This window comes from Pseudomonas sp. CCOS 191, from assembly GCF_001007005.1.
Classification (GTDB): domain Bacteria; phylum Pseudomonadota; class Gammaproteobacteria; order Pseudomonadales; family Pseudomonadaceae; genus Aquipseudomonas; species Aquipseudomonas soli.
Genome location: NZ_LN847264.1, coordinates 1803156 through 1859705 on the forward strand (window position 1 = coordinate 1803156; position 56550 = coordinate 1859705).

At 64.2% G+C, this 56550-nt stretch carries 51 protein-coding genes (2 of these 51 running past the window's edge); 37 read left to right on the forward strand and 14 right to left on the reverse strand.

Features of this window, described 5'->3' with window-relative positions; translation table 11 throughout:
- From CCOS191_RS08140 to CCOS191_RS08155, 4 genes are all read right to left on the reverse strand, one after another.
- Positions 1-960 carry the 5' portion of a bifunctional protein-serine/threonine kinase/phosphatase gene (locus CCOS191_RS08140; protein ID WP_046854752.1) on the reverse strand. It extends 711 nt beyond the left edge of the window, so 960 of the gene's 1671 nt are visible here — the first part of the coding sequence; its start codon is at positions 958-960; its stop codon lies off the left edge, out of view.
- Positions 961-969: 9 nt separating this feature from the next.
- Positions 970-2181, reverse strand: coding sequence for a nitrate/nitrite transporter (locus CCOS191_RS08145; protein WP_046854753.1), 1212 nt, complete (start codon positions 2179-2181; stop codon positions 970-972).
- Between the two features lie 161 nt (positions 2182-2342).
- Complete coding sequence (locus CCOS191_RS08150) at positions 2343-2918, reverse strand: ANTAR domain-containing response regulator (protein WP_046854754.1); 576 nt, start codon at positions 2916-2918, stop codon at positions 2343-2345.
- A gap of 10 nt (positions 2919-2928) precedes the next feature.
- Positions 2929-4176: a CmpA/NrtA family ABC transporter substrate-binding protein gene (locus CCOS191_RS08155; protein ID WP_156177515.1), complete on the reverse strand. Its 1248-nt coding sequence runs from the start codon at positions 4174-4176 to the stop codon at positions 2929-2931.
- Between the two features lie 94 nt (positions 4177-4270).
- Here CCOS191_RS08155 and CCOS191_RS08160 point away from each other — a divergent pair, with 94 nt between their 5' ends.
- Entirely contained in the window at positions 4271-5296 is a 1026-nt protein-coding gene (locus CCOS191_RS08160; RefSeq protein WP_046854756.1) for a quinone-dependent dihydroorotate dehydrogenase, read from the forward strand.
- Between the two features lie 135 nt (positions 5297-5431).
- Here CCOS191_RS08160 and rmf read toward each other — a convergent pair whose 3' ends face one another.
- On the reverse strand, positions 5432-5647 hold the full coding sequence (rmf, locus tag CCOS191_RS27095) for a ribosome modulation factor (RefSeq protein WP_003248687.1): 216 nt from the start codon (positions 5645-5647) through the stop codon (positions 5432-5434).
- A gap of 550 nt (positions 5648-6197) precedes the next feature.
- On the opposite strand from rmf, the gene rlmKL reads away from it, so the two are divergent.
- Both rlmKL and CCOS191_RS08170 read left to right on the forward strand, forming a co-directional pair.
- Positions 6198-8396, forward strand: a complete 2199-nt coding sequence (gene rlmKL / locus CCOS191_RS08165) for a bifunctional 23S rRNA (guanine(2069)-N(7))-methyltransferase RlmK/23S rRNA (guanine(2445)-N(2))-methyltransferase RlmL (RefSeq protein WP_046854757.1) — start codon at positions 6198-6200, stop codon at positions 8394-8396.
- Between the two features lie 95 nt (positions 8397-8491).
- A complete protein-coding gene (locus CCOS191_RS08170) occupies positions 8492-10891 on the forward strand; it encodes a sensor domain-containing diguanylate cyclase (RefSeq protein ID WP_046854758.1) in 2400 nt (799 codons plus the stop codon).
- A gap of 98 nt (positions 10892-10989) precedes the next feature.
- Here CCOS191_RS08170 and CCOS191_RS28520 read toward each other — a convergent pair whose 3' ends face one another.
- A complete protein-coding gene (locus CCOS191_RS28520) occupies positions 10990-11112 on the reverse strand; it encodes a hypothetical protein (protein ID WP_269451411.1) in 123 nt (40 codons plus the stop codon).
- 702 nt (positions 11113-11814) lie between these two features.
- Here CCOS191_RS28520 and CCOS191_RS28345 point away from each other — a divergent pair.
- The 5 genes from CCOS191_RS28345 (at position 11815) to CCOS191_RS08195 (ending at position 15063) form a co-directional block, all read left to right on the forward strand.
- A complete protein-coding gene (locus CCOS191_RS28345) occupies positions 11815-11976 on the forward strand; it encodes a hypothetical protein (protein WP_156177516.1) in 162 nt (53 codons plus the stop codon).
- 116 nt (positions 11977-12092) lie between these two features.
- The gene (locus CCOS191_RS08180) at positions 12093-13535 is read left to right on the forward strand and encodes an aminotransferase-like domain-containing protein (RefSeq protein ID WP_046854760.1); all 1443 of its coding nucleotides are present in this window, start codon (positions 12093-12095) and stop codon (positions 13533-13535) included.
- A 164-nt stretch (positions 13536-13699) separates the two neighbouring features.
- The gene (locus CCOS191_RS08185; protein WP_442963660.1) at positions 13700-14062 is read left to right on the forward strand and encodes a hypothetical protein; all 363 of its coding nucleotides are present in this window, start codon (positions 13700-13702) and stop codon (positions 14060-14062) included.
- Between the two features lie 107 nt (positions 14063-14169).
- The gene (locus tag CCOS191_RS08190) at positions 14170-14424 is read left to right on the forward strand and encodes a YkgJ family cysteine cluster protein (protein WP_046854762.1); all 255 of its coding nucleotides are present in this window, start codon (positions 14170-14172) and stop codon (positions 14422-14424) included.
- Between the two features lie 33 nt (positions 14425-14457).
- Positions 14458-15063 carry an START domain-containing protein gene (locus CCOS191_RS08195; protein ID WP_046854763.1) on the forward strand — a complete coding sequence of 202 codons (606 nt, stop codon included), beginning with the start codon at positions 14458-14460 and terminating at the stop codon, positions 15061-15063.
- Between the two features lie 69 nt (positions 15064-15132).
- On the opposite strand, the gene gltA is transcribed toward CCOS191_RS08195, so the two are convergent.
- On the reverse strand, positions 15133-16422 hold the full coding sequence (gene gltA, locus CCOS191_RS08200; protein ID WP_046854764.1) for a citrate synthase: 1290 nt from the start codon (positions 16420-16422) through the stop codon (positions 15133-15135).
- Positions 16423-16774: 352 nt separating this feature from the next.
- On the opposite strand from gltA, the gene sdhC reads away from it, so the two are divergent.
- The 11 genes from sdhC to CCOS191_RS08255 all read left to right on the forward strand — a co-directional run bounded on the left by sdhC (position 16775) and on the right by CCOS191_RS08255 (position 30950).
- Positions 16775-17161, forward strand: a complete 387-nt coding sequence (gene sdhC / locus CCOS191_RS08205) for a succinate dehydrogenase, cytochrome b556 subunit (RefSeq protein WP_023628897.1) — start codon at positions 16775-16777, stop codon at positions 17159-17161.
- Positions 17155-17523 carry a succinate dehydrogenase, hydrophobic membrane anchor protein gene (gene sdhD, locus CCOS191_RS08210; RefSeq protein WP_023628896.1) on the forward strand — a complete coding sequence of 123 codons (369 nt, stop codon included), beginning with the start codon at positions 17155-17157 and terminating at the stop codon, positions 17521-17523. The genes sdhC and sdhD overlap by 7 nt, the downstream gene beginning before the upstream one ends.
- A 3-nt stretch (positions 17524-17526) precedes the next feature.
- Complete coding sequence (gene sdhA / locus CCOS191_RS08215; protein ID WP_023628895.1) at positions 17527-19299, forward strand: succinate dehydrogenase flavoprotein subunit; 1773 nt, start codon at positions 17527-17529, stop codon at positions 19297-19299.
- 11 nt (positions 19300-19310) lie between these two features.
- Positions 19311-20015: a succinate dehydrogenase iron-sulfur subunit gene (locus CCOS191_RS08220; RefSeq protein ID WP_012315348.1), complete on the forward strand. Its 705-nt coding sequence runs from the start codon at positions 19311-19313 to the stop codon at positions 20013-20015.
- Between the two features lie 246 nt (positions 20016-20261).
- Positions 20262-23093 (forward strand): 2-oxoglutarate dehydrogenase E1 component, encoded by a 2832-nt coding sequence (locus CCOS191_RS08225; RefSeq protein WP_046854765.1) that lies wholly within the window; start codon positions 20262-20264, stop codon positions 23091-23093.
- A 42-nt stretch (positions 23094-23135) separates the two neighbouring features.
- On the forward strand, positions 23136-24362 hold the full coding sequence (gene odhB / locus CCOS191_RS08230) for a 2-oxoglutarate dehydrogenase complex dihydrolipoyllysine-residue succinyltransferase (RefSeq protein WP_046854766.1): 1227 nt from the start codon (positions 23136-23138) through the stop codon (positions 24360-24362).
- A 90-nt stretch (positions 24363-24452) separates the two neighbouring features.
- Positions 24453-25889 (forward strand): dihydrolipoyl dehydrogenase, encoded by a 1437-nt coding sequence (gene lpdA, locus CCOS191_RS08235; RefSeq protein WP_046854767.1) that lies wholly within the window; start codon positions 24453-24455, stop codon positions 25887-25889.
- Positions 25890-26061: 172 nt separating this feature from the next.
- Positions 26062-27228, forward strand: a complete 1167-nt coding sequence (gene sucC, locus CCOS191_RS08240) for an ADP-forming succinate--CoA ligase subunit beta (RefSeq protein WP_023629628.1) — start codon at positions 26062-26064, stop codon at positions 27226-27228.
- Positions 27228-28112 carry a succinate--CoA ligase subunit alpha gene (gene sucD / locus CCOS191_RS08245; RefSeq protein WP_004376004.1) on the forward strand — a complete coding sequence of 295 codons (885 nt, stop codon included), beginning with the start codon at positions 27228-27230 and terminating at the stop codon, positions 28110-28112. The genes sucC and sucD overlap by 1 nt, the downstream gene beginning before the upstream one ends.
- A 486-nt stretch (positions 28113-28598) precedes the next feature.
- Positions 28599-29912, forward strand: a complete 1314-nt coding sequence (brnQ, locus tag CCOS191_RS08250; protein WP_046854768.1) for a branched-chain amino acid transport system II carrier protein — start codon at positions 28599-28601, stop codon at positions 29910-29912.
- A gap of 288 nt (positions 29913-30200) precedes the next feature.
- On the forward strand, positions 30201-30950 hold the full coding sequence (locus CCOS191_RS08255; RefSeq protein WP_046854769.1) for a DUF599 domain-containing protein: 750 nt from the start codon (positions 30201-30203) through the stop codon (positions 30948-30950).
- 66 nt (positions 30951-31016) lie between these two features.
- Here CCOS191_RS08255 and CCOS191_RS08260 read toward each other — a convergent pair whose 3' ends face one another.
- Positions 31017-31292, reverse strand: a complete 276-nt coding sequence (locus CCOS191_RS08260; RefSeq protein ID WP_046854770.1) for a hypothetical protein — start codon at positions 31290-31292, stop codon at positions 31017-31019.
- A 136-nt stretch (positions 31293-31428) separates the two neighbouring features.
- On the opposite strand from CCOS191_RS08260, the gene CCOS191_RS08265 reads away from it, so the two are divergent.
- The 4 genes from CCOS191_RS08265 to CCOS191_RS08280 all read left to right on the forward strand — a co-directional run bounded on the left by CCOS191_RS08265 (position 31429) and on the right by CCOS191_RS08280 (position 35188).
- Positions 31429-31905 carry a PaaI family thioesterase gene (locus tag CCOS191_RS08265; protein ID WP_046854771.1) on the forward strand — a complete coding sequence of 159 codons (477 nt, stop codon included), beginning with the start codon at positions 31429-31431 and terminating at the stop codon, positions 31903-31905.
- Positions 31902-32360: a PaaI family thioesterase gene (locus CCOS191_RS08270; protein ID WP_023629623.1), complete on the forward strand. Its 459-nt coding sequence runs from the start codon at positions 31902-31904 to the stop codon at positions 32358-32360. The genes CCOS191_RS08265 and CCOS191_RS08270 overlap by 4 nt, the downstream gene beginning before the upstream one ends.
- Before the next feature lie 93 nt (positions 32361-32453).
- Positions 32454-34361, forward strand: a complete 1908-nt coding sequence (gene htpG, locus CCOS191_RS08275; RefSeq protein ID WP_046854772.1) for a molecular chaperone HtpG — start codon at positions 32454-32456, stop codon at positions 34359-34361.
- 101 nt (positions 34362-34462) lie between these two features.
- Positions 34463-35188 (forward strand): dienelactone hydrolase family protein, encoded by a 726-nt coding sequence (locus tag CCOS191_RS08280; protein WP_046854773.1) that lies wholly within the window; start codon positions 34463-34465, stop codon positions 35186-35188.
- A gap of 112 nt (positions 35189-35300) precedes the next feature.
- On the opposite strand, the gene CCOS191_RS08285 is transcribed toward CCOS191_RS08280, so the two are convergent.
- Positions 35301-36164, reverse strand: a complete 864-nt coding sequence (locus tag CCOS191_RS08285) for a pirin family protein (RefSeq protein ID WP_046854774.1) — start codon at positions 36162-36164, stop codon at positions 35301-35303.
- A 109-nt stretch (positions 36165-36273) separates the two neighbouring features.
- Here CCOS191_RS08285 and CCOS191_RS08290 point away from each other — a divergent pair, with 109 nt between their 5' ends.
- Positions 36274-37281 carry an amidohydrolase family protein gene (locus tag CCOS191_RS08290; RefSeq protein WP_046854775.1) on the forward strand — a complete coding sequence of 336 codons (1008 nt, stop codon included), beginning with the start codon at positions 36274-36276 and terminating at the stop codon, positions 37279-37281.
- A 114-nt stretch (positions 37282-37395) separates the two neighbouring features.
- On the forward strand, positions 37396-39021 hold the full coding sequence (locus tag CCOS191_RS08295; protein ID WP_046854776.1) for a methyl-accepting chemotaxis protein: 1626 nt from the start codon (positions 37396-37398) through the stop codon (positions 39019-39021).
- A 71-nt stretch (positions 39022-39092) separates the two neighbouring features.
- Here CCOS191_RS08295 and fabB read toward each other — a convergent pair whose 3' ends face one another.
- From fabB to CCOS191_RS08320, 5 genes are all read right to left on the reverse strand, one after another.
- Positions 39093-40310 (reverse strand): beta-ketoacyl-ACP synthase I, encoded by a 1218-nt coding sequence (gene fabB / locus CCOS191_RS08300; protein WP_046854777.1) that lies wholly within the window; start codon positions 40308-40310, stop codon positions 39093-39095.
- 11 nt (positions 40311-40321) lie between these two features.
- On the reverse strand, positions 40322-40837 hold the full coding sequence (gene fabA / locus CCOS191_RS08305; RefSeq protein WP_023631260.1) for a 3-hydroxyacyl-[acyl-carrier-protein] dehydratase FabA: 516 nt from the start codon (positions 40835-40837) through the stop codon (positions 40322-40324).
- A 206-nt stretch (positions 40838-41043) separates the two neighbouring features.
- Positions 41044-42972 (reverse strand): ATP-binding protein, encoded by a 1929-nt coding sequence (locus CCOS191_RS08310; RefSeq protein ID WP_046854778.1) that lies wholly within the window; start codon positions 42970-42972, stop codon positions 41044-41046.
- Entirely contained in the window at positions 42969-43859 is an 891-nt protein-coding gene (locus CCOS191_RS08315) for an ABC transporter substrate-binding protein (RefSeq protein ID WP_046854779.1), read from the reverse strand. The genes CCOS191_RS08310 and CCOS191_RS08315 overlap by 4 nt, the downstream gene beginning before the upstream one ends.
- Positions 43859-46006 (reverse strand): TonB-dependent receptor plug domain-containing protein, encoded by a 2148-nt coding sequence (locus tag CCOS191_RS08320; protein ID WP_172670880.1) that lies wholly within the window; start codon positions 46004-46006, stop codon positions 43859-43861. Before CCOS191_RS08320 ends, CCOS191_RS08315 begins: the two co-directional genes overlap by 1 nt.
- Before the next feature lie 146 nt (positions 46007-46152).
- Between CCOS191_RS08320 and CCOS191_RS08325 the strand changes: the two genes are divergently transcribed.
- From CCOS191_RS08325 to kdpC, 12 genes are all read left to right on the forward strand, one after another.
- Positions 46153-47178 carry an NAD(P)H-dependent glycerol-3-phosphate dehydrogenase gene (locus CCOS191_RS08325; protein ID WP_046854780.1) on the forward strand — a complete coding sequence of 342 codons (1026 nt, stop codon included), beginning with the start codon at positions 46153-46155 and terminating at the stop codon, positions 47176-47178.
- An 11-nt stretch (positions 47179-47189) separates the two neighbouring features.
- On the forward strand, positions 47190-47537 hold the full coding sequence (locus CCOS191_RS08330) for a DUF4389 domain-containing protein (RefSeq protein WP_046854781.1): 348 nt from the start codon (positions 47190-47192) through the stop codon (positions 47535-47537).
- Complete coding sequence (gene sixA / locus CCOS191_RS08335; RefSeq protein ID WP_046854782.1) at positions 47534-47992, forward strand: phosphohistidine phosphatase SixA; 459 nt, start codon at positions 47534-47536, stop codon at positions 47990-47992. The genes CCOS191_RS08330 and sixA overlap by 4 nt, the downstream gene beginning before the upstream one ends.
- Positions 47993-48088: 96 nt before the next feature.
- Positions 48089-48433, forward strand: a complete 345-nt coding sequence (locus tag CCOS191_RS08340) for a hypothetical protein (protein ID WP_046854783.1) — start codon at positions 48089-48091, stop codon at positions 48431-48433.
- Positions 48434-48530: 97 nt separating this feature from the next.
- A complete protein-coding gene (locus CCOS191_RS08345; protein ID WP_046854784.1) occupies positions 48531-49319 on the forward strand; it encodes an alpha/beta fold hydrolase in 789 nt (262 codons plus the stop codon).
- Positions 49316-50170, forward strand: a complete 855-nt coding sequence (locus tag CCOS191_RS08350) for an alpha/beta hydrolase (RefSeq protein ID WP_046854785.1) — start codon at positions 49316-49318, stop codon at positions 50168-50170. Before CCOS191_RS08345 ends, CCOS191_RS08350 begins: the two co-directional genes overlap by 4 nt.
- Before the next feature lie 102 nt (positions 50171-50272).
- Entirely contained in the window at positions 50273-51067 is a 795-nt protein-coding gene (locus tag CCOS191_RS08355; protein WP_046854786.1) for a DUF4892 domain-containing protein, read from the forward strand.
- A 12-nt stretch (positions 51068-51079) separates the two neighbouring features.
- The gene (locus tag CCOS191_RS08360) at positions 51080-52132 is read left to right on the forward strand and encodes an AI-2E family transporter (protein WP_046857716.1); all 1053 of its coding nucleotides are present in this window, start codon (positions 51080-51082) and stop codon (positions 52130-52132) included.
- Between the two features lie 148 nt (positions 52133-52280).
- A complete protein-coding gene (gene kdpF / locus CCOS191_RS08365) occupies positions 52281-52370 on the forward strand; it encodes a K(+)-transporting ATPase subunit F (RefSeq protein WP_011534724.1) in 90 nt (29 codons plus the stop codon).
- A gap of 9 nt (positions 52371-52379) precedes the next feature.
- Positions 52380-54074, forward strand: a complete 1695-nt coding sequence (gene kdpA / locus CCOS191_RS08370) for a potassium-transporting ATPase subunit KdpA (protein ID WP_046854787.1) — start codon at positions 52380-52382, stop codon at positions 54072-54074.
- A 10-nt stretch (positions 54075-54084) separates the two neighbouring features.
- Entirely contained in the window at positions 54085-56139 is a 2055-nt protein-coding gene (kdpB, locus tag CCOS191_RS08375) for a potassium-transporting ATPase subunit KdpB (protein WP_046854788.1), read from the forward strand.
- A 12-nt stretch (positions 56140-56151) separates the two neighbouring features.
- Positions 56152-56550: the 5' portion of a potassium-transporting ATPase subunit KdpC gene (kdpC, locus tag CCOS191_RS08380; RefSeq protein WP_046854789.1), read on the forward strand. The gene runs 159 nt beyond the window's last position; 399 of the gene's 558 nt are visible here — the first part of the coding sequence; its start codon is at positions 56152-56154; its stop codon lies off the right edge, out of view.

The following is a 56550-nucleotide window of genomic DNA, read 5'->3' on the forward strand; positions in this document are numbered from 1 at the left end:
GAAGTGGCGACCGGCGACCCGGCGCAGGAACCACTCTTCCATGAGCAAGGTCTGGGCGGCCCCGGGCTCGTTGTCGCGGGCCGGGGGCAGGGTCTTGAGCAACCAGGGCCGGCCTTGCGGATCACGGGTGCGGTAGAGCAGCGCTTGCCTGCTCTGGGCCAGCAAACCGTCGACCTGCCAGCCATCGATCATCTGGCCTGCACGCAAAGCGGCTGGCAGCGGCCACTGCTTGAGCTGCGCCAGGGTGTCGCCCAGGTTGCTCGCGCCCAGCTGGTCGACTCGTACCAGCAAGGCGCTGGCATTGTCCTGGCTGCCGCAATGGTGGGCGCTGGCCACTAGGGTATCGGCGGCTTCCTGCAGGTCGGGGTGTTCGCGCAGGATCGACTGGATATGCGCATCGCCCAGGCTGGCCCACACGCCGTCGCTGAGCAGCACGAAGCACTCGCCTTCGTGCAGATCGCCTTCCAGATAATCCACCAGCAACTGTTGGTCCAGCCCCAGCGCGCGCTTGAGCACGTGCTGCATGCCGGGCTGGTCCCACACATGGTCTTCACTCAGGCATTGCAGCTGGTCGTCCTGCCAGCGGTACACCCGGCAGTCGCCGACGTGGGCGAGGGTGAAGCGTCGCCCGCGCAGCACCAGGGCGCTGAGGGTGGTGAGCAGCGGCTGGCCATTGCCTTGGGCGCGCAGCCAGCGGTTTTGCGCCACCAGCAGACGGTCCAGGGCCTGGGCCACGCTCCAGGTGGCGGGCGTGGCGTAGTAGTCCAGGGCCAGGGCCTGCAAGCTGGCGCGCGCTGCCAGGCCGCCGTCAGCGCACTGGCTGACACCGTCGGCCAGCGCGCATAGATAGCCCTTGCTGGCCGCGAGTTCCGGTACCGGGGTGACCAGGCGCAGGGCGTCCTGGTTTTCCGTGCGCGGGCCTGTGGCGCTGGCCTGGGCGAAGCTCAGTAGCAGGCTCATGGCGGCGCCTCAGACCCGCGCCGCGGTGACTGCGGCCGAGCCCCAGGTGGTGCGCCAGCGCTGCTTGACGCCATGCAGGCCGAACCAGGCCAGCAGGCCGAGGCTGGCGAACAGCCACAGGCCGAGCTGGTAATCGCCAGTGTGCTGCTTGATGGTGCCAAGGCCCGCAGCGAGGAGGAAACCGCCGATGCCGCCAGCCATGCCGATCAGCCCGGTCATCACGCCGATCTCTTGGCGGAAGCGCTGCGGCACCAGCTGGAACACCGCGCCATTGCCCGCACCCAGCCCGAGCATGGCGCTGACGAACAACGCCAGGGCCGTCGCCGCGCTGGGTAGGTTGAAGCCCACCGCCGCGATGCACACGGCGGCCACGCTGTACATCGCCAGCAGGGTGCGGATGCCGCCGAAGCGGTCGGCCAGGGCGCCGCCGAGCGGGCGCATGAGACTGCCGGCGAACACACAGGCGGCGGTGTAGTAGCCGGCGGTCACCGGGCTCAGGCCGTACTGGTCGCTGAAATAGCCAGGCAGGGCGCTGGCCAGGCCGATGAAACCGCCGAAGGTGACACTGTAGAAGAACATGAACCACCAGCTGTCGCGGTCGCCGAGGGCCCTGAGGTAGTCGGCCATGGCCTTGGGCTTGGGCCGTTGCGGGGCATTGCGGGCCAGCCAGGCGAACAGCACCAGGGTCAGCAGCAGCGGCAGCAGGGCAAAGCCGAACACATTGTTCCAGCCAAAGGCGGCGGCCAGCGCTGGCGCCAGCAGCGCGGCGAACACCGTGCCGGAGTTGCCGGCACCGGCGATGCCCATGGCCTTGCCCTGGTGCTGCGGCGGGTACCACTGCGAGGCTAGCGGCAGAGACACGGCAAACGAGGCCCCGGCAAAACCAAGGAACACACCAAGCAGCAAGGCTTGTTCGTAGCTGCGCACGCCCAGCTGCCAGGCACAGGCCAGGGCGACGATCACCACCACCTGGCCGATCAGCCCGGCGGTCTTGGGCGACAGGCGATCGACCAGCACGCCCATGGCAAAGCGCAGTAGCGCGCCGGCCAGGATCGGCGTGGCCACCATCAGGCCGCGTTGCTGTGCGGTCAGTTGCAGGTCGGCGGCAATCTGCACCGCCATCGGGCCGAGCAGGTACCAGACCATGAAACTCAGGTCGAAATACAAGAAGGCGGCGAACAGGGTGGGCACATGCCCGGATTTCCAGAAGCTCGTATTCATCGGACACCTCGTGGGGCGCACAACACAGGGCGGAAACGAAAAGACGCCGCTGCCCGGTCCACGGATGAGTGGCGGGGAAGCGACGTCTTTGTCGGGGTCTGGGGGGCAACCGCCGTTGGCTACCCGGGGTTCCATGAGCAAGAGGCGGGCCAAGGTCTTGCCTAGCCCAGCATCTCCGACATGGCGATGATCTGTTCCGCTACCTGGATCAGCTTCTGCTGGCGGCTCATGGCCTGGCGGCGCATCAGGGTATAGGCCGCTTCCTCGTTGCAGTCCTTCATTTTCATCAGCAGGCCCTTGGCTTGTTCGATGCGCTTGCGCTCGGCCAGTTGCTGGTCGCGGGCCAGCAATTGCGCCTTCAGCGCCTGGTCGCTTTCGAAACGGGCCATGGCCACGTCGAGGATCGGCTGCAGGCGCGTGGCCTGGATACCCTCGACGATATAGGCGCTGACCCCAGCCTGGATTGCCTGGCGCATCACGTCGGGGTCGTGCTCGTCGGTGAACAGCACGATCGGGCGGGGGCGATCGCGGCTGACCAGCACCACTTGCTCCATCACATCGCGGCCAGGTGACTCGGTATCGATCAGCACCACGTCCGGGTGCACCGTTTCGACACAGGCGGGCAGGTCGATGCTCAGGTTGCCGGCCTCGATCACTTCGAAGCCGGCCTCGATCAGGGCCGCCTTGAGACGACCGACTTTCTTTTCGGTGTCGTCGATCAGCAGGATACGCAGCATGTCCGCCCCCTCAGTGACTGGCGCGGGCATCAGGCGCCGCGTCCAGGGCGTGCAGGGGGAAGCTGCGCGCATAGCCATGGGGGTCGCTGCCGTCCCAGCGGCGGCCGTCGAGCAGCAGGCTGCTGCGCATGGGTAGGTCGGCGCAGGGCACGCCCAGTGCCGAGGCGGCCTCGCGGTAAAGGGCCAGCTGTTGCACCTGGCGGGCGACCCCGAGGTAGTCCGGGTCGTCACGCAGCAGGCCCCAGCGGCGGAACTGGGTCATGAACCACATGCCGTCGGACAGGTAGGGCAGGTTGGCCCGGCCCTGGTCGAACACGCGCAGGGCATGGGGGTCGTGCCAGCGATGGCCGAGGCCATCCTGGTAGTCGCCGAGCAGGCGCGGCTCGATGCTGTCGACGGGGGTGTCAAGGTAGGCGCTGCCGCTGAGCAGTTGCGCGGTGCTGCGGCGGTTTTCCTGGCTCTGCTCGATGAAGCGCGCGGCGGTGAGTACCGACTGGATCAGTGCCCGGGCGCTGTTGGGGTACTGTTCGACGAAACCGCGGGCGCAGGCCAGGACCTTTTCCGGGTGATCGGGCCAGATCGACTGGCTGGTGGCCAGGGTGAAGCCCTGGCCCTTGGCGAGCGCGTCGGCCGACCAGGGTTCGCCAACGCAGAAGCCGTCGATGCGCCCGGCCTGCAGGTGGGCGGCCATCTGCGCCGGGGGCACCACCACGCTGCTGACGTCACGCAATGGGTGGATACCCTGGCTGGCCAGCCAGTAGTAAAGCCACAGGGCATGGGTGCCGGTGGGAAAGGTCTGGGCGAAGGTCAGTCGTGCGCCTTGCTGGTGCACCAGCCGCGCCAGTGCCTCGGGGTTGGTCACGCCCTTGCGCTGCAGTGCGGGAGAGAGGTTGATGGCCTGGGCGTTCTGGTTCAGGCCCATAAGCACGGTCAGGGGGCTGGCGGGCACGCCGCCGATACCCAGGTGCACCGCGTACACCAGGCCATACAGGCAGTGGGCGGCGTCGAGTTCGCCGCTGACCAGCTTGTCGCGCAGTCCGGCCCAGGAGGCCTGCCGGCGCAGGTTGAGGGTCAGGCCGAATGGCTGGGCGAAGCCCTGGGTGGCGGCGACCACCACCGAGGCGCAGTCGGTGAGGGCCATGAAACCGATGTCCAGGCTGGGTTTTTCCGGCGCGTCGCTGCCGTTGACCCAGGCCAGGGGCGTTGTCGGGAGGGCTGTGTTCACGGAGTTCCTCGAGCGTTCGCAATAGGGCTGCATGCAACAGACATAGCAACCCATGTGCCATGGCCCTGTCGCCCCGGCGGCGCGCTGGCTATAATCGCCCCCTCACACACCGCGAGTCCGCCCGCCCATGTATACCCTGGCCCGCCAGCTGCTGTTCAAGCTCTCCCCGGAAACCTCCCACGACCTCTCGCTGGACCTGATCGGCGCCGGTGGCCGCCTCGGGCTCAACGGTCTGCTGTGCAAGCAGCCGGCGGCGTTGCCGGTGACGGTGATGGGCTTGAACTTCGCCAACCCGGTCGGCCTGGCCGCAGGCCTGGACAAGAACGGCGCGGCCATCGACGGTTTCGCCCAGCTGGGTTTCGGTTTCGTCGAGATCGGCACCGTGACGCCACGCCCGCAGCCGGGCAACCCCAAGCCACGGCTGTTCCGCCTGCCTGAAGCCACGGCCATCATCAACCGCATGGGCTTCAACAATCTGGGTGTCGACCACTTGCTGGCACGTGTGCGCGCCTCGAAGTACACCGGGGTATTGGGCATCAACATCGGCAAGAACTTCGACACCCCGGTCGAACGGGCCCAGGACGACTACCTGATCTGCCTGGAAAAGGTCTACAACGACGCCAGCTATATCACTGTCAACGTCAGCTCGCCGAATACCCCGGGCCTGCGTTCGCTGCAGTTCGGCGACTCGCTCAAGCAACTGCTCGATGCCCTGGCCGAGCGCCGCGAACAACTGGCCACGGCCAACGGCAAGCGCGTGCCATTGGCGATCAAGATTGCACCGGATATGAGCGACGAAGAGACCGCGCTGGTGGCCGCGGCGCTGCGCGAGTCGGGCATGGATGCGGTGATCGCCACCAATACCACCCTGGGCCGTGAAGGTGTCGAAGGTCTGCCGTTCGGTGGCGAGGCGGGCGGCCTTTCGGGCGCGCCGGTACTGCAAAAGAGCACGCACACGGTGAAGGTGCTGGCGGGCGAGCTGGGCGGCAAGCTGCCGATCATCGCCGCTGGCGGCATTACCGAGGGGCGTCACGCGGCTGAGAAGGTCGCCGCTGGGGCTAGCCTGGTGCAAATCTACTCGGGCTTCATCTACAAAGGCCCGGCGTTGATTCGTGAAGCAGTGGATGCAATTGCGGCGATGCCGCGCCAATGACTGAGTAAAAGCCCGCACCGGCAGCGATGGTTGAAAGATTCGAAGCATAAAAAAGGGGTCCCTCAAGGGACCCCCTGGGCCGCAGCCCGCCGCCCGGATAGGGCGCGCATGGTGACTCGAATTCAGTGTCCTCGTTCAGCCAACGGCGTGATTTTCGTTGAGTCTATGAATGCCAGCGGTGCCGGTCATGCCATCCCAGTTATCGCCGCGACCTTCGCGCCAGCCGTTGATCCAGGCTTGGCGTACAGAGGGTAGATTGAAGGGGCAAAGTTCGCGGGATTTGCCGGTGACTCCATACTGGTAGCCACGTGAATATGCTCTTTCCAACGGATCACGCTTAAGTCTTCTCATAGGGTGTTGCCCTCACTTGTTGACTGTAATGTCCCGTCGGCCTCTCCGAGGCCGGGCAGAATCGTTCTGCCGGTTTGCGCCCGCTGCCGGCGTCGCGGGCTGAAAGTGCCGCCCCGTTGCGGTGCGGCCTGAGATCAGTTCTAACGAATGCGAGTCACAGTGTGAATGATCGATTTGTCATAAGGACGTAACCTTTCCGAGGGTGAGGGGATAAGTAAATAAATGCGACTCAACCTTGTTTGCCGTTGAGCCCGCTATGATCAGGGTTCAGTCAACGTTGACGTCAATTGGCCAGCGTTGCTCGATGATGACAGTAATAATTGGTAATGCGACGAAGGGTCACATCTGAACCCTGGGTCCACGAAATTTTCACACTGCCCGACGATCAAAGCCTCTTTCGCCTCTGCGCGAGGCATTGGTCTGCCGGGCGGCCAGGTCTTGCGAACGCTTCGCAAGGCCACCCGGGCGCCTGCTGGAAAGGTGCCCGGGCAAACAGCGGCAGCCGATGCGTCGGCTTGCCATCTACCTAGCCAAGGGCTCTGGATTGCACATGTCGGACCGTTTCGAACTTTATCTCACCTGCCCCAAGGGTCTTGAAGGCCTGCTCGCCGAGGAGGCCCGCCAATTGGGCCTGAGCGAGGTGCGTGAACACACCTCGGCCATTCGCGGCGACGCCGATATGGAAACCGCCTATCGCCTGTGCCTGTGGTCGCGTCTGGCCAACCGGGTGCTGCTGGTGCTCAAGCGTTTTTCCATGAAGAACGCCGATGACCTCTATGACGGTGTGCATGCCCTGGATTGGGCCGATCACCTGGCGGCCGACGGTACGCTGGCGGTGGAGTTCAGCGGCCATGGATCGGGTATCGACAACACCCACTTCGGCGCCCTGAAAGTGAAGGACGCCATCGTCGACAAGCTGCGCAACCGTGAAGGCCTGCGCCCGTCGGTGGAGAAGGTCGACCCGGATGTGCGCGTACACCTGCGCCTGGACCGTGGCGAGGCCATTCTGTCCCTCGACCTGTCTGGCCACAGCCTGCACCAGCGCGGCTATCGCCTGCAGCAGGGCGCGGCGCCATTGAAGGAAAACCTGGCAGCGGCGGTGCTGATCCGCTCGGGCTGGCCACGCATTGCGGCCGAGGGCGGCGCCCTGGCTGACCCGATGTGCGGTGTGGGCACCTTCCTGGTCGAGGCGGCGATGATTGCCGCCGATATCGCCCCCAACCTCAAGCGCGAGCGCTGGGGCTTCACGGCCTGGCTCGGACATGTGCCGGCGTTGTGGCGCAAGCTGCACGACGAGGCCCAGGCCCGTGCCCAGGTGGGCCTGGCCAAGCCACCGCTGTGGATTCGTGGCTACGAGGCCGACCCGCGGCTGATCCAGCCGGGACGCAACAACGTCGAGCGCGCAGGCCTGGGTGACTGGGTGAAGATCTACCAGGGCGAGGTCGCCAGCTTCGAACCGCGTCCGGACCAGAACCAGAAGGGCCTGGTGATCAGCAACCCGCCCTATGGCGAGCGCCTGGGTGATGAAGCCAGCCTGCTGTACCTCTACCAGAACCTCGGCGAGCGCCTGCGCCAGGCGTGCATGGGCTGGGACGCGGCGGTGTTCACTGGTGCGCCGGAGCTGGGCAAGCGCATGGGCATCCGCAGCCACAAGCAGTACGCTTTCTGGAACGGCGCATTGCCGTGCAAGCTGCTGCTGTTCAAGGTCCAGCCGGACCAGTTCGTCACCGGCGATCGTCGCCAGGCCCAGCCCGAGGCGGGCGAGAACGAGCCGCGCCGCCAGGCGCCGGTGGCCAGCGAGCCGGCGCGCCTGTCGGAAGGCGCGCAGATGTTCGCCAACCGCCTGCAGAAGAACTTCAAGCAGCTGGGCAAGTGGGCCCGTCGCGAGAAGGTCGATTGCTACCGCGTGTACGATGCCGACATGCCCGAGTACGCCCTGGCTGTCGACCTGTATCACGACTGGGTACACGTGCAGGAATACGCCGCGCCCCGTTCGATCGATCCGGACAAGGCCCAGGCGCGCCTGCTCGACGCGCTGAGCGCGATTCCCCAAGCCCTGGGCGTCGATCCGCAGCGCGTGGTGCTCAAGCGCCGGGAACGCCAGACCGGCACTCGCCAGTACGAACGCCAGGCCACCGAAGGACGCTTCCAGGAAGTCAGCGAAGGCGGCGTCAAGCTGCTGGTCAACCTCACCGACTACCTCGACACCGGCCTGTTCCTCGACCATCGCCCGATGCGCCTGCGTATCCAGCGCGAGGCGGCGGGCAAGCGCTTCCTCAACCTGTTCTGCTACACCGCCACGGCCAGCGTGCACGCAGCCAAGGGCGGCGCGCGCAGCACCACCAGCGTCGACCTGTCGAAGACCTACCTGGACTGGGCACGGCGCAACCTGTCGCTCAACGGTTTCTCCGAGCGCAACCGCCTGGAGCAGGGCGACGTCATGGCCTGGCTGGAGAACGCCCAGGACAGCTACGACCTGATCTTCATCGACCCGCCGACCTTCTCCAACTCCAAGCGCATGGAAGGGGTGTTCGACGTGCAGCGCGACCATGTGCAGCTGCTCGACCTGGCCATGGCGCGCCTGGCGCCGGGTGGTGTGCTGTACTTCTCCAACAACTTCCGCAAGTTCCAGCTCGACGAGCACCTGGCGACGCGGTATGCGGTGGAGGAAATCAGCGCCCAGACCCTGGATCCTGACTTCGCTCGCAACAACCGCATCCATCGCGCCTGGCAACTGCGTTTGCGCTGAGCCGACGAGGTACATGGCGTGGCCACTGGCCAGCGGCTATAAAGCAGGACAGGGCGGGACAATACGCAGGACGCTGACGTTGCTGAGAGTCCTCTATGTCGAACCCGGGCGTACCTGCGAAGCCGCTTGGCCTGTTCGGTGACGAGCTGTCGGCCTGGGGCGTGGCCCTGGCGGCGCTGGTCGCCGGGGCGCTGCTCACGGCCGCGCTGGCCATTGCCACGCAGACCTTCTTCAAGCAGCAACTGCGCCAGCGCTTCGAGCTGCTGGCCAGTGAGCGCTACAGCCGCATCGCCGAACGTTTCGAGGAGCAGGAGCAGCGCCTGGACGGCCTGCGCCGCTTCTTCGCCTACTCCAGCGAAATCACACCCTACGATTTCGATGGCTATGCCCGTCCATTGCTGCATCGCACCCAGGCCTATTCCTGGGCGCCGCGGGTAGCGTCCGGGCAGCGCGCGGCGTTCGAACAGCACGCCAGCGCCTTGCTGGGACAGCCTTACCAGATTCGCGACCTGGACGCCCAGGGGCGCTGGCAGGCGGCAGCGATGCGCGATCACTACTATCCGGTGCTGTACACCCAGGCGGCGAGCCGACAGGCCCAGCCCTACGGCTTCGACCTGGGCGGGCAAGCGCTGCGCGCCGCGACCCTGGCCCGGGCCTCGGGCCCTGGCAGCATGGCCGTGTCCGCGCCGCTGGACATGATCAATGTCGAGCCGGCCTACACCCGCGGCCTGCTGATGGTCGCCCCGGTGTTCGCCGATGATGCGCCGGCGAGCGAGTTGCCCCGAGGTTATGTGATGGCCTTGCTCAGCCTGCACCAGTTGATTGCCGAGAGCCTGCCGACCGTGGCCGACGACAACCTGGTGGTGCGCATCCTCGACCTGTCCACCGAGGGCGGTCACGAGGTGCTGTTCGACTCGGGCATGCCGCCGGCGCGCATGGGCCTTGCCAGCAGTCACCTGCTGCACCTGGCCGACCATCACTACCAGCTCGATATTCGACCTAGCCAGGGCTTTCTGTTGGCCAACCGGTCGTCTGCGGTGCCAGTCGTGGCATTGCTGGGTGGCTTGCTGAGCGTACTGCTGGCGCTGCTGCTCTACAGCCTGTTCAGCCAGCGCCAGCGTGCCCTGGGCCTGGTAGCCCGGCGTACCGCCGAGTTGCGTGTCAGCGAGCAGTCGTTGCGCGAGACTCATAATCAGCTGCGCAGCGTGCTCGATGCCGCGACCCAGGTCGCGATCATCGCCACCAGCCTGCGCGGGGTGATCGGCACGTTCAATGCCGGTGCCGAACGCATGCTGGGCTATTCGGCCGGCGAAGCGCTGGGTCAGCTGCGTCTCGAGGACCTGGTGTTGCCCGAAGAGCTGCATCAGCGTGCCCATGCCTTGAGCGTGCGCTTTGGCCGCGAGGTCGGCGCCGGCCAGGCGATGTTCGCCGAAACGGTGCAGGAGGGTGGCGCGCAGCCGGCGGACTGGACGCTGGTGCGCAAGGACGGCAGCCATCTGCTGGCCAACATGCTGGTGACGGCGGTGCTGGACGAGCAGGGCTTGTGGGTGGGTTACCTGGCGATCTGCATCGATGTCACCGAGCGGCGCCGGGTCCACGAAGCCCTGGCGGCTCGCGACCGGCTGCTGGAAAAACTCAGCGCCGAGGTGCCTGGCGGGATCTACCAGTACCGCCTGGATGCCGATGGCCACTCCTGTTTTCCCTACGCCAGCCAAGGGCTGCACGACATCTACGAGGTGGACCTGGCGGTGCTGCGCGAGGATGCCACGGCGGTGTTCGAGCGTATTCACCCTGACGACCTGGAGCGGGTACGACGTTCGGTGCGGTATTCCGCCGAGCACCTTGCGCCGTGGCGCGAGGAGTATCGGGTGTGCCTGCCGCAAGCGGGGCTGCGCTGGGTGCGTGGGGAGGCTACGCCGGAGATCGGCGAGCACGGCAGCACGCTGTGGCATGGCTACCTGACGGACATCTCGGATCTCAAGCGGGTCGAGGAAGAGCTACGCGCATTGTCGGTGACCGACGCCCTGACCGGCATCTACAACCGACGCTATTTCCAGGAGCGGCTGCGCAACGAACTGGATCGGGCACAGCGCGAAGGTTTGGACTTGGCGGTGATCATGCTGGATATCGACCATTTCAAGCGTATCAACGATCAGTTCGGGCACGCGGTTGGGGATCATGTGCTGCGCAATCTTTGCCAGCGGATCGCGCATCGGCTGCGGCGCACCGATGTGTTCTGCCGCTTGGGCGGGGAGGAGTTCATGGTGCTGTGCCCCGGGAGCAATGCCGAGCAGGCGCGGATACTGGCGCAGGAGTTGTGGCAGGGGGTGCGCAGTGTGCCGGTGGAGGGCGTTGGGCGGGTCACGGCGAGTTTCGGGGTGGCGGGGTGGCGGGCGGGGGAGGGGGCGGATGCGTTGTTGTTGCGGGCGGATGCTGGGGTATATGTGGCCAAGCAGGGGGGGAGGGATCGGGTTGAGGGGGAGTTGTTGTCTTGACTTGGGTTTGATGTTCTTGTTGATTGGTGGATATTACTTGGTGTTGGTTTTGAAGTTGCATGCGAATTTAGTTTATATTACGTCGCGTCGGTGCATTGTCATCTTTTCAATTGTTTAATCCTCAAGTCTTGCTCTTGCTCTTGCTCTTGCTCTTGCTCTTGCTCTTGCTCTTGCTCTTGCTCTTGCTCTTGCTCTTGCTCTGCTTTTGCTTCTAAGTGCACGATAGTTCAGGCGACACAAATTGCGACTTCAGGAGGCCGAACGTAGGTCTTGCGGAGGGAGGTGACGGGCATGGATGCCCGTCAAGCGCTGCGCCCCAGGATGGGGCGTTCAGCGCGGTCCTCCCGGGAGCAAGGCCGGAGTGAGGGGACCCCGGAGCGAAGCGTAGGGGCCGGATGAATGGAGCGAGCATTTTTTGGTTCCTTTTTGATGCTTCAAAAAGGGACCCGCCGTAAGGGCGGAAAGGTGATTATGCGTCACCATCGTAAATGAATGCGTATATAGCTTTTAAAACATACTCTGTGTAAGTCAAAGTCAAAGTCAAAGTCAAAGTCAAAGTCAAAGTCAAAGTCAAATGCGATTGGCGGGGGTTTTTACAGTTGTAAGCGCATTCATTTGCTATAATGACGCATATTCACCCTTTCGCCACCCGGCGAGTCACTTTTTGTCAAACGCGACAAAAAGTAACCAAAAAACGCTGCGCTCCATTCATCCGGCCCTCCGCTTCGCTCCGGGTTCCCTCACTCCGGCCTTGCTCCCGGGAGGACCGCGCTGAACGCCCCATCCTGGGGCGCAGCGCTTGACGGGCATCCATGCCCGTCACCTCCCTCCGCAAGACCTCCGTTCGGCCTCCTGAAGTCGCGAAGTTACGGGCGGCGCCTGGGCTGACGCAGCTGTCGCTAGCTGGGTAGGGCGCTAGACTCTTGATCGGCAACGGCAACGGCAACGGCAACGGCAACGGCAACGGCAACGGCAACGGCAACGGCAACGGCAACGGCAACGGCAACGGCAACGGCAGTATCAAAGGTAATTTGAGCGTTCGTCGGCGCGCCGACGTGGTCGGCTATCACTTCTCTGTCACGTAACTGTATTGTTGGCTATTCTCCGATCTGTCCCAGTACACTTCGTAACTGTTACGGTATTCTGGCCCCGCAGTGAGCCACACAAGAACAATGACCCGTCAGCGCTTCGAGAACACGCCATGACCAACCTGTTGCTGTACCAGCGCATTGCCCAGCAACTGGCCGATGACATCCGCCGGGGTGTCTACCAGCCGGGGGAGCGGGTGCCGTCGGTGCGCAAGATGAGCGCGCAGCTCAATGTCAGCCACGCCACCGTGCTGCAGGCTTACGCCAATCTCGAGGACCAGGGCCTGATACGTGCCCGGCCGCAGTCCGGCTACTACGTCCACCAGACCCCGGCGTTGACGGCGCAGACCCCGGATATCGCGCGGGTCGAACGCCCGGGCCTGGTCACCCGGGCAAGCATCATCCAGCAAGTGCTGGTCGAGGCGCGGCGCGATGGGGTTTTCCCGTTCGGCGCCGCGGTGCCGCATGTCGACTACCTGCCCGTGCGTGCCCTGCACCAGCAGTTGGCCAAGGTGACGCGCTTCCATAGCCCACGTGCCTTCAGCTACATGTTCAGCCCAGGTTTCGAACCGCTGCGCCGGCAGATCGCCATTCGCATGCGTGATGCTGGCGTGCTGGTCGATCCGCGTGAGGTGGTGGTCACCCACGGCTGTGTCGACGCCCTGCAGATGGCGCTGCGGGTGCTGACCCGGCCGGGCGACCTGATCGCGGCCGAGTCGCCCACCTACTATGGCCTGTTGCAGTTGGCCGACCTGCTGGGGCTCAAGGTCATCGAGATTCCCAGCGACCCGTCTACCGGTATCAGTCTGGAGGCCCTGCAACTGGCCGCCAACCAGTGGTCGATCAAGGCGCTCGTACTGACGGCGCGCTTGAGCAATCCCCTGGGCGGCACCATCCCCGAGGAGCGGCAGAAACAGTTGCTGCGCTTGGCCTCGGACTTCGACATACAGATCGTCGAGGATGATATCTACGGCGAACTGATGTTCGAGCAGGGGCGCACCAAGGCGCTCAAGGCCTTCGATCGCCTCGACCGGATGATCTACTGCTCGAGCTTTTCCAAGACCCTGTCGCCAGGGGTGCGGGTCGGCTGGATGATCGCCGGGCGCTACCAGGACGAGATCCAGCGCCTGCAGACCTTCACCACGCACTCGGCCTGCAGCGTCACGCAGATGGCGGTGGCCGCCTACCTGGAGAACGGCGGCTACGATCGCCACCTGCGCTACATTCGCCAGGAATATCGCAAGAACCTCAGTGCCTACCAGCTGGCGGTGCAGCAGCATTTCCCGGAAGGCACGCAGATGACCCGGCCCACTGGCGGCTTCATCCTCTGGGTCAGCCTGCCGGGGCGGGTCAATACCCAAGAGCTGCACGTGCGGGCACTGGAGCAGGGGATCAGCATCGCGCCGGGGCTGATCTTCAGTAATACGGAGCAGTTCAACCACTGTATCCGGCTTAACTGCGGCATTCCCTGGAACCGCGAGGCGGAGCGCGCGGTGATGACCCTGGGGCTGCTGGCCCAACAATTGTGTCGCGAGCCGACAGGTTCACTTCTGTAGGCTTGTCAGATGAGCGGGGAACAGGGAGCATACGCGTTTTGCAGCTTACGCTCCCGGTACCCATGAACCTGTTTCGTCCTCTTGTCATTGCCCTATGTTGCGCGTTGCCCTGGCTGCCGGCCGGAGCGGTGCAGGCTGCCGAGCCTGCAGCCAAGGCGCAGGGAGTGCACAAGTCAGCGGCCAAGGCTGCAGCCAAGCCGGCAGCCAAGCCCAAGACCAAACCAAAGGCCAAGCCCAAGGTGAAGGCCAAGCCTGTCAGCAAGGCTGTCGCCAAACCGCTGCCCAAACCGAAGATCGACCTGAGCCTGCCGAGTGAGATGGTCAGGCATCTCGAGCCGGACCTGGGTGACGGGCCGGTGGTGCGCAAGCCGCTGCTACCGTCGATGTTCCCCACCAAACCGGAATCCGACAGCAGCCCGTTCCAGCTCAACGGCCGACTGATCAGCAACGAAATGCAGCTGCAGTTGCGCAACGACAGCCGGCGCGACGTCGACGGCGCGGCGATCGATTTCGAATTCCGCAACTGACTGCCGGGTCACGGTCTTTTTCATTCGCTCGGCAATTTCAAACATATGTTTGAGCGGTTAGTATCCAGGGACGTTCGTCCCGTTTTGCTCCTGGGAGTCCTGTTGTCATGAAATGCCGCGAGGGCTGCGGTGCCTGCTGCATCGCCCCGTCCATCAGTTCGCCTATCCCCGGCATGCCGCAGGGCAAGCCAGCCGGCGAACGCTGCCTGCACCTTAATGTCGAAAACCTCTGTGCGCTGTTCGGCAAGCCCGAGCGGCCGCAGGTGTGTGGCGGCTTCAAGGCGGAAGCGGAGATCTGTGGCAACGATCGTGACGAGGCCATCCGCATCATCGGGTGGTTGGAGCAGATGACGGCGGCGTGACAGGTTGGATCCTCGACAACAAGGAACAAGATGATGAGATCGATCAAGCGTATTGCACTGCTGTGTGGCATGGGTGTCGTGCTGGCACCGGCGGCCTGGGCCGAGAACTGGCAGGTGGCCAAGGACGAGGAGGGGATCAAGGTATCCCTCAGCGAGGTGGCCGGTTCCAAGTACAAGGCCTACCGTGGCGTGACCGTGATCAAGGCGCCGCTGGCCAAGGTCAAGGCGTTGCAGGAGGACGTGGTCGGGGCCTGCGCCTGGATCCATGAGTGCAAGTCGCAGAAACTGCTCAAGAGCGAGGGCGACCAGAGCTGGACCTACACCCAGTTCAATACGCCATGGCCGGTGACGCCACGCGATTCCGTCCTGCATGTGACCACTGTCCAGGAGGCTGATGGCAGCCTGACCCGCAAGCTTGAGGAGCAGCCGAAGTATCTGCCGGAGGAAAAGGGCTTCGTGCGCGTCGCCCAGGTAGAGGGCTACTGGAAGCTGGTGCCCAAGGGTGACAGCACCGAGGTGACCTATCAGGTGCACACCGAGCCAGGTGGCAGCGTGCCGTCCTGGCTGGCCAACAAGTTCGTGGTGGATGCACCGTTCAATACCCTGAAGGGGTTGAAGGAGCGTGCCGAGAAACAGTGATCGGCGCCGGTAATGCAGAAACAAGAAAGGCTGCCCGAGGGCAGCCTTTTTGCGTTCGGCCGAAAAGGCTTACTTGCGGTCTTTCAGCTCGACGATGTCACGCTGCTCGTAGCCGGTGTACAGCTGGCGCGGGCGGCCGATCTTGTACGGGCTGGAGAGCATTTCCTTCCAGTGCGAGATCCAGCCGACGGTCCGCGCCAGGGCGAAGATCACGGTGAACATGCTGGTCGGAATACCGATGGCCTTGAGGATGATGCCCGAGTAGAAGTCGACGTTCGGGTACAGCGAGCGCTCGACGAAGTACGGATCGGTCAGGGCGATCTCTTCCAGGCGCATGGCCAGTTCCAGCTGCGGGTCGTTCTTGATGCCCAGCTCGCTGAGCACTTCATCGCAGGTCTTCTTCATCACGGTGGCGCGCGGGTCGCGGTTCTTGTACACGCGGTGACCGAAGCCCATGAGCTTGAACGGATCGTTCTTGTCCTTGGCCTTGGCGATGAACTTGTCGATGTTCGAGACATCGCCGATTTCATCGAGCATGGTCAGCACGGCTTCGTTCGCACCGCCGTGGGCCGGGCCCCACAGTGCGGCGATGCCGGCGGCGATACAGGCGAACGGGTTGGCGCCCGAGGAGCCCGCCAGGCGCACGGTGGAGGTGGAGGCGTTCTGCTCGTGGTCGGCGTGGAGGATGAAGATCCGGTCCATCGCCTTGGCCAACACCGGGCTGATCGGTTTGATCTCGCACGGGGTGTTGAACATCATGTGCAGGAAGTTTTCCGCGTACGACAGGTCGTTGCGCGGGTACATCATGGGTTGGCCCATGGAGTACTTGTAAACCATCGCGGCCAGGGTCGGCATTTTCGCGACCAGGCGTACCGCGGAGATTTCGCGGTGCTGCGGGTTATTGATGTCCAGCGAGTCGTGATAGAACGCCGACAGGGCGCCGACCACGCCGCACATCACCGCCATCGGGTGGGCGTCGCGGCGGAAGCCGTTGAAGAACGACTTCAGCTGCTCGTGAACCATGGTGTGGTTCTTCACGGTGCTGACGAACTGGGCCTTCTGCTCGGCATTCGGCAGTTCGCCGTTGAGCAGCAGGTAGCAGGTCTCGAGGTAGTCCGACTGTTCGGCGAGCTGTTCGATCGGGTAGCCGCGGTGCAGCAGCACGCCCTTGTCGCCATCGATGTAGGTGATCTTCGACTCGCACGAGGCGGTCGCCATGAAACCAGGGTCGAAGGTGAAGTGGCCTGATGCCCCCAACCCGCGGACGTCGATAACATCGGGACCAACGGTGCCGGTTAAAATGGGCAGCTCGACGGGGGCAGCGCCCTCGATGATCAACTGCGCTTTTTTGTCAGCCATGTGGCCTCCTATTAATGCTTGAAATCATCAGACAGACCCCCCACGCAGGGCCCGCACCACTATAGAGGGATAAATTCGAATGTCAATTTGCCTAAAGGCTGGTTGAAACGCCCTCTGAGGCCTGATTTTTCACGAAATTCTCGCCCGTTTACGCCTTTTGTCCCTTAAAGGCAATGCGCTATTTGGGCTAGCCCCTCACGTTGTCATAAGCAGCCTAACTGTCTATACTCGGCAGCCGACTCCCAGGGGCTTTCAAGCCCGCCCTGCTGGGTGTCGTCGCTCTCCTGGGTGGTGGGTACCTGACCAGTACACTTACCAACAACTTTGCCCTGTTAGCTAGGGGCTCTTCAGTGTGAAAAAAGCCGTGAAAAGCCAACGACCTGTAAACCTAGACCTAAGGACCATCAAACTCCCGATCACCGCGTACACGTCCATTCTTCACCGTATTTCCGGCGTCATCCTCTTCCTCGGCCTTGCCATCATGCTGTACGCACTGGGCAAGTCGCTGGGTTCGGAGGAAGGCTTTGCCGAGGTGAAGGCGTGTCTGACCAGTCCGCTGGCCAAACTGGTGACCTGGGGCCTGCTGTCCGGCCTGCTGTACCACCTCGTGGCAGGTGTGCGCCACCTGATCATGGACATGGGTGTCGGTGAGACGCTGGAAGGCGGCAAGCTGGGCTCGAAAATCGTGATCGTCATCTCCGTGGTGCTGATCGTTCTGGCAGGAGTTTGGGTATGGTAACTAACGTCACGAACCTGTCGCGTTCGGGCCTCTACGACTGGATGGCGCAGCGCGTCTCGGCGGTCGTTCTCGCGGCTTACTTCATTTTCCTGATCGGCTACCTCGCCGCCCACCCGGGCATCGACTACGCCCAGTGGCACGCTCTGTTCACCAACAATGCGATGCGCATCTTCAGTCTGCTGGCCCTCGTTGCCCTGGGCGCCCACGCCTGGGTCGGCATGTGGACCATTGCCACCGACTACCTGACGCCGATGGCGTTCGGCAAGTCGGCGACTGCGATTCGTTTCCTGTTCCAGGCGGTATGCGGCGTTGCGATGTTCGCTTACTTCGTCTGGGGTGTGCAGATTCTCTGGGGTATCTGATTCATGGCTAACATTCCAACCATTTCCTTCGACGCCATCATCATCGGTGGCGGCGGCGCGGGCATGCGCGCAGCACTGCAACTGGCTCAAGGCGGCCACAAGACCGCCGTAGTCACCAAGGTGTTCCCGACCCGTTCGCATACCGTTTCCGCCCAGGGCGGCATCACCTGCGCCATCGCTTCGGCCGACCCGAACGACGACTGGCGCTGGCACATGTACGATACCGTCAAGGGTTCCGACTACATCGGTGACCAGGACGCTATCGAATACATGTGTCAGGAAGGCCCGGCCGCGGTCTTCGAACTGGACCACATGGGCCTGCCGTTCTCGCGTACCGAAACCGGCCGTATCTACCAGCGTCCGTTCGGTGGCCAGTCCAAGGACTTCGGCAAGGGTGGCCAGGCTGCCCGTACCTGCGCAGCCTCCGACCGTACCGGTCACGCGCTGCTGCACACCCTGTACCAGGGCAACCTGAAGGCAGGCACCACCTTCCTCAACGAGTACTACGCCGTTGACCTGGTGAAGAACCAGGACGGCGCGTTCGTCGGTGTGATCGCGATCTGTATCGAAACCGGCGAAACCATGTACATCAAGTCCAAGGCCACCGTGCTGGCGACTGGCGGTGCTGGCCGTATCTACGCCTCCACCACCAACGCCCTGATCAATACCGGCGACGGTATCGGCATGGCCCTGCGTGCCGGCGTGCCGGTGCAGGACATCGAGATGTGGCAGTTCCACCCGACCGGCATCGCCGGCGCCGGTGTACTGGTCACCGAAGGTTGCCGCGGTGAGGGTGGCTACCTGATCAACGCCCACGGCGAGCGCTTCATGGAGCGTTACGCGCCGAACGCCAAAGACCTGGCCGGCCGCGACGTGGTCGCCCGTTCCATGGTCAAGGAAATCATCGCCGGCAACGGCGTGGGCCCGAACAAGGACCACGTGCTGCTGAAGCTGGATCACCTGGGCGAGGAAGTGCTGCACAGCCGCCTGCCAGGTATCTGCGAGCTGTCCAAGACCTTCGCCCACGTCGACCCAGTGGTCGCGCCGGTACCGGTCGTGCCGACCTGCCACTACATGATGGGCGGCGTTGCCACCAACATTCATGGTCAGGCCATCACCATGGACGCCGAAGGCAAGGATCACATCATCCCGGGCCTGTTCGCCGTGGGTGAAGTGGCTTGCGTATCGGTCCACGGCGCCAACCGCCTGGGCGGCAACTCGCTGCTCGACCTGGTGGTGTTCGGCCGTGCCGCCGGCCTGCACCTGGAAAAGGCGCTGACCGAAGGCGTCGAGTACCGCGATGCCAGCGACACCGACGTCGATGTTGCCCTGAACCGCCTGAACAAGCTCAACGAGCGTACCAGCGGCGAAGACGTGGCAAGCCTGAAGCGCGAGCTGCAGAGCTGCATGCAGAACTACTTCGGTGTATTCCGTACCGGCGAATACATGCAGAAGGGTATCGAGCAACTGGCTGGCCTGCGTGACCGCATCGCCAACGTCAAGATCAACGACAAGTCCCAGGCCTTCAACACCGCGCGTATCGAAGCGTTGGAGCTGCAGAACCTGCTGGAAGTCGCCGAAGCTACCGCCATCGCGGCCGAAGCCCGTAAAGAGTCCCGCGGCGCGCACGCCCGTGAAGACTTCGAAGACCGTGACGACGAGAACTGGCTGTGCCACACCCTGTACTACCCGGGTGAGAAGCGCGTTGCCAAGCGCGGCGTCAACTTTGCGCCGAAGACAGTTCCTGCCTTCGAACCAAAAGTCCGGACTTACTAAGGGTGGCTGCTATGTTGAAAGTCGAAGTTTATCGCTACAACCCCGACACCGACTCGGCGCCCAAGATGGAGTCGTTCGACGTCGATACCGGCGGCAAGGACCTGATGGTTCTGGACGTGCTGGCACTGATCAAGGAAAAGGACGAGGGCTTCTCGTACCGTCGCTCCTGCCGTGAAGGCGTGTGCGGTTCCGATGGCATGAACATGAACGGCAAGAACGGCCTGGCCTGCATCACCCCGCTGTCGGGCGTGGTCAAGGGCAACAAGCTGGTGCTGCGCCCGCTGCCTGGCCTGCCGGTCATTCGTGACCTGGTGGTCGATATGAGCATCTTCTACAAGCAGTACGAGAAGGTGAAGCCATTCCTGCAGAACGACACGCCGGCTCCGGCCATCGAGCGTCTGCAGTCGCCGGAAGACCGCGACAAGCTGGACGGTCTGTACGAGTGCATCCTGTGCGCTTGCTGCTCGACCTCCTGCCCATCGTTCTGGTGGAACCCGGACAAGTTCCTGGGCCCCGCCGCCCTGCTGCAGGCCTACCGTTTCCTGGCCGACAGCCGCGACACCAAGACTCAGGAGCGCCTGGCGTCCCTGGATGACCCGTTCAGCGTGTTCCGCTGCCGCGGGATCATGAACTGCGTGAACGTTTGCCCGAAGGGTCTGAACCCGACCAAGGCGATCGGCCACGTACGTAACATGCTGCTGCAAAGCGGCACCTGATTCAAAGCGTTGTACCTGCAGTAAGCCGAGGTGCGGGTGGTGAGCCCGCACTGAGGTAAAACCCGAGCAAGGGCCCACAAAGCCCGCGCTCATTACCTATGAAGATATGAGACCAGCAGGGGCTTTCCGGGCTGGTACCCGGAAAATCAGCAGGATCCAAGTGGCGTGGTTCAGTCGCTGTGTTCGGACTTTTCCAGGTTTGCTGTGGCTCTCGCCGATCAGTCCCCTAACCGAGGGTGACCAAGCATGCAAGAAAGCGTGATGCAGCGCATGTGGGAAAGCGCCCACCTTTCAGGTGGTAACGCTGCATATGTGGAAGAGCTTTATGAGCTCTACCTGCACGACCCTAACGCTGTGCCAGAAGAGTGGCGCACCTACTTCCAGAAGTTGCCCGCCGACGGCAGCACCGCTACCGATGTATCGCACTCGACGATCCGCGACCATTTCGTACTGCTGGCAAAGAACCAGCGCCGCGCCCAACCGGTTTCCGCCGGGAGCGTGAGCAGTGAACACGAGAAGAAGCAGGTTGAAGTGCTGCGACTGATCCAGGCCTATCGTATGCGCGGCCATCAGGCTGCCAAGCTCGACCCGTTGGGGTTGTGGCAGCGTCCTGCGCCCGTAGACCTGTCGATCAATCACTACGGCTTGACCAATGCCGATCTTGATACGACCTTCCGTGCCGGCGACCTGTTCATCGGCAAAGAGGAAGCGAGCCTACGCGAAATTTCCGAAGCGCTGCAGAAGACATATTGTCGCACCATTGGCGCCGAGTTCACCCACATCGTCGATTCCGAGCAGCGCAGCTGGTTCCAGCAGCGTCTGGAAAGCGTGCGTGGCCGTCCGGAATTCTCCGCTGACGTGCAGGCCCACCTGCTCGAGCGCGTCACGGCCGGTGAGGGCCTGGAGAAGTACCTGGGCACCAAGTACCCGGGCACCAAGCGCTTCGGCCTCGAGGGCGGCGAAAGCCTGATCCCGATGCTGGACGAAATGATCCAGCGCTCCGGTTCCTACGGCACCAAGGAAGTCGTGATCGGCATGGCCCACCGCGGCCGCCTGAACGTGCTCGTCAACACCTTCGGCAAGAACCCGCGCGAGCTGTTCGACGAGTTCGAAGGCAAGAAGATGAACGAGCTGGGCTCCGGTGACGTGAAGTATCACCAGGGCTTCTCCTCCAACGTGATGACCGCCGGCGGCGAAGTTCACCTGGCCATGGCGTTCAACCCTTCCCACCTGGAAATCGTCTCGCCAGTGGTGGAAGGTTCGGTTCGCGCCCGCCAGGATCGCCGCAACGACACCGTTGGCGACAAGGTCCTGCCGATCTCGATCCACGGCGACGCAGCGTTCGCCGGCCAGGGCGTGGTCATGGAAACCTTCCAGATGTCGCAGACCCGCGGTTTCAAGACCGGCGGCACCGTGCACATCGTGATCAACAACCAGGTTGGTTTCACCATCAGCAACCCGCTGGACTCGCGTTCCACCGAGTACGCCACCGACGTTGCCAAGATGATCCAGGCGCCGATCCTGCACGTGAACGGCGATGACCCGGAAGCGGTGCTGTTCGTCACCCAGCTGGCCATCGACTACCGCATGCAGTTCAAGCGTGACGTGGTCATCGACCTGGTCTGCTACCGTCGCCGCGGCCACAACGAGGCCGACGAGCCAAACGGTACCCAGCCGCTGATGTACCAGCAGATCAGCAAGCAGCGCACCACCCGTGAGCTGTATGCCGACGCCCTGATCCAGGCCGGCCGCATCGATGCCGAGCGCGCCCAGGCCAAGATCGACGACTACCGCAACGCGCTGGACAACGGCCTGCACGTGGTCAAGAGCCTGGTCAAGGAGCCGAACCGCGAGCTGTTCGTCGACTGGCGCCCCTACCTGGGCCATGCCTGGACCGCGCGTCACGACACCCGCTTCGACCTCAAAACCCTGCAGGAACTGTCGGCCAAGCTGCTCGAACTGCCGGAAGGCTTCGTCGTCCAGCGCCAGGTGTCGAAGATCTACGAAGACCGCCAGAAGATGCAGGCCGGTGGCTTGCCGATCAACTGGGGTTACGCGGAGACCATGGCCTACGCCACCCTGCAGTTCGAAGGTCACCCGATCCGCATGACCGGCCAGGACATCGGCCGTGGCACCTTCTCGCACCGTCACGCGGTGCTGCACAACCAGAAGGACGCCAGCACCTACGTGCCGCTGCAGAACCTGTTCCCGGGGCAGCCGCGTTTCGACCTGTACGACTCCTTCCTTTCGGAAGAAGCGGTACTGGCCTTCGAATACGGCTACTCGACCACCACGCCGAACGCGCTGGTGATCTGGGAAGCCCAGTTCGGCGACTTCGCCAACGGCGCGCAAGTGGTGATCGACCAGTTCATCACCAGCGGCGAGCACAAGTGGGGCCGCCTGTGCGGTCTGACCATGCTGCTGCCACACGGCTATGAAGGGCAGGGCCCGGAGCACTCCTCCGCGCGTCTGGAGCGTTACCTGCAGCTGTGCGCCGAGCACAACATCCAGGTGTGCGTGCCAACTACCCCGGCACAGATCTACCACCTGCTGCGTCGTCAGGTCATCCGTCCGCTGCGCAAGCCGCTGGTCGTGCTGACGCCCAAGTCGCTGCTGCGCCACAAGCTGGCCATCTCGACCCTGGAAGACCTGGCCGAAGGCTCGTTCCAGACCGTGATCCCGGAAATCGATACCCTCGATCCGGCCAAGGTCGAGCGCATCGTCCTGTGCAGCGGCAAGGTCTACTACGACCTGCTGGAAAAACGCCGTGCCGAAGGCCGCGAAGACATCGCCATCGTGCGTATCGAGCAGCTGTATCCGTTCCCTGAGGACGACCTGGTCGAGATCCTTGCGCCTTACACCAACCTCAAGGCAGCGGTGTGGTGTCAGGAAGAACCGATGAACCAGGGCGCCTGGTACAGCAGCCAGCACCACATGCGCCGTATCCTGGGCCGCCACAACAAGGCACTGGTCCTGGAATACGCCGGCCGCGACGCATCCGCCGCGCCAGCCTGTGGTTACGCTTCGAAGCACGCCGAACAGCAGGAAAAACTGCTGCAAGACGCCTTCACTGTCTAACGCCTTCGCGCACCTGAAACCGAATTTAAGGAAACACAGATAATGGCTATCGAGATCAAAGCCCCAACCTTCCCGGAATCGGTTGCCGATGGCACCGTTGCCACCTGGCACAAGCAGCCGGGCGACGCCGTCAAGCGTGACGAGCTGATCGTCGACATCGAAACCGACAAAGTCGTCCTGGAAGTCCTGGCCACCGCCGATGGCGTGCTGGGCGCCATCGTCAAGGGCGAGGGCGACACCGTCCTGTCCGACGAAGTGCTGGGTTCGATCGTTGAAGGCGGCGCCGCAGCCGCTGCACCAGCTGCCGCTCCGGCCGCTGCTGCTCCGGCTGCCGCTGCTGCCGCCGACGCTGGTGAAGACGACCCGGTTGCCGCGCCTGCCGCGCGCAAGCTGGCCGAAGAGAACGGCATCGACCTGGCTACCGTTGCCGGCACCGGCAAAGGCGGTCGCATCACCAAGGAAGACGTGGTTGCGGCTGTTGCCAACAAGAAGTCCGCGCCTGCCGCCGCTCCGGCTGCCAAGCCTGCCGCTGCTGCCGCCGCCCCGGTTGTGGTTGCCGCCGGCGACCGCACCGAGAAGCGCGTGCCGATGACCCGCCTGCGCGCCAAGATCGCCGAGCGTCTGGTCGAAGCCCAGTCGAACATGGCGATGCTGACCACCTTCAACGAAGTCGACATGACCGAAGTCATGGCCCTGCGTTCGAAGTACAAGGACCTGTTCGAGAAGACCCACAATGGCGTGCGCCTGGGCTTCATGTCGTTCTTCGTCAAGGCTGCCACCGAGGCGCTGAAGCGCTTCCCGGCGGTCAACGCCTCGATCGACGGCAACGACATCGTCTACCACGGTTTCGCTGACGTCGGCGTCGCCGTCTCCAGCGATCGCGGCCTGGTGGTACCGGTGCTGCGCAACGCCGAGTCGATGTCGCTGGCCGAAATCGAGAACGGCATCGCCACCTTCGGCAAGAAGGCCCGTGACGGCAAGCTGTCGATCGAAGAGATGACCGGCGGTACCTTCACCATCACCAACGGTGGTACCTTCGGCTCGATGATGTCGACCCCGATCGTCAACCCGCCGCAGGCTGCCATCCTGGGCATGCACAACATCATCCAGCGCCCGATGGCCATCAATGGCCAGGTCGTGATCCGTCCGATGATGTACCTGGCGCTGTCTTACGATCACCGCCTGATCGACGGCAAGGAAGCGGTAACCTTCCTGGTGACCATCAAGAACCTGCTGGAAGATCCGTCTCGCCTGCTGCTGGACATCTAATCAACTAGCTGCGCGCCGCCGGCCCCGTTCTTCAAGAGACGGGGCCGTGCGGTACGCGGCTTGTAGCTTGTAGCTGATAAGGAATCTTTTATGACCCAGAAATTCGACGTAGTGGTGATTGGTGCAGGTCCTGGCGGCTATGTTGCCGCCATCAAGGCTGCCCAACTCGGTCTGAAGACTGCCTGTATCGAGAAGTACACCGACGCCGAGGGCAAGCTGGCCCTGGGCGGCACCTGCCTGAACGTAGGTTGCATTCCTTCCAAGGCGCTGCTGGACAGCTCCTGGAAGTACAAGGAAGCCAAAGAGAGCTTCAACGTCCACGGTATCTCCACTGGTGAAGTGAAGATGGACGTCGCCGCGATGGTTGGCCGCAAGGCCGGCATCGTCAAGAACCTGACCGGCGGTGTTGCCACCCTGTTCAAGGCCAACGGCGTTACTTCGATCCAGGGCCACGGCAAGCTGCTGGCCGGCAAGAAAGTCGAAGTCACCAAGGCTGACGGCACCACCGAAGTCATCGAAGCCGACAACGTGATCCTGGCTTCCGGCTCGCGTCCGATCGACATTCCACCGGCTCCGGTCGACCAGAACGTCATCGTCGACTCCACCGGCGCCCTGGAATTCCAGACCGTACCGAAGCGCCTGGGCGTCATCGGTGCCGGCGTGATCGGCCTGGAACTGGGCTCGGTCTGGGCTCGCCTGGGTGCCGAAGTCACCGTCCTGGAAGCCCTGGACACCTTCCTGATGGCTGCCGACACTGCCGTGTCGAAAGAAGCCCAGAAGACCCTGACCAAGCAAGGCCTGGACATCAAGCTGGGCGCTCGCGTCACCGGCTCGAAAGTCAATGGCAACGAAGTCGAAGTCACCTACACCAACGCCGAAGGCGAGCAGAAGATCACCTTCGACAAGCTGATCGTCGCGGTCGGCCGTCGTCCGGTGACCACTGACCTGCTGGCTGCCGACAGCGGTGTGACCATCGACGAGCGTGGCTACATCTTCGTCGATGACCACTGCGCTACCAGCGTTCCGGGCGTATTCGCCATCGGTGACGTGGTACGTGGCATGATGCTGGCGCACAAGGCCTCGGAAGAGGGCATCATGGTCGTCGAGCGCATCAAGGGTCACAAGGCCCAGATGAACTACGACCTGATCCCGTCGGTCATCTACACCCACCCGGAAATCGCGTGGGTCGGCAAGACCGAACAAGCCTTGAAGGCCGAGGGTGTTGAGGTTAACGTAGGCACCTTCCCGTTCGCGGCCAGCGGCCGTGCGATGGCAGCCAACGATACCGGTGGTTTCGTCAAGGTCATCGCCGACGCCAAGACCGACCGCGTCCTGGGTGTTCACGTGATTGGCCCATCGGCTGCCGAACTGGTACAGCAGGGCGCGATCGCAATGGAATTCGGCACCAGTGCCGAGGATCTGGGCATGATGGTCTTCAGCCATCCGACCCTGTCCGAAGCGTTGCATGAAGCAGCGCTGGCGGTGAATGGCGGTGCCATTCACGTCGCCAACCGTAAGAAGCGTTAATTATAAGAAACCACGGCGGTCTGCCCGTCGTGGGTCTTGCGTGCAAGACTCACCGCGGAACGTCCGCCGGACCGGATCACATGGGAAAACCCGGGGTCAACGGTCACAGGTGGTGCGGCGCCAGTAATGGCGCAGCGCCGAAGCGCAGTACCTAACGAAGACGGTAAAAAGCATGAATCTTCACGAGTATCAGGGTAAGCAGCTGTTCGCTGAATACGGCCTGCCAGTTTCCAAGGGTTTCGCAGTCGACACCCCTGAAGCTGCAGCAGAAGCCTGCGACAAGATCGGCGGTTCCGAGTGGGTTGTAAAAGCCCAGGTCCACGCTGGTGGTCGCGGTAAAGCGGGCGGCGTCAAGCTGGTTCGCAGCAAGGAAGACGCCAAGGCGTTCGCTGCCCAGTGGCTTGGCAAGAACCTGGTTACCTACCAGACCGACGCCAATGGTCAGCCAGTTTCCAAGATCCTGGTCGAATCCTGCACTGACATCGCCAAAGAGCTGTACCTGGGCGCTGTAGTCGATCGTTCGAGCCGCCGCATCGTGTTCATGGCTTCCACCGAAGGTGGCGTGGACATCGAGAAAGTTGCTCACGACACTCCTGAGAAGATCCTCAAGGCCACCATCGATCCGCTGGTCGGCGCTCAGCCGTTCCAGGGTCGCGAGCTGGCGTTCCAGCTGGGCCTGGAAGGCAAGCAAGTTCAGCAGTTCGCCAAGATCTTCGTAGGCCTGGCCAAGCTGTTCAAGGATCACGATCTGGCCCTGCTGGAAGTGAACCCGCTGGTGATCAAGGCCGATGGCGATCTGCACTGCCTCGATGCCAAGATCAACATCGACGCCAACGCCATGTACCGTCAGCCTAAGCTGAAGACCTTCCACGACCCGTCGCAGGACGACGCCCGTGAAGCCCACGCCGCCAAGTTCGAACTGAACTACGTTGCCCTCGAAGGCAACATCGGCTGCATGGTCAACGGTGCCGGCCTGGCCATGGGTACCATGGACATCGTCAACCTGCACGGCGGCAAGCCTGCCAACTTCCTCGACGTTGGCGGCGGCGCTACCAAAGAGCGCGTTACCGAAGCGTTCAAGATCATCCTGTCCGACAGCAATGTCGCGGCCGTACTGGTCAACATCTTCGGCGGCATCGTTCGCTGCGACATGATTGCCGAAGGCATCATCGGCGCGGTGAAAGAAGTCGGCGTCAAGGTTCCGGTCGTCGTTCGCCTCGAAGGCAACAACGCCGAACTGGGCGCTAAAGTACTGGCAGAAAGCGGTTTGAACATCATTGCGGCAACCAGCCTGACCGACGCTGCTCAACAAGTTGTCAAAGCTGCGGAGGGCAAGTAATGAGCGTCCTGATCAATAAAGACACCAAAGTCATCTGCCAGGGCTTCACCGGCTCGCAGGGTACTTTCCACTCCGAACAAGCCATCGCCTACGGCACCAAGATGGTCGGCGGTGTCACCCCGGGCAAGGGTGGCACCACCCACCTGGGCCTGCCGGTGTTCAACACCGTGAAAGAAGCCGTAGAAGCTACCGGCGCTGACGCGTCGGTCATCTACGTACCGGCTCCTTTCTGCAAGGACTCGATCCTGGAAGCCGCCTTCGGTGGCATCAAGCTGATCGTCTGCATCACCGAGGGTATCCCTACCCTCGACATGCTGGACGCCAAGGTCAAGTGCGACGAGCTGGGCGTGACCCTGATCGGCCCGAACTGCCCAGGCGTGATCACTCCGGGCGAGTGCAAGATCGGCATCATGCCAGGTCACATCCACCTGCCAGGCAAGGTCGGTATCGTTTCGCGTTCCGGCACCCTGACCTACGAAGCTGTCAAGCAGACCACCGACGCCGGCTTCGGCCAGTCGACCTGCGTCGGCATCGGCGGTGACCCGATCCCGGGCTCCAACTTCATCGACATCCTGAAGCTGTTCCAGGAAGACCCGAAGACCGAAGCGATCGTCATGATCGGTGAGATCGGCGGTTCCGCTGAAGAAGAAGCCGCGGCCTACATCAAGGCCAACGTGACCAAGCCAGTCGTTTCCTACATCGCCGGTGTTACCGCACCTGCGGGCAAGCGCATGGGCCACGCTGGCGCCATCATTTCCGGTGGCAAGGGTACTGCGGACGAGAAGTTCGCCGCCCTGCAGGACGCTGGTGTGAAAACCGTGCGTTCCCTGGCTGACATCGGCAAGGCCCTGGCCGAGCTGACTGGCTGGGAAGTCAAGAAGTAAGTAACACGCAATACCCCCCACGCGCACAAAGGCCACCTTCGGGTGGCCTTTGTCGTTTTGGCGGCGGCGTAATCTGTCGCGAAGTGAACTGTAGGAGCGGCTTTAGCCGCGATGCAGGCACCGCGAGGTATGGCACCCGCTTTGCGGGTGATCGCGGCTAAAGCCGCTCCTACAAAGGATTCAGCGGTATCGGAAGATTCAATCACCGCTATCAGGATTTTCAACCAGACATTCGTTTGAATACGCAATAAATTGTCGCCGAACACGTTCAACAAGACGACAAACACATACGCACATCGGACAAGCAGCACTGTGCCAGTGCGTTTGTCAGGCAAAACAGGTAGGCTACGCGTTCACTCTGTGCCCGTACCCCAAAAGGGAACGACACGCTAAACGGGTCTGGCTCACCAAGCCGGGCAGCATTTCCCTTCATCCTATGGGAAATCCCCTCCGACTCCCGATTTCAGCAGTGTGGTATTTCCTTAAATGAAAGTGTTAAAAGGCCAGGATATCCTGGCGCTTGGCTTTATGACGTTTGCGCTTTTCGTAGGCGCCGGCAACATCATCTTCCCGCCTATCGTCGGCCTGCAGTCTGGTCCGAACGTATGGATGGCCGCACTCGGCTTCCTGGTCACCGCCGTGGGCCTGCCGGTCATCACCGTGATCGCCCTGGCCAAGGTCGGTGGCGGCATGGACGCCCTGAGCAGCCCGATCGGCAAGTTCTTCGGCGGCCTGCTGGCGGCGGTGTGCTACCTCTCGGTCGGCCCGCTGTTCGCCACCCCGCGTACCGCGACCGTGTCGTTCGAAGTAGGCGTGGCGCCGCTGACCGGTGAAAGCCCGCTGGCTCTGCTCATCTACAGCGTGGTGTACTTCGCCGTGGTCCTGGCCGTGTCCATGTACCCGGGCAAGCTGCTCGACACCGTAGGGCGTTTCCTCGCGCCGTTGAAGATCATCGCCCTGGCTGTGCTGGGCATCGCTGCGTTCGCATTGCCGGCCGGCACCATCGGTGAAGCCCAGCCTGCCTACGCCGCCGCTGCGTTCTCCAAAGGTTTCTCCGATGGTTACCTGACCATGGACACGCTGGGGGCACTGGTCTTCGGTATCGTCATCGTCAATGCCATCCGTTCGCGTGGCGTCGAGTCGCCGAAGCTGATCACCCGCTATGCCATCATTGCGGGCCTGATTGCCGGCCTGGGCCTGGTCCTGGTGTATGTCAGCCTGTTCCGCCTCGGCGCGGGCAGCCATGACATCGCAGCCGATGCCACCAACGGTGCGATGGTATTGCATGCCTATGTGCAGCACACCTTCGGTTCGCTGGGCAGTGGTTTCCTGGCGGTACTGATTGCACTGGCCTGCTTGGTCACCGCCGTGGGTCTGACCTGCGCCTGTGCCGAATACTTCAGCCAGATCCTGCCGCTGTCGTACCGTGCCCTGGTGGTGATCCTGGCTGGTTTCTCGCTGGTGATCTCCAACCTGGGCCTGACCAAGCTGATCATGTTCTCGATTCCCGTGCTGACGGCGATCTACCCGCCGTGCATCGTGGTCGTGGGCCTGAGCTTCGTGAAGGACCTGTGGAACTCGCCAACCCGCATCCTGGCGCCGGTCATGCTGGTGTCGCTGGTGTTCGGCGTTGTCGACGCCATCAAGGGCAGCAGCTTCGCCCACGTACTGCCGGACGCCCTGGCGCACCTGCCGTTCAGCAACGAAGGCATGGCCTGGCTGGTGCCATCGGTGGTGACCCTGGCGGTCGCCGTGGTCTGCGACCGCATGCTGGGCAAGCCGCGCGAGGCGCTGGCCTAACGTAACGGATTGAACCCGGTGTTGGTGCCGGCCACAAGCCGAAGGGCGCCAGCCAAGGGTGGCAAACCGAACCCCGCATCTGAACAGGTGCGGGGTTTTTTATTACCGTCTTTCTGTCCTGGCCTCATCGCCGCCAAGCCGGCTCCCACAGAGGGGGCAGTGATCCCTTGTGGGAGCCGGCTTGCCGGCGATGAGGTCAGTGCAGGCAAAAACTGAACGCCAGACACGTGTCTTTTAACGAATCCGGGCGTCGAAAACCGGTCTGTTTCTCTTTAAAGGGATTCCTGCATGACCTTCATCCAAAACAACCTGGGCAACCTCCTGGCCGTCTGCTGGTTCGCCATCTGCTGGGGCGGCTACACCCGCTATGCCACCTGGAAGGGGCGCGACACTGCGTGCCTGGCCAGCGTGTTGCACCTTTACCGCGAGGATTGGATGCGCCGCATGCTGCTGCGCGACAACCGCATTGCCGATGCCAGCGTGATCGGCAACCTGGAGCGCAATGCATCGTTCTTCGCCTCCAGCACCCTGATCATTCTTGCCGGCATCCTCACCGTGCTCGGTGCGTCCGACCGCGCATTGTCGCTGCTGGCCGACCTGCCGCTGGTGCAGCAGGCGTCCCAAGGCATGTCGGAAATCAAGCTGCTGTGCCTGGCGACGGTGTTCGTCTATGCGTTCTTCACTTTCAGCTGGTGCATGCGTCAATACAACTTCGCCGCAGTGTTGGTGGGCTCGGCGCCGATGATAGGCGAACGTCAGGTCAACGAACTCGAACGCAAGGCTTTCGCCTCCCGGGCGGCGCGGGTGCTGTCGCTGGCCGCCAACCAGTTCAACCTGGGGTTGCGCTCGTATTACTTCGGCATGGCCATGTTGAGCTGGTTCATCAGCCCCTGGCTGTTCATGGCCATGAGCGTGGGCGTGGTGTTCATCCTGTATCGCCGTGAGTTCCACTCCCATGTACTGGAAGTGATGGTGTTCACGCACACCGAAAGTGCACCGGTAGAGGCGAGCAGGGACACTTCCGAAAGTGCAGGCTGAAGCCTTTCAGCGTTAAATGACAGGCATAAAAAAACCCGACAGTGTCGGGTTTTTTATGTCACGAGATTACTGCTTGGCAGGCTCGGCAGGTGCAGTGGCCGGCGCTGGAGTGGAAGGCGCGGCTTCCTCGGCGGCCTTCTGCTGCGCTTCGGCCTGATCTTTGGCGGCTTCGGCGTTTTCCTTGGCGGCGTCGTTCATCTTATCCTGAGCTTCGCCCATCTTCTCTTGGGCTTGCTCGGCATGTTGCTGTGCGTCCTGGGCTTTGTCTTCGCTCGCTTTATCGCAAGCAGCCAGGCCCATGGCAGCGGCCAGCATCAGAGCAAAAGCAAAAGGTTTACGCATGGGGTGTTTCTCCTGGGTGGAATAACTTTGTATGTTCCTTCGAGTACGCTGCCGGCGAATAAGTTCAACGCAGGTTACAGATATATAACTGCCCGGCCTATATAGACTTTTTACCCATTTTATGCGGCGGCGGACAATGAACGAGACTCCATTGATGGCGATGGCCGAGCGCTTTCTGTCGGCATTGAAACATTGCCAGGTATTACAGATGCGGGTGCAGCATGCCGACGCCGATGGCATGACCCTGGTGCTGCCCTGGTCGCCGGCCATTGTCGGCAATCCGCAGAATGGCGCGGTGCACGGTGGTGTGCTGACCACGCTGATGGACACCACCTGCGGCATGGCCACCCTCTGCGCGCTGCCCAGCTTCGAGGTATGCCCGACCTTGGACCTGCGCATCGACTACATGCACCCGGCCGAGGCGGGCAAGGATATCTTTGGCCATGCCCAGTGCTACCGGGTGACCCGCGATGTCATCTTCACCCGGGGTACGGCCTACCAGGACGACCCCACGCAACCGATCTGCCAGGTAGTCGGCACCTTCATGCGCCTGGGGCAGGACGTCAAAGGCGGCATCCGCTTCGGTAACAGCCTCAAGGAGCGCCGCACGTGATCCCCAGCGATATCCGCCAGCAGCTGAACCAGGCCCACGCCCGGGGTGATTACCAGCCCTTGCTGGCGTTGATCCCCTATGCCGGATTGATCGGTATCGAATGCGAGCGCCAGGGCGAAGACCTGCTGTTCCGTCTACCGGCCAATCCGGACAATATCGGCAACCCGTTGCTGCCGGCGATCCATGGCGGCGTGATCGCCGGGTTCATGGAGCTGTCCGCGGCGCTCTACCTGCTGATCTACAGCGAAAGCGCGAGCATTCCGAAGATCATCGATTTTTCCATCGATTACCTGCGTGCCGGCCTTTATCGCGATACCTACGCCCAGTGCCAGCTGTGGCGCCAGGGGCGGCGGGTGACCAACGTCGCCATTACCGCCTGGCAGGGCGATCGCGACACCCCGATCGCTACGGCGCGCGCGCATTTCAAGATTGAACCCGAAAAGCCCTTGAAATAGTCAGGGCTGCCCCCATCTGCTGGACATCCGCCATCAAAAACGGCCCGCTGGCCGCCAGGCGTCACCAACCAACAGATTGGAGTTTTGAAGACCATGAGTGTGGAGACTCAAAAAGAAACCCTGGGCTTTCAGACCGAGGTAAAGCAACTGCTGCACCTCATGATCCATTCCCTGTATTCGAACAAGGAGATCTTCCTGCGCGAGCTGATCTCCAACGCCTCCGACGCCGCCGACAAGCTGCGCTTCGAGGCCCTGGCCAAGCCTGAGCTGCTCGAAGGCGACGCCGACCTGAAGATCCGCGTCAGCTTCGACAAGGCCGCCAACACCGTGACCCTCGAGGACAACGGCATCGGCATGAGCCGCGAAGACGTGATCGCGCACCTGGGTACCATCGCCAAGTCCGGCACCGCCGACTTCATGAAGAACCTCACCGGCGACCAGAAGAAGGACTCGCACCTGATCGGTCAGTTCGGCGTGGGCTTCTACTCCGCGTTCATTGTTGCCGACAAGGTCGACGTGTTCAGCCGTCGCGCCGGCCTGCCGGCCGCCGAGGGCGTGCACTGGTCGTCGAAAGGCGAGGGCGAGTTCGAAGTCGCCACCGTCGACAAGCCGCAGCGTGGTACCCGCATCGTCCTGCACCTGAAGAAGGGCGAGGATGAATTCGCTGATGGCTGGCGCCTGCGCAACGTGGTCAAGAAGTACTCCGACCACATCGCCCTGCCGATCGAGCTGCCCAAGGAGCAGGCCGAGGCCGCCGAAGGCGAGGAAAAGCCGGAGCAGGAATGGGAAACCGTCAACCGCGCCAGCGCCCTGTGGACCCGTTCGCGCACCGAGGTGAAGGACGAGGAGTACCAGGAGTTCTACAAGCACATCGGCCATGACTTCGAGAACCCGCTGGCCTGGAGCCACAACAAGGTCGAAGGCAAGCTCGAGTACAACTCGCTGCTGTACGTGCCGGCCCGCGCGCCGTTCGACCTGTACCAGCGCGAAGCGCCACGCGGCCTGAAACTGTACGTGCAGCGCGTGTTCATCATGGACCAGGCAGAGTCGTTCCTGCCGCTGTACCTGCGCTTCATCAAGGGCGTGGTCGACTCCAACGACCTGTCGCTGAACGTTTCCCGCGAGATCCTGCAGAAAGACCCGATCATCGACTCGATGAAGACCGCGCTGACCAAGCGCGTGCTGGACATGCTGGAGAAACTGGCGAAGAACGAACCCGAGCAGTACAAGGGCTTCTGGAAAAACTTCGGCCAGGTGCTGAAAGAAGGCCCGGCCGAAGACTTTGCCAACAAGGAGAAGATCGCCAGCCTGCTGCGCTTCGCCTCCACCCATGACGACAGCGGCGAGCAGAGCGTCGCCCTGGCCGACTACCTGGCCCGCGCCAAGGAAGGCCAGGACAAGATCTACTTCCTGACCGGCGAATCCTACGCCCAGGTCAAGAACAGCCCGCACCTGGAAGTCTTCCGCAAGAAAGGCATCGAAGTGCTGCTGCTGACCGACCGCATCGACGAGTGGCTGATGAGCTACCTCAACGAGTTCGACGGCAAGGCCTTCGTCGACGTCGCCCGCGGCGACCTGGACCTGGGCAAGCTGGACTCCGAAGAGGACAAGAAGGCCCAGGAAGAAGTCGCCAAGGACAAGGAAGGCCTGGTCGAGCGTCTCAAGGGCGCGCTGGGTGACAGCGTTGCCGAGGTGCGTGTCTCGCACCGCCTGACCGACTCGCCGGCGATCCTCGCCATCGGCGAACAGGACCTGGGCCTGCAGATGCGCCAGATCCTCGAGGCCAGCGGGCAGAAGGTGCCGGAGTCCAAGCCGATCTTCGAGTTCAACCCGAGCCACCCGCTGATCGAGAAGCTCGATGGCGAGCAGAGCGAAGACCGCTTCGCCGAGCTTTCGCACATCCTGTTCGACCAGGCGGCCCTGGCGGCCGGTGACAGCTTGAAGGATCCGGCGGCCTACGTACGCCGTCTCAACAAGCTGCTGGTCGAGCTGTCGGCTTGACCTGAGGCAAGAAAAGCCCGCTTCGGCGGGCTTTTTCATGTCTGCCGTTGCCACGAATACATCTATCCTGTCCTGACCCGTGAACGCCCAAGGAGAGCTGAATGAGCAAGGTCATCGTCGAGTCGTTGGTTTATCACCTGTCAGGCAAGGCTTACGAAAGCCGCCTGGTCTACGCCCCGGGCGCGCTGCCGCAGCCGGGCCTGGTGATGGCGCCGAACTGGATGGGTATCGGCGAGGGCGCCGAACGTATCGCCAAGGAAGTGGCCGAGCAAGGCTATGTAGTGCTGATTGCCGACTTGTATGGCCAGTCGGTGCGGCCGTCCAATGCTGACGAAGCCGGTACGGCGATGATGCCGCTGAAGAACGACCGCGCCGAACTGCGCAAGCGCATGCACGAAGCGCTGGCGCAATTGCTGGGGCAGTCCAAGGCGCTGCTCGAGCCAGGAAAGGTCGCGACGTTCGGTTTCTGCTTCGGCGGCTGCTGTGCCCTGGAACTTGCCCGCACCGGCGCCGATCTGAGGGCGGCGGTGTCGTTCCACGGCACGCTGGATACCCCGAACCCCGAGGATGCCAAGCGCATCAAGGGTTCGGTGCTGGTGCTGCATGGTGCCTCCGATCCACTGGTGCCAAGGGAGCAGCTGCCAGCCTTCGAAGAAGAGATGAATGCTGCCAAGGTTGACTGGCAGTTGCTCAGCTATGGCGGGGCAGTGCACTCGTTCACTGATCCGAACGCCAATGTGCCGGGCAAGATGCAGTATGACCGGCGCACCTCGGAGCGGGCATTCCGCTCGATGCATAACTTGCTGAAGGAAGTGTTTGCAGGCTGAAGGCTCAGGGGCCTGCTGCGCAGGCCCATCGCCGGCAAGCCGGCTCCCACAGAAGCAATGCAAATCCCTGTGGGAGCCGGCTTGCCGGCGATGGGTCGCGAAGCGGCCCCCGTTAACGCGGCAATTCGATCCGTTCGCTTTCTCCCGGCACCACTGGCCAATCCCCGGCCGCCCAGCGCGCCCGGGCTTGTTCTATCAATCCCGGATCACTGGCCACGAAGTTCCAGTTCATCCGCCGCGGCCCATCCAGCGGCGCGCCGCCGATCAGCACCAGCTGGCACGTTTGCTCGGCATACAACACCACCTCTTCGCCCTCGGGCAGCACGATCAGGCTGCATGGCTCGACTTCGTTGTCATCCAGCATCAACTCGCCTTCGAGCAGATACAGCGCGCGCTGCACGTGTTCCGTCGGCACGATCAGGGTGGTGGCCGCCTGCATGTGCACATGGGCGTAGAGCGTGGGGGAGAGCACCGGTACCGGTGAGGCCAGGCAGAAACCTGTGCCGGCGATCATGCGGATCCGCACGCCGAGGCTGTCACTGGCCGGCAGGCTGGCCGCCGGATGATGGCTGTAGCTTGCCGGGCCCTGCTCATCGAACTTCGGCGAGGCCAGCCAGACCTGCAGCCCGTGCAGCCGCGAGCCGCGCTCGAACACCTCGGCCGGCGTGCGCTCGACATGCGCCACGCCCGCTCCGGCGGTCATCCAGCTGACGTCCCCCGGGCGCACGCGTTGGTCCGAGCCGAGGCTGTCCTTGTGCTGGATTTCACCCTCGAACAGGTAGGTGAGGGTGGACAGGCCAATATGCGGGTGCTGGCGAATGTCCATGCCATGACCCGGCGCGTAGTCGGTTTCAAGCATATGGTCGAAGAACACGAAAGGGCCTACGCTGCGGCACTGCGCCGAGGGCAGCGGGCGCAGGATCGGCTGGCCCTCGACCGATTCGGCGCGTGGGCGGATGACCAGGGGGCTGCTCATGGCGACACTCCTTGAGGGATGCCTGCAAGCATAGCGTTTTGCCGTCCGTGGCTGAACCGTCGCGAGCGCTGCCCGGTCTACTCTTGCGGTACCGGCAAAGGAGCCTGAGATGATCGCCCGCACATTGGCCTGCCTGCTGTTGAGCGCAAGTCTGTTCGACACTGCGCAAGCCCGCGACTACCGCTACAGCGACGCGCATCTGCACTACGTGGATTTCTTCCAGGAAACCGAAGGCATGCCGGCCTTGCTCAAGGCCATGGACGAGGCCGGGGTGGAGCAGTCGATGATCTCCGGCATCCCGGTGGCGAAGAAATGGCACGAGGACGAACCCAAGCGCCCGCGCTACTACGCCGGCGACGATGCCGATGCCTACTGGTACAGCGCCACCGACCTGTACGTCGCTGCCGCGCTGGAAAAGCTGCCCGCCGAGCAGCGCAGGCGCTTCCACCCGTTTCTTACCGGTTTCAACCCGGTGGACAAGAATGCCGTCAGCCATATCGAGCGCATGCTCGAGCTCTATCCGGGGCTGTGGCAGGGTATCGGCGAGGTGTTTACCCGCCATGACGACCTCACCGCCCTGACCAGTGGCGACACGCCGCGGGCCAACAACGAAGCCATGACCCGCATCTACCACCTGGCTGCCGAACGCGACCTGCCGGTGCTGCTGCATTCGAACATCACCTCCAAGCGCGAGCGCAACCCGCTGTACCTGGCGGAAATCGAAGAGCCGTTGCGTAACCACCCGCATACCCGCTTCATCTGGGCCCATGCCGGCAGCAGCATGGAGATTCACCGGCACCAGGAACGCATGGACTTTCTCCTGCCGGTGCTCACCCGATTGCTCGAGGACTATCCAAACCTGTACGTGGACTTGTCCTGGAGCGTGCTCGAGCCCTACCTGCTGGATGAGCAGGGCGTGCCACGCAAGGCCTGGGTCGACCTGGTCGTGCGCTTTCCCGAGCGCTTCATGCTCGGGTCCGATGTGGTGGGGCGCTTCGGCAGCATCGGCGAGCAGATGCACGCGTTCAATCCATTCCTCGATGCCTTGCCCGAAGCGGTGGCAGAGCGGGTGAGCCGGAGGAATTTTGTCGAACTGCTGCCAAAAAGCGCGAAATAGCGAGTTTCATGCACGGATAGCGTTTTGATATCGCCTTTTCGTCTTACGCAATTTCCAGATGGCCCGATACCTTTTTTAAGCAACGGAATGTCACGCTTGGGAGGGATCCTGGAAATGAGCCTGAGACGCTTGAACATCGCGCCGCGCGCCGGCCTTGGCTTCGGCATCATGGCGCTGCTGGTAGTGGCGCTGGGCGGCTTCGCGCTGCAGCAGATGACCAACATGCGCCAGCAGTCCGAGCAGGTCGACAACAACTGGCTGCCGAGCGTGATCTCGGTAGGCCGCATGACCCAGGACATGCTGCGCATCCGCGCCCTGACGCTGCGCCTGCTGGTCAACACCGACCCGGTCGCCCAGCAACAGAACCGTGCCCGCATCGACGAGGTCAAGGGTGGCCTGAGCAAGGCTCAGAGTCACTACGATGCCTTGATCGTGCTTCCTGAGGAGCGGACGCTGTTCGACCGCTACCAGGGCCTTGAGCGTCAATACATGGCCCTGCAGGGGCAGGTGGTGCAACAGGCCACCGATGGGCATGTCCAGGCAGCGGCGGCGCTGGTCAACGGCGAGATGAACCAGTTGGCCGACCAGATGACGGCGACCCTCAACGAGCTGATCGAACTGAACAATCATCAGGCCAACTCAGCCACCGACCTGGCCGAGGCCGTGTACAACGGCGCGAAGGTATGGGTCGGCGTGTTGCTGGTGATCGCCCTGAGCCTCACCGTGGTGCTCGCCCTGGCCTTGACCCGCAGCATCGTGCGGCCGCTCGGCCAGTCGCTGAAGGTCGCCGAGACAGTCGCCACCGGCGACCTGACCCCGCAGATCACCGTGCAAGGTGATGACGAGCCGGCGCGCCTGCTGGCGGCGCTCAAGAGCATGCAACTGAGTTTGCGCGAGACCATCGGGCGGATCTCCGACTCGGCCAGCCAGCTGGCTTCGGCCTCCGAGGAGCTGAGCGCGGTCACCGAAGACGCCACCCGTGGGCTGCAGCAGCAGAGCATGGAAATCGAGCAGGCCGCCACGGCGGTCAATCAGATGACGGCGGCGGTGGAGGAGGTGGCGAGCAATGCGGTGGCCACCTCCGAGGCCTCCCGCGAGTCCGACCAGATCGCTCGGCGCGGGCGCGAACAGGTGCGAGCCACGGTTACCGCCATCGAGGCGTTGGCCACTGGCGTGGCAGGCAATGCCGAGGAGGTCGGGCAATTGGCCCAGCAGGTACACGACATCAGCAAGGTGCTGGATGTGATCGGCTCGATCGCCGAGCAGACCAATCTGCTGGCGCTCAACGCGGCCATCGAGGCGGCGCGGGCCGGCGAGGCCGGGCGCGGGTTCGCCGTGGTCGCCGACGAGGTGCGGGCGCTTGCCCACCGTACGCAGAGTTCGACCCAGGAGATCGAGCAGATGATCGTGGCCATCCGCAGCGGTGCCGAGCGAGCCGTGCAGGGCATGCAGCATAGCGATGCCCAGGCCCGTTCGACCCTCGACGGTGCCCATGCCGCGGGCCAGGCGCTGGAGGCGATCGCCGCGGCCATCGGCCAGATCAACGAACGCAACCTGGTGATCGCCAGTGCCTCGGAGCAGCAGGCCCAGGTGGCGCGGGAGGTGGACCGTAACCTGACCACCATCCGCGACCTGGCGCATCAGTCGTCGGCGGGGGCCGAGGAGACGTCTGCAGCGAGCCAGGCCCTGTCGCGGCTGGCGGTGGACCTCAATACCCTGGTGCAGCGCTTCTCGGTGTAAGCCCCCTCGCGGGGCACAAACAAAAACGCCCGGACCAAGGTCCGGGCGTTCTCGTTCAGCGTGTCAGCCGATCACTTGCCTTCCCAGCGCTTGAGCACCAGGGTGGCGTTGGTGCCGCCGAAGCCGAAGCTGTTGCTCATCACGGTGGTGAGCTTGGCGTCTTCGGTCTTGCGTACGATCGGCAGGTCCGCGACTTCCGGATCCAGCTCGTCGATGTTGGCCGAGCCGGCGATGAAGTTGTTTTCCATCATCAGCAGGCAGTAGATCGCCTCGTGCACGCCTGCGGCGCCCAGCGAGTGACCCGACAGGCTCTTGGTCGAGCTGATCTTCGGTGCCTTGTCGCCGAACACTTCACGCACGCCCTTCATCTCGGCGACGTCGCCGACCGGGGTGGAGGTGCCGTGGGTGTTCAGGTAGTCGATTGGGGTGTCGACGGTGGACAGCGCCTGCTGCATGCAGCGGATTGCGCCTTCGCCGCTCGGGGCGACCATGTCGTAGCCATCGGAGGTCGCGCCGTAGCCGACGATCTCGGCGTAGATCTTGGCGCCACGGGCCAGGGCGTGCTCGAGTTCTTCGACCACGACCATGCCGCCGCCGCCGGCGATGACGAAGCCGTCACGGTCGGCATCGTAGGCGCGCGAGGCCAGCTCGGGGGTTTCGTTGCGCTTGGTCGACAGGGCGCCCATGGCATCGAACAGGAACGACTGGCTCCAGTGCTCTTCTTCACCGCCGCCGGCGAAGACGATGTCCTGCTTGCCCCACTGGATCTGCTCCATGGCGGTGCCGATGCAGTGTGCGGAGGTGGCGCAGGCCGACGAGATCGAGTAGTTGATGCCCTTGATCTTGAACGGGGTGGCCAGGCACGCCGACACGGTGCTGCCCATGGTGCGGGTGACGCGGTAGGGGCCGACGCGCTTGACGCCTTTCTCGCGAAGGGTGTCCAGGGCTTCCATCTGGTTCAGGGTGGAAGCGCCGCCGGAGCCGGCAACCAGGCCGGTGCGCGGGCTGGAGATCTGCTCTTCGCTCAGGCCGGAATCCTTGATCGCGTCCTGCATCGCCAGGTAGGCGTAGGCCGCGGCATGGCCGACGAAGCGGTAGACCTTGCGGTCGATCAGCTCTTCGAGGTTCAGGTCGATGGAACCGGAAACCTGGCTACGCAGCCCCATTTCCTTGTATTCCGGGTTGTAACGGATACCCGGACGGCTGTTGCGCAGGTTTTCGGTGACGGTCTCTTTGTCATTGCCCAGGCACGAAACAATGCCCAGACCAGTGATAACGACGCGGCGCATGCGAATAACCCTTAGAAATTGTCAGTGGAGGTGAACACGCCGACCCGCAGGCCTTCGGCGGTGTAGATCTCGCGCCCGTCGACGCTGACCGAGCCATCGGCGATGGCCATGTTCAGCTTGCCCTTGAGGACGCGCTTGATGTGAATGTTGTAGGTGACTTTCTTGGCGGTGGGTAGTACCTGGCCGAAGAATTTCACTTCGCCCGAACCCAGCGCACGGCCACGGCCCGGCAGGCCCTGCCAGCCGAGGAAGAAGCCGACCAGCTGCCACATGGCATCGAGGCCCAGGCAGCCTGGCATCACCGGGTCGCCTTCGAAGTGGCAGGCGAAGAACCACAGGTCTGGATTGATATCCAGCTCGGCGACCAATTCACCTTTGCCGAACTTGCCGCCTTCCTCGCTGATGTGGGTGATGCGATCGACCATCAGCATGTTCGGGGCGGGCAGTTGCGCATTACCGGGGCCGAACAGCTCACCGCGACTGCAGCGCAGCAGGTCTTCCCGAGTAAAGGCGTTTTGTTTGGTCATGCGAGCTCCTCAATAACCCCCTGTGGCAGGGGACGAATCTTCCCGGCCGGCCCGAAGCGCTTTGCATCCGAGGCGGCAGCCTACAGGTAGACTATTGCGTTGTGGTGAAAGTCACAGCGCACCTGGCAAAAGAAGTACAGGTGTGCACTGAAATGTTATTTTCCGGCCCTGAGGCGGTCCTGTCCAGTCCTTAAGACTGCCGCACTTTAGCATTTATCGCCAGTCGCAACTGTCTGACCGGGCAACCAGCGGCGCAGGATGCGCTGCAGGTCGGTACGTTTGAACGGCTTGCTCAGGTAATCGTTCATCCCGGCGGCCAGACAGCGTTCGCGGTCGCCCTGCAACGCGCTGGCGGTCAGGGCGATGATCGGCAATCCTTCGGCCTGCGGCAGCAGGCGGATGCGGCGGGTCGCCTCGTAACCGTCCACCTGGGGCAGGCGGCAATCCATCAGCACCGCGGCGAACCGTTGCTGGCCGACCAGTTCGATTGCCTGGGCGCCATCCATGGCCAGGCTGACCTCGAAGCCAAGGCTGCGCAGCATGGCCTCGATGACGCTCTGGTTGACCGGGTTGTCCTCCACCAGCAGGATCCGCCCGCCGCCTTCAGTCGCTGCCTGGTCCTGTGTTGCGACACCGGGCAGGGCGCTGGGTGTGCTGGCCAGTGCCAGCGGCATTTCCAGGGTGAAGGTCGAACCCAGCCCTTCACGGCTCTCGCCGCGCAACTGGCCACCCATGCGTTCGGCCAGGGTACGGGCGATCGACAGGCCCAGGCCGGTGCCGCCGTAGCGGCGGGAGATGGTGTTGTCGGCCTGCTGGAAGGCCACGAACATCATTTCCAGGCGGTTGCTGTCGATGCCGATGCCGGTGTCGCGCACGGTGCAGGTCAGCCAGATCAGCTGGCGGTCGAGCACTTGCCAGCGCGCCTCGATCGCCACTTCGCCACGCTCGGTGAATTTCAGCGCATTGCCCACCAGGTTGAGCAGGATCTGGCGGATCCGCGTCGGGTCGCCCACCACCTGCAGTTGGTGCATGCCGGGGGGCAGTTGCAGGCGCAGGTCGAGGTTGCGCTGCTGGGCGGTGTGCTGGAACGACTGCACGCTACTGGTGATCAGGTCGCCGAGGTTGAAATCGATGTGCTCAAGCTCGAGGGTGGTGCGCTCGATCCGCGAGAAATCGAGGATATCGTTGATCACCTTGAGCAGATGCCCGGTGGATTCGCTGGCCACTGCGGTGTATTCGGCCTGCTCGCCCGTCAGTTCGGTGGTTTCGAGCAACTGCAGCATGCCCAGCACACCGTTCATGGGCGTGCGCAGCTCGTGGCTCATCATTGCCAGGAAGTCGGATTTTGCGCGGTTGGCCTGCTCGGCCTCTTCGCGGGCCTGGATCAGCTGGCCCATGGCCTGTTGTTGTTCATGGGCGGCCTGGTCGAGGGCGCTGGCCAAGTTGTTGATGTGCCGGGCCAGATGGCCCAGCTCGCTGTCGTCGACCACCGGCAAGGGTGCGTTGAAGTCGCCCTGCTGGATGGCGCGGACAGCATGGCCCATCTCGCTGATCGGCCTGGACAGGCTGGTGGCCAGGCGGCGGGCCAGCAGGAAGGTGAACAGCAGGGCGAACAGCGCGAGGATCGCAGCCTTGATCACGATCTCCTGCTGGCGCTGGCTGAAGGCATCGTCGGACATGCCGACGATCACTCGCCCGAGGTAGTCGTCGCCGATGTTCGGCGGCGGGGGCTTGCCCTGCAGGAAGTCGTTGTCCAGGCGGATCTGCTGCAAACGGATCGGCGCCTGGAACACCTCGACCCGCTGGGCGCGACTGAGGCTTTCATCGGGCTGCTCGACGTACACCAGGATATGGTTGCGGCTGTCCTGCACCTCGAGAAAACGCACATGGGGAATGCTCAAGGTGGCGCGCATCAGGCTCTCGAGCACCTCGTTGTTGCCCGAAATCACCCCGTACTCGGAGGCCGGCGCCAGCTGGTTGGCGATCAGCTGCCCGGTGTGGTTGAGCTCCTGGCGCAAGTCCTGGATGCGTACGAAGGTAAAGAAGCTGATCAGCAGCAGGGTCAGCAACAGGGCGGGGCCCAGGCTGATGATCTGGGTGCGGGTGTGGATGTCCCAGCTCAGGCGCTTGCTCATGGGGTGGGGGCTCCTTCGGCAAGGGCCAGGGCGGCGGCGTCCGGGTCGATCGCTTCCAGGCCCAGGGCGCGGGCCACCTGCTGGTTGCCGCTGACACCAAAGTGCGTGGGGTAGAGGCTGCGCGGCCAGCGCGCCGGTGGCAGGTCGAGCAACTGCTCGAGCACCGCCAGCCAATCGTCCTGGTCGCTGTAGGTGCTGGCCAGGGCGCCGGCGCGGACGAAACCGACGTTCGGGCCGATCAGCGCCATCTGCCGGCCATAGCTGCTGAGCAGCACGTTCTTGGCCGACTTGGAGTTGTACAGCTCGGGGTCGTCCAGCCCCAGCAGCACATCACTGTTGTTCAGCAACTGCTGCAAGGGGCGGCTGTCGCGCACATCGGGCCAGTCCTGGGCGACGATCTCCAGGCCCAGCGGGCGGGCGACCTGGCGCAGCTCGTCGAGCAGGAAGCGGCTGTGTTCGCCATACAGCACGCCGATGCGCCGCGCCTGCGGTAGCAGGTAGCGGGTCAGGCGCAGTTGCCGGGCCAGGGGCGGGTCGCTCCACAGCAAGGTGAGGTAGGCGGGGCGCGACACGCCCAGGCGTTGCTCGGCCTGGACCCGGCTGATGCGCAGCGCCAGTGCCGATGGCCCGGTTGCCTCCGTCAGGCGCCATTCCAGGGCCGGGATGTCGAGCAGCACCAGGCGGGTGTCGGCCTTGAGCTTGCCCGGACCAGGCAACTGCTCGACGGTCTGGAACCGCACCTGGTCGTGGGGCCTGCGCTTTTCCAGGGCTGTGACGAAGCTGCGGATGCCGGGCTGGTCTTCGCCGCCGACCAGCAGGATCTCGCTGGCCGACAGCGATCCCAGGGGCCACAGGCACAACAGCAGCAGGCGCAGCAGGCGCACCATCAGAACTCCAGCTCCGCGCTGACGCTCAGGCGGTGGCGGCTGTCATAGCGGTTCTGCTCGAGGGTGACCGGTTCGTCATCCAGGCGCTGCTGCCACAGCGCGGCCAGTTCCAGGTTGCTGCCGTGGATCTTGAAGCGCTTGGCCACGCGCAGGTCGACCCGCTCGTAGCGGTACTGGTTGAGGGCATCGTCGCCGTAATAGAAGAGGGCGCTGGACCAGCCCTCGCCCCAATCGCGCAGCCAGCCGGCCGAGCCGCTGTTGCGGGCGCTCAGGCGGCGATCGGCCGGGTTGCTTGCCCAGGCGTCGACATAGGCATAGGTCAGGCGCAGGCGGTCGCGCTGGGTGGCGCGCCAGTCGAACTGCGCCTCGCTGCCGCTGAAACGGGCCTTGTTGGCGTTGCTGGCGATGAACTGGTTGTTCTTCAAAGGCTCGCTGATCATGCCGGTGATTTCGTCGTAGAACAGTTTCACGTCGACGTTCAGGTCGATGTCGCTGAAGGCGCCGTTGTAGCCGAGTTCTCGCGAACGCATGCGTTCCTGGTCGAGGTTGCCGGGGCCGCGGGTCTTGACGAAATACTCGCCGTTCTGCAGCCCGTATAGGTTGGGCGAGAGGTTCTTGACCGTGTAGCTCCAGTTGACGTTGTTCTCGAACATGTCCGGCGAGCGAATGGCCTCGGAATACACCGCGCGCAAGCCATGGCGAGGGGTGATCAGGTAGTTCACCGCCACACGCGGGGTCAGCGAGTTGCCCGACAGCTGCGAGTGTTCGTACATGGCGCCGCCCTGGAGGATCCAGTGCTCGTCGGCGCGCCATTCGAGCTGGCCGAACAGGCGCCAGGTCTGGTCGTCGATGCTGCCGTTGAAGTAGGTCTGCGAGTCGGCGCGGTCGTAGCGGTAGTTCATGCCGCTGACCAGGCGCAGGCTGTCGGTGAGGCTCAGGGTGTCCTGGATTTCCAGGTCATAGCGGGTTTCGCGGGTGCTCTGGTCGACGTCGCCGCAGATCGTGTTGCTGCCACCGCTGGCCCACTGGCCCTGCACCTGGCCCATCAGCGAGCCGAGCACGGGATCGCTGGTGCTGGGCAGGTTGCCGGTGTACAGGTTGCGGGCGACCTTCTCGGCGAAGTTCGGGTCGAGCTGCCACAGGCGTGTCAGCTCGGGGCTGAAGGCAATTGCCGCATCGCAGGCGCGCCACACCTGCTGGCGGTCGAAGTGCTGCGCCGAGCCCTGCACATACAGGCTGTGCTCGGGGTTGATATCGAGGTTCCAGCGCACGGAGCCGGCGTAATCCTTGGCGTTGACGTCGGCGTTGTCGCCAGCCCGGTAGTTGCCGAACACCGGCTGGTAGGTGTAGGGGCGCTGGTTGCTGCCTTCCTTGGCCGCCAGTTGCCATTCCAGGGTCTGGTCAGGCGCCAGGGTATGCACGGCATTGATGTTGATGCGGTTGGCGCGGCGGCTGTCGCGGTAGTCGCGGCCGAACTGGTCCTGGTCGAAGCCGTCGTCTTGCTGGCCGGAGAGCGACAGGCGCAGGTCGCCGCTGTCCCAGCCGAAGCCTTGGCTTGCGTAGTAGTCGTTGATGCCGTCCTGGCCGCGGGTCAGCTTGACCCGCGAGCCATGGCTGTCGGCCGGGTTGCGGGTGAGGATGTTGACCACCGCCATCAGCGCGTTGGCGCCGTAGCTGACGGTGTTCGGGCCGCGGAACACCTCGATGCGCTCGATATCCTCGATGGCCACGGGGATGTCGCTCCAGTCCACCGTGGCCAGCCCCGCGCGGTACACCGAGCGGCCATCGATCAGCACCTGCATGCGTCGGGCATCGCTGACGTTGCTGCCGTGGTAGTTGACCGTCGGCTGGTTGCCGGCGCCGTAGCCGATCATCATGCCCGGCACCAGGCGCAGCAGCTCGGGGATGTCGCGGGCACCGCTGGCACGGATCAGCTCGTTGTCGAGCACGGTCATGCTGCCCGGGACCGCCGCCGGGGATTGTTTCAGGCGCGTGGCGGTCAGAACCTGCGGCAAGTCCTGGTTGTCGATGAACAGGTCATCGGCCACGGCCGGGCCGCCCAGCAGGGCAGTCAGCAACAGCAGGCGGGGGTACGGGGGCGTGCCAGGGAACACGAAACGGCCTTGTTTCAGAAATGAATCAGGCATGTTAACCGACCGTGCGGCTTTTGCCAGTGACCGCGACACCATGACAGGCCCGCCCTGCCAATGGGTGGGTACTGCCACTGGCTCTGGCGCATGCGCGCCGTATAATGCGCACGTCGCCACTTACTTTATTGGTTAACGGATTGGATATGACTGAACAGCAACCTGTTGCAGTTCTTGGAGGCGGCAGCTTCGGCACCGCCGTGGCGAACCTTTTGGCACAGAACGGCCATCCGGTACGGCAGTGGATGCGCGACCCGGCGCAAGCCGAGGCAATGCGCATCGACCGCGAGAATCCGCGTTACCTCAAGGGCATCCACCTGCATGACGGCGTCGAACCGGTCAACGACCTGCTCGCCACCCTGCAGGGCAGCGCGTTGATCTTCGTCGCCTTGCCCTCCAGCGCCTTGCGCAGCGTGCTGGCACCCCACGCCGAGCTGCTGCGCGGCAAGGGCCTGGTCAGCCTGACCAAGGGCATCGAGGCGAACACCTTCAAGCTGATGAGCCAGATCCTCGAAGAGATCGCCCCCCTGGCACGCATCGGCGTGCTGTCAGGCCCCAACCTGGCCCGCGAGATTGCCGAGCATGCGTTGACCGCCACCGTGGTCGCCAGCGAGGACGAAGCGCTGTGCCAGCAGGTGCAGGCCGTGCTGCATGGCCGCACGTTCCGTGTCTACGCCAGCAGCGATCGCTTCGGCGTCGAGCTGGGCGGCGCGCTGAAGAACGTCTACGCCATCATCGCCGGCATGGCCGTGGCCCTGGGGATGGGCGAGAACACCAAGAGCATGCTGATTACCCGGGCCCTGGCCGAGATGACTCGCTTTGCCGTGAGCCAGGGCGCCAACCCCATGACCTTCCTCGGGCTGGCCGGGGTCGGTGACCTGATCGTCACCTGCTCCTCGCCGAAGAGCCGCAACTACCAGGTCGGCCATGCGCTGGGCCAGGGCCTGAGCCTCGAGCAGGCGGTCAGCCGACTGGGTGAAGTTGCAGAAGGTGTCAACACTCTCAAGGTGCTCAAGGCCAAGGCCCAGGAAGTGGGTGTGTACATGCCGCTGGTGGCGGGCCTGCACGCGATCCTGTTCGAGGGCCGCACGCTCAACCAGGTGATTGAGCACCTGATGCGCGCCGAGCCGAAGACCGATGTCGATTTCATTTCCACCAGCGGTTTCAACTGAGGGAGAAACGTATGAACGATACCCCGGAGCGCGCCCAGCGCGAGTCGATCATCCTGCGCGTGCTGTGGATGCTGGTGTTCCTGGTGGCCTGGCAACTGGCCGAGCTGCTGCTTGGCGGCCTGGTGCTGGTGCAACTGATCTACCGCCTGATCTACGGCGCGCCCAGCGCCAGCCTGATGAACTTCGGCGACAGCCTGAGCCAGTACCTGGCACAGATCGGCCGTTTCGGCACCTTCCACAGCGACCAGAAACCCTGGCCGTTCGCCGACTGGCCGACCCCGCGCCCCCCGGAAGGCGAGGCGCCCCACGCCGTGGCCCCGGCGCCACACCCGGTGCGTGATGAGGAGCCCAAGCTGTGAAGCTCTGGGTGTTGCGCCACGGCGAGGCCGAGCCACGGGCCAACAGCGACGCCGAGCGGCGCCTGACCGCCCACGGTCGCGAGCAGGTGTTGCGCAGCGCCGCGCACCTGCTGGGCCAGCCGTTGCAGGCAATCATTGCCAGCCCCTACGTGCGCGCCCAGCAGACCGCCGCCCTGGTGCACGGCGCCCTCGGTTTTGCCGAGCCGGTGCGTACCGTGCCCTGGCTGACGCCAGAGAGTGACGTGCAGCAGGCTATCGGCGAGATCGAGCGCCTGGGGCTCGAGCATGTCCTGCTGGTCAGCCACCAACCTCTGGTGGGCAACCTGGTTGGTCTGCTCGAGCACGGTCATGCCCAGCAACCGGCGCCGTTGAGCACGGCCAGCCTGGCCGAGCTGGAGGGCGACTGGCCGCTGGCCGGCCTGATGACCCTGCGCAGCCTCAACCACCCTGGCTGATACCTGGCAACTGGCATTTATGCCAGTTGCCGTTCGGGTCGTGCGGGCCTTAGCGTGGCGGCGTGCATGATCACAACGCCGCGCAAGGAATCATGGATGAGCAGGCAACGCCTGGAGCTGGTGCGCTCCGTCAATCCCCAGAGCGTGATCGACAAGCTGGACAGCCCCGCTGCGCTGGACTTTGCCGAGTACTGCCTGTTGCGCGACTGTGCCGACGCCAAGCTCGACCAGCTGCTGCGCCGCTTCGAAGGCCAGTACGAGTTCGAGCAACTGCGCCAGGCCGGCATCCGCATGGCGCACCTGCTGCAATCCAGCTGTCTGGCGCTGCGCCGGCTGGCGGATACTCAGCAGGACCGCCAGCTGGCCCGCGAAGCCCTCGAATGGCAACTGGCCTATATGCGTGCCTGCCTGCACCGTTCGATGGCCAGTTTCGACCCGTGATGACCTGATCGTCACTGGCGATGACCGTTCAGGACGTTGCCGCCAGCCGATCCCTTGCCGACAATGGGCCATCCATCCCCGTGCAGAGCAGGCGGCCATGTCGCAGCAGATCTTCTTCGCCCACGCCAATGGCTTCCCTTCGGCCACCTACGGCAAGCTGTTCGCCGCGCTGGCGCCGGACTACCAGGTGCACCACCTGGAACAGCACGCCCATGATCCGCGCTTTCCGGTCAACGACAACTGGCAGAACCTGGTGGACGAACTGCTGCATCACCTGGAACGGCAGGACGCACCGGTCTGGGGTGTCGGCCACTCCCTCGGCGGCGTGTTGCACCTGCATGCGGCGCTGCGCCGGCCGGAGTTCTACCGTGGGGTGGTTATGCTCGATTCGCCGGTGCTGACCCGCGCCGACGAATGGCTGATCCAGGCCGCCAAGCGCCTGGGTTTCATCGACCGCATCACCCCGGCCGGGCGCACACTGGGTAGGCGCGAGGCCTTCGCCGACCGCGACAGCGCCCGCCGCTACTTCGCCGGCAAGACCTTGTTCCGCCACTTCGATCCGGAGTGCCTGGAAGCCTACCTGGAACATGGCCTGGAGCAGGGCGAGGACGGTCTGCGCCTGCGCTTCGACCCGGCCACCGAGATCAGCATCTACCGCAGCATTCCGCATGTCAGCCCGGCCAGGCCGCGTCAGTTGCAGGTGCCGCTGGCGATGGTGCGCGGCGCCCAGAGCCGAGTGATCCGCAAACACCACGCCCTGGCCGTGCGCGGCATGGCCAAGGGCGAGTACCACAGCCTGCCGGGTGGGCACATGTTCCCGCTGGAGCGGCCCACCGACACCGCCAGCCTGATCAAGGGCCTGTTCGACCGCTGGAGCCGGGCATGAGCGCCCAGGTCGAGGAAATCCGCCTGACGCTGGGCCATATCGAGCTGGCCGCGCACCTGTTCGGTCCGGCCGACGGCCTGCCGGTGATCGCCCTGCATGGCTGGCTGGACAACGCCAACAGCTTCGCCCGCCTGGCGCCGCAGCTGAAGGGGCTGCGCATCGTCGCCCTGGACCTGGCCGGGCATGGCTACTCCGAGCATCGCCCGGTCGGTGCCGGCTATGCCCTGGCCGACTACGCCCATGACGTGCTGCGGGTTGCCGAACAACTGGGCTGGGAGCGCTTCGGCCTGCTCGGCCATTCGCTCGGCGCGATCATCTCGGTGCAACTGGCCGGCGCCTTGCCCGAGCGGGTCAGCCACCTGGCGCTGATCGACGGTGTGATCCCACCGACGCTCAGCGAACAGGACGCTGCCGAGCGCCTGGGGCTGGCCTTGCAGGCGCAGCTGCGCCTGGAGGGCAAGCGCAAGTCGGTATACCCGACCCTGGAGGAGGGCGTCGAGGCCCGCATGAAGGGCATGGTCGCGGTCAGCCGCGAAGCCGCCGAGTTGCTGGCCCAGCGCGGCCTGATGCCGGTGCCGGGCGGCTACAGCTGGCGCAGCGACAGTCGCCTCACCTTGCCTTCGCCAACCCGGCTGAACCAGGACCAGGCCATGGCCTTCGTCAAGCGCATCGCCTGCCCGGCGTGCCTGGTGGTTGCCGCCGACGGCATGCTGGCGCGCCACACGGAACTGCTGGAGCAGCTACCCTTCGAGCAGGTGACCTTGCCGGGCGGGCACCATCTGCACCTGAACGACGCCGACGGCGCGGCCCTTGTCGCAGACTGTTTCAATCGCTTCTTTGGCATTCCTTGACTTGCACCGGACAAGTGTCGAGGCTTGGCGGGTTGAAAGGGAGACAACCATGTACATGCCAGACATCCACGCACCTTGCCCCGCCACCTGCGAGGGCGGTCGATGAGCGCACCTGTTTTCGTTCGCGGCGCCATCGCCGCGTGCCTCGCCATCGCCAGCCCGCTGCTCTGGGCTGGCAGCCTGCCGGTACCCGCAGACGCCAAGGTGGTCGACCAACGCCCGGCAGTGGAGCAGGAACGCGTCTACCCCATGGGCCCGCTGCGCAAGATCAGCGGCCGGCTGCGGGTCGAGGACAAGGTCGAGAGCCGTGGCCAGGTCAGTTCCGTGACCTACGAATTGCCGGTCGAGCGCAGCGCCCGCGAAGCCTTCACCAGCGCCCGCGAGACGTTGCAGCAGGACGGTGGCTACCCGTTGTTCTGGTGCCAGGGCCGCGACTGCGGCGAGGCCAGCCTGTGGGCCAACGATGTGTTCGCCAATGCCCGCCTCAATGGCGGTGACGAGCAACAGGCATTCATCCTGTTGCGCCGCTCCGCCGAAGAAGCCGACACCCTGGTGGCGCTGTACAGCGTGACCCGCGGCAACCGCCGCGCCTACCTGCATGTCGAGGAGTTCGTCGCCGGCAGTCCGTTGGGCGAGCTGCTGCCCACCGCCGCCACGGTGCTGCGCGAGCTGCGCGACACCGGCAAGCTCGACTACCCTGACTTGGCCGAGCCCCAGGCCGCCTGGGCGACGCTGCTGGCCCGCAGCCTGAACCTCGACAGCACCCTGCGCACCAGCCTCAGTGGCAAGGGCGCCGAAGCCTGGCGCGAGCAACTGGTCAAGGCCGGCGTGCGCAGTGCCCGGCTCGAGGTGGGCGACGCCCCGACCGAAGGCCTGCACCTGGAACTGATCCGTTGAGTGAGCGCCACCATGGCCAACAATGACCGCCTGTTGATCCAGATCCTGCTGCTGACCCTGCTGGGCGCCGCGCTGTGGGTGATGGCGCCGTTCATCTCGGCGCTGCTGTGGGGCGCCATCCTGGCCTTTGCCAGCTGGCCGCTGATGCGCTTGCTGACCCGCGTGCTGGGTGGCCGCGAAACCCTCGCCGCGAGCCTGCTGACCACGGTGTGGATCCTGCTGGTGGCCATGCCGCTGGTGTGGCTGGGCTTCAACCTTGCCGACCATGTGCGTGATGCCACCGCGTTCATTCGTGATGTGCAGGTCGATGGCCTGCCGGACGCGCCCGCCTGGGTGGCAGGGATCCCGTTCGTGGGCGAGCGCCTGGTTGGCTGGTGGGAGTCCTTCGACCAGCAGGGCGCGGCCTTGCTCGCCTCGGCCAAGCCGTACCTGGGGCAGGTCGGCAACTGGTTGCTGGCCCGCAGCGCGCAGATCGGCGGCGGGGTGCTGGAGCTGACCCTGAGCCTGGTATTCGTGTTCTTCTTCTACCGCGACGGGCCACGCCTGGCGGCGTTCGTGCACCGCCTGCTGCAACGGCTGGTGGGCGAACGCGCCGAGTACTACGTCGACCTGGTCGCCGGCACCGTGCAGCGGGTGGTCAACGGCGTGATCGGCACTGCTGCCGCCCAGGCGCTGTTGGCACTGATCGGTTTCCTGATCGCTGGCGTGCCGGGGGCCATCGTGCTGGGCCTGGTGACCTTCATGCTCAGCCTGATCCCCATGGGCCCGCCGCTGGCGTGGATACCGGCCACCGCCTGGCTGGTGTGGAAGGGCGACTACGGCATGGCGGTGTTCCTGGGCGTCTGGGGCACCTTCATCATCAGTGGCGTGGACAACGTGCTCAAGCCGTACCTGATCAGTCGCGGCGGTAACCTGCCGCTGGTCATCGTGCTGCTCGGGGTGTTCGGCGGCCTGATCGCGTTCGGCTTCATCGGGCTGTTCATCGGGCCGACCTTGCTGGCGGTGGGGTACAGCCTGCTGCTGGACTGGAGCCGCAATACCGCACAGCACACGCCGCAGCGCTGATCTCCATCGCGGGCTTGCCCCGCGATATATCAGCGATCTTTACGCTTTCTTTATGTCCTGACCCCACCCCCCATCTCGCCCCTTTACGCCCCTCCCCCGGACAATTTCCCCAAAGCGGCCTTCACGCCGCAACTAGGGGAGATTGCACATGTACATGCTCGACGGGCTGTCACTGCTTCTGGCGGTGGCGTTGGCGGTTTACCTGCTGGTGGCGCTGCTGCGCGCCGATCGCGGCTAAGGGGCGACCATGCACAGTTACGATTACCTGCTGCTGCTGGCGTTCTTCGCCATCGTGCTGTTGCCGGCGCCCTGGCTCGGACGCTTCTACTACAAGGTGATGGAAGGCCAGCGTACCTGGCTGTCTCCCGTCCTCGGCCCGGTGGAGCGGGGCTGCTACCGCCTGGCCGGGGTGAACGCCGAACAGGAGCAGGGCTGGAAGCAGTACACCCTGGCGCTGCTGGCGTTCAACCTCGCGGGCTTCCTGCTGTTGTTCGCCGTGCTGCTGCTGCAAGGCTCGCTGCCACTGAACCCGCAGCACCTGCCGGGCCAGGAGTGGTCGCTGGCGTTCAACACTGCGGTCAGCTTCATGACCAACACCAACTGGCAGGCCTACAGTGGTGAGGCCTCGGTCAGCTACCTGACGCAAATGATCGGCCTGACCGTGCAGAACTTCGTCAGTGCCGCCACCGGCCTGGCCGTGCTGGTCGCCCTGTGCCGGGGTATCGCCCGTCGCTCGGCCAATACTCTGGGCAACTTCTGGGTCGACCTGACCCGCGCCACCCTCTACGGCCTGCTGCCGCTGTGCCTGGTGCTGGCGCTGCTGCTGGTCTGGCAAGGCGTGCCGCAGACCTTTGCCGACTACGTCCACGCCCTGACCCTGCAAGGCACCGACCAGACCATCCCGCTGGGCCCGGCCGCCAGCCAGATCGCCATCAAGCAGTTGGGCACCAACGGCGGTGGCTTCTTCGGCGTCAACTCGGCGCACCCGTTCGAGAACCCCACGGCCTGGAGCAACCTGTTCGAAGTGGCCTCGATCATCCTGATCCCGGTGGCCCTGGTATTCACCTTTGGTCACTACGTGAAGGACCTGCGCCAGAGCCGCGCGATCATCGCCTGCATGCTGGCGCTGTTCCTGATCGGCGGCAGCACCGCGCTGTGGTCGGAGCACCAGCCCAACCCGGCCCTGGAAAGCGCCCAGGTGCAGCAGAGCGCCCCGCTGGAAGGCAAGGAAAGCCGCTTCGGCACCACCGGTTCGGTGCTGTGGACGGTGACCACCACCTCGGCCTCCAACGGTTCGGTCAACGCCATGCACGACAGCCTCAACCCGCTGACCGGCATGGTGGCGATGGTCAACATGATGCTTGGCGAGGTGATCTTCGGCGGCGTCGGCGCCGGCCTCTACGGCATGCTGCTGTTCGTGTTGATCGCCGTGTTCCTGGCCGGCCTGATGATCGGCCGCACCCCGGAATACCTGGGCAAGAAGCTCCAGGCCCGTGAAGTACAACTGCTGGTGGCGACCCTGCTGGTGATGCCGGTGGGCGTGCTGGTGCTCGGCGCCATCGCCGCCAGCCTGCCAGGGCCTGCTGGCGCGGTGACCAACCCCGGCGCCCACGGCTTCAGCCAACTGCTGTACGCCTACACCTCCGGTACCGCCAACAATGGCTCGGCCTTCGCCGGCTTCGGCGCCAACACCCCGTTCCACAACGTGATGATCGGCCTGGCCATGCTGATCGGCCGCTTCGGCTACATCCTGCCAGTGCTGGCCCTGGCCGGCAGCCTGGCGGCCAAGAAGAGCGCACCGCAAGGCCTGAACAGCTTCCCCACCCACGGCCCGCTGTTCACCACGCTGCTGCTGGTGACCATCCTGCTGGTCGGTGGCCTGACCTTCCTGCCGACCCTGGCCCTGGGGCCGATCGCCGAACACCTGAGCCTGGGTTTCTGAGGAACACACCATGAACATGCCCATTCCCGAAGTGAAGGCGCGTCATAGCGCCAAGGACCAGACCCGTTTCGCCGCCCTGTGGCGCCCGGCGCTGGTGCAGGCCTTCGTCAAGCTCGACCCGCGCCAGCTCAGGCGCGCCCCGGTGATGCTGGTGGTGGCCCTCACTGCCATGCTGACCACCGTGCTTTGCTTTGCCCCTGAAAGTGGCGTGAGCACTTCAGTGGCCGTGCAGATCACCGTGTGGCTATGGTTCACCGTGTTGTTCGCCAACTTCGCCGAAGCCCTCGCCGAAGGCCGCGGCAAGGCCCGCGCCGACAGCCTCAAGGCCGGCAGCCAGGGCCTGGCCGCCAAGCGTCGCAAGAGTGACGGTACGTTCGAGACCGTCGCCGCCACCCAGTTGCGCAAGGACGACGTGGTGCGCGTGGTGGCCGGTGAGCTGATCCCCGGCGACGGCGAGGTGCTCGAAGGCATCGCCGCGGTCAACGAGGCGGCCATCACCGGCGAGTCCGCGCCGGTGATTCGCGAGTCCGGCGGCGACCGTTCGGCCGTTACCGGCAACACCCGCCTGGTCTCCGACTGGCTGCTGATCCGCATTACCAGCAACCCCGGCGAATCGACCCTGGACCGCATGATTGCCCTGGTCGAAGGCGCCAAGCGGCAGAAGACCCCCAACGAGATCGCCCTCGACATCCTGCTGATCGGCCTGACCCTGATCTTCCTGATCGTGGTGGTGACCCTGCAGCCGTTCGCCCGCTTCGCCGGCGGCGAGCTGCCGCTGATCTTCCTCGCCGCGCTGCTGGTGACGCTGATCCCCACCACCATCGGCGGCCTGTTGTCGGCCATCGGCATCGCCGGCATGGACCGCCTGGTGCGCCTGAACGTGATCGCCCGCTCTGGCCGCGCCGTGGAAGCGGCAGGCGACGTGCACACGCTGATGCTCGACAAGACCGGCACCATCACCTTCGGCAACCGTCGCTGCAGCGCCCTGCACGCAGCCTCCGGGGTGACCGCCAAGGAGCTGGGGGAGGGCGCCTTGCTCGCCTCGCTGGCCGATGACACTGCCGAAGGCAAGTCGATCGTCGAGTACCTGCGCCAGTTGCACGACTTCGCGGAACCTGCGAGTAACCAGTACGAAGCCATCGCCTTCAGCGCCGAGACGCGCCTGTCGGGCATCGATTTCCAGCAGCGCCGCTACCGCAAGGGCGCCGTCGACGCGGTGCTGGCTTTCTGTGGCCTGCAACGCCTGGAGCTGCCCACCGCCCTGGCCCGTGAGGTGGAGCGCATTGCCCAGAGCGGCGGTACCCCGCTGCTGGTATGCGTCGACAAGCACCTGCTCGGCGTGATCCACCTCAAGGACGTGGTCAAGCCCGGTATCCGCGAGCGCTTCGCCGAACTGCGCAAGCTCGGCATCCGCACCGTGATGGTCACCGGCGACAACCCGCTGACCGCCGCCGCCATCGCCGCCGAGGCGGGCGTCGATGACGTGCTCGCCGAAGCCACCCCGGAGAAGAAGCTGGCGCGGATCCGCCAGGAGCAGAACGACGGCCGCCTGGTGGCCATGTGCGGCGACGGCGCCAACGACGCGCCGGCCCTGGCCCAGGCCGATGTCGGCATGGCCATGAACGACGGTACCCAGGCGGCCCGGGAGGCCGCCAACATGGTCGACCTGGACAGCGACCCGACCAAGCTGCTGGACGTGGTGCAAGTGGGCAAGGAGCTGCTGGTCACCCGCGGCGCGCTGACCACCTTCTCCATCGCCAACGACGTGGCCAAGTACTTCGCCATCCTGCCGGCGCTGTTCGCCGCCATCTACCCGCAGTTGGGCGTGCTCAACCTGATGCACCTGGCCAGCCCGCAGAGCGCGATCCTCTCGGCCATCGTGTTCAACGCGCTGATCATCATCGTGCTGATCCCCCTGGCGCTGCGTGGGGTACGGGTGCAGGCCGCCAGCGCCGCCCATTTGCTGCGGCGCAACCTGCTGATCTACGGCCTGGGCGGCATTGTCGTGCCGTTCGCCGGGATCAAGCTGATCGACATGCTGCTTACTGCGCTGCACCTGGTCTGAGGAGAGACTGACATGACCGCTTATGTACGCCCGGCCCTGAGCCTGGTCCTGCTGATGACCATGGTCACCGGCGCGCTGTATCCCCTGGCGGTGACCGGCATCGCCCAGGTCGCTTTCCCTGAGCAGGCCAGCGGTAGCCTGGTGCGCGATGACCGTGGCCAGGTGCGCGGCTCGGCGCTGATCGCCCAGGAATTCAAGGGCGATGGTTGGTTCCAGTCGCGCCCTTCGGCGGGCGCCTATGCCACCGTGGCCAGCGGCGCGAGCAACCTGGCGCCGAGCAACCCGGCGCTGGCCGAACGGGTCAAGACTGACGCCTCCGTGCAGTACCAGGCACAGCAGGGGCCGGTGCCCCAGGCGCTGTTGACCACCTCCGGCAGCGGGCTGGACCCGCACCTGCCGCCTGAGGCCATC

Coding starts and splice junctions, on each gene's coding strand:
- fabA (WP_023631260.1), bottom strand. CDS start 40,837: ATGACCAAACAAAACGCCTTTACTCGGGAAGACCTGCTGCGCTGCAGT.
- CCOS191_RS08265 (WP_046854771.1), top strand. CDS start 31,429: ATGAACGAGACTCCATTGATGGCGATGGCCGAGCGCTTTCTGTCGGCA.
- CCOS191_RS08295 (WP_046854776.1), top strand. CDS start 37,396: ATGAGCCTGAGACGCTTGAACATCGCGCCGCGCGCCGGCCTTGGCTTC.
- CCOS191_RS08345 (WP_046854784.1), top strand. CDS start 48,531: ATGTCGCAGCAGATCTTCTTCGCCCACGCCAATGGCTTCCCTTCGGCC.
- CCOS191_RS08255 (WP_046854769.1), top strand. CDS start 30,201: ATGACCTTCATCCAAAACAACCTGGGCAACCTCCTGGCCGTCTGCTGG.
- rmf (WP_003248687.1), bottom strand. CDS start 5,647: ATGAGAAGACTTAAGCGTGATCCGTTGGAAAGAGCATATTCACGTGGC.
- kdpF (WP_011534724.1), top strand. CDS start 52,281: ATGTACATGCTCGACGGGCTGTCACTGCTTCTGGCGGTGGCGTTGGCG.
- CCOS191_RS08155 (WP_156177515.1), bottom strand. CDS start 4,176: ATGCAGCCCTATTGCGAACGCTCGAGGAACTCCGTGAACACAGCCCTC.
- lpdA (WP_046854767.1), top strand. CDS start 24,453: ATGACCCAGAAATTCGACGTAGTGGTGATTGGTGCAGGTCCTGGCGGC.
- CCOS191_RS08330 (WP_046854781.1), top strand. CDS start 47,190: ATGAACGATACCCCGGAGCGCGCCCAGCGCGAGTCGATCATCCTGCGC.
- CCOS191_RS08260 (WP_046854770.1), bottom strand. CDS start 31,292: ATGCGTAAACCTTTTGCTTTTGCTCTGATGCTGGCCGCTGCCATGGGC.
- CCOS191_RS08160 (WP_046854756.1), top strand. CDS start 4,271: ATGTATACCCTGGCCCGCCAGCTGCTGTTCAAGCTCTCCCCGGAAACC.
- kdpA (WP_046854787.1), top strand. CDS start 52,380: ATGCACAGTTACGATTACCTGCTGCTGCTGGCGTTCTTCGCCATCGTG.
- CCOS191_RS08315 (WP_046854779.1), bottom strand. CDS start 43,859: ATGGTGCGCCTGCTGCGCCTGCTGCTGTTGTGCCTGTGGCCCCTGGGA.
- CCOS191_RS08225 (WP_046854765.1), top strand. CDS start 20,262: ATGCAAGAAAGCGTGATGCAGCGCATGTGGGAAAGCGCCCACCTTTCA.
- CCOS191_RS08325 (WP_046854780.1), top strand. CDS start 46,153: ATGACTGAACAGCAACCTGTTGCAGTTCTTGGAGGCGGCAGCTTCGGC.
- CCOS191_RS08340 (WP_046854783.1), top strand. CDS start 48,089: ATGAGCAGGCAACGCCTGGAGCTGGTGCGCTCCGTCAATCCCCAGAGC.
- rlmKL (WP_046854757.1), top strand. CDS start 6,198: ATGTCGGACCGTTTCGAACTTTATCTCACCTGCCCCAAGGGTCTTGAA.
- CCOS191_RS08180 (WP_046854760.1), top strand. CDS start 12,093: ATGACCAACCTGTTGCTGTACCAGCGCATTGCCCAGCAACTGGCCGAT.
- CCOS191_RS08280 (WP_046854773.1), top strand. CDS start 34,463: ATGAGCAAGGTCATCGTCGAGTCGTTGGTTTATCACCTGTCAGGCAAG.
- CCOS191_RS08170 (WP_046854758.1), top strand. CDS start 8,492: ATGTCGAACCCGGGCGTACCTGCGAAGCCGCTTGGCCTGTTCGGTGAC.
- CCOS191_RS08310 (WP_046854778.1), bottom strand. CDS start 42,972: ATGAGCAAGCGCCTGAGCTGGGACATCCACACCCGCACCCAGATCATC.
- fabB (WP_046854777.1), bottom strand. CDS start 40,310: ATGCGCCGCGTCGTTATCACTGGTCTGGGCATTGTTTCGTGCCTGGGC.
- kdpB (WP_046854788.1), top strand. CDS start 54,085: ATGAACATGCCCATTCCCGAAGTGAAGGCGCGTCATAGCGCCAAGGAC.
- CCOS191_RS08195 (WP_046854763.1), top strand. CDS start 14,458: ATGAGATCGATCAAGCGTATTGCACTGCTGTGTGGCATGGGTGTCGTG.
- CCOS191_RS08190 (WP_046854762.1), top strand. CDS start 14,170: ATGAAATGCCGCGAGGGCTGCGGTGCCTGCTGCATCGCCCCGTCCATC.
- CCOS191_RS08350 (WP_046854785.1), top strand. CDS start 49,316: ATGAGCGCCCAGGTCGAGGAAATCCGCCTGACGCTGGGCCATATCGAG.
- sdhA (WP_023628895.1), top strand. CDS start 17,527: ATGGCTAACATTCCAACCATTTCCTTCGACGCCATCATCATCGGTGGC.
- CCOS191_RS08360 (WP_046857716.1), top strand. CDS start 51,080: ATGGCCAACAATGACCGCCTGTTGATCCAGATCCTGCTGCTGACCCTG.
- CCOS191_RS08320 (WP_172670880.1), bottom strand. CDS start 46,006: ATGCCTGATTCATTTCTGAAACAAGGCCGTTTCGTGTTCCCTGGCACG.
- CCOS191_RS08285 (WP_046854774.1), bottom strand. CDS start 36,164: ATGAGCAGCCCCCTGGTCATCCGCCCACGCGCCGAATCGGTCGAGGGC.
- brnQ (WP_046854768.1), top strand. CDS start 28,599: ATGAAAGTGTTAAAAGGCCAGGATATCCTGGCGCTTGGCTTTATGACG.
- sdhD (WP_023628896.1), top strand. CDS start 17,155: ATGGTAACTAACGTCACGAACCTGTCGCGTTCGGGCCTCTACGACTGG.
- CCOS191_RS08220 (WP_012315348.1), top strand. CDS start 19,311: ATGTTGAAAGTCGAAGTTTATCGCTACAACCCCGACACCGACTCGGCG.
- CCOS191_RS08145 (WP_046854753.1), bottom strand. CDS start 2,181: ATGAATACGAGCTTCTGGAAATCCGGGCATGTGCCCACCCTGTTCGCC.
- htpG (WP_046854772.1), top strand. CDS start 32,454: ATGAGTGTGGAGACTCAAAAAGAAACCCTGGGCTTTCAGACCGAGGTA.
- odhB (WP_046854766.1), top strand. CDS start 23,136: ATGGCTATCGAGATCAAAGCCCCAACCTTCCCGGAATCGGTTGCCGAT.
- CCOS191_RS08290 (WP_046854775.1), top strand. CDS start 36,274: ATGATCGCCCGCACATTGGCCTGCCTGCTGTTGAGCGCAAGTCTGTTC.
- gltA (WP_046854764.1), bottom strand. CDS start 16,422: ATGGCTGACAAAAAAGCGCAGTTGATCATCGAGGGCGCTGCCCCCGTC.
- sucD (WP_004376004.1), top strand. CDS start 27,228: ATGAGCGTCCTGATCAATAAAGACACCAAAGTCATCTGCCAGGGCTTC.
- CCOS191_RS08355 (WP_046854786.1), top strand. CDS start 50,273: ATGAGCGCACCTGTTTTCGTTCGCGGCGCCATCGCCGCGTGCCTCGCC.
- CCOS191_RS08150 (WP_046854754.1), bottom strand. CDS start 2,918: ATGCTGCGTATCCTGCTGATCGACGACACCGAAAAGAAAGTCGGTCGT.
- sucC (WP_023629628.1), top strand. CDS start 26,062: ATGAATCTTCACGAGTATCAGGGTAAGCAGCTGTTCGCTGAATACGGC.